General features: G+C 71.6%; 49 protein-coding genes and 2 pseudogenes. 23 read left to right on the forward strand and 28 right to left on the reverse strand.

From position 1 onward, the window contains the following. Positions 1–125 precede the first annotated feature (125 nt). From ACZ5WC_RS31390 to ACZ5WC_RS31400, 3 genes are all read left to right on the forward strand, one after another. The gene (locus ACZ5WC_RS31390) at positions 126–410 is read left to right on the forward strand and encodes a hypothetical protein (protein ID WP_468543999.1); all 285 of its coding nucleotides are present in this window, start codon (positions 126–128) and stop codon (positions 408–410) included. A 353-nt stretch (positions 411–763) separates the two neighbouring features. Beyond that, a complete protein-coding gene (locus tag ACZ5WC_RS31395; protein WP_468544000.1) occupies positions 764–1,027 on the forward strand; it encodes a hypothetical protein in 264 nt (87 codons plus the stop codon). Continuing rightward, positions 1,024–1,389, forward strand: coding sequence for a hypothetical protein (locus ACZ5WC_RS31400; protein ID WP_468544001.1), 366 nt, complete (start codon positions 1,024–1,026; stop codon positions 1,387–1,389). The genes ACZ5WC_RS31395 and ACZ5WC_RS31400 overlap by 4 nt, the downstream gene beginning before the upstream one ends. 329 nt (positions 1,390–1,718) lie before the next feature. Here the strand turns inward: ACZ5WC_RS31400 and ACZ5WC_RS31405 are convergent, their stop codons facing one another. From ACZ5WC_RS31405 to ACZ5WC_RS31430, 6 genes are all read right to left on the reverse strand, one after another. Next, on the reverse strand, positions 1,719–2,564 hold the full coding sequence (locus tag ACZ5WC_RS31405) for a hypothetical protein (RefSeq protein WP_468544002.1): 846 nt from the start codon (positions 2,562–2,564) through the stop codon (positions 1,719–1,721). Between the two features lie 452 nt (positions 2,565–3,016). Beyond that, the gene (locus tag ACZ5WC_RS31410; RefSeq protein ID WP_468544003.1) at positions 3,017–4,444 is read right to left on the reverse strand and encodes a DUF6177 family protein; all 1,428 of its coding nucleotides are present in this window, start codon (positions 4,442–4,444) and stop codon (positions 3,017–3,019) included. 105 nt (positions 4,445–4,549) lie between these two features. Further along, positions 4,550–4,996 carry a hypothetical protein gene (locus ACZ5WC_RS31415; protein ID WP_468544004.1) on the reverse strand — a complete coding sequence of 149 codons (447 nt, stop codon included), beginning with the start codon at positions 4,994–4,996 and terminating at the stop codon, positions 4,550–4,552. Positions 4,997–5,073: 77 nt separating this feature from the next. Then, a complete protein-coding gene (locus ACZ5WC_RS31420) occupies positions 5,074–5,850 on the reverse strand; it encodes a hypothetical protein (protein WP_468544005.1) in 777 nt (258 codons plus the stop codon). A 32-nt stretch (positions 5,851–5,882) separates the two neighbouring features. Further along, on the reverse strand, positions 5,883–8,150 hold the full coding sequence (locus ACZ5WC_RS31425; RefSeq protein WP_468544006.1) for a hypothetical protein: 2,268 nt from the start codon (positions 8,148–8,150) through the stop codon (positions 5,883–5,885). After that, positions 8,147–8,530: a DUF6507 family protein gene (locus tag ACZ5WC_RS31430; RefSeq protein WP_468544007.1), complete on the reverse strand. Its 384-nt coding sequence runs from the start codon at positions 8,528–8,530 to the stop codon at positions 8,147–8,149. The genes ACZ5WC_RS31425 and ACZ5WC_RS31430 overlap by 4 nt, the downstream gene beginning before the upstream one ends. Before the next feature lie 188 nt (positions 8,531–8,718). On the opposite strand from ACZ5WC_RS31430, the gene ACZ5WC_RS31435 reads away from it, so the two are divergent. Next, a complete protein-coding gene (locus ACZ5WC_RS31435) occupies positions 8,719–9,183 on the forward strand; it encodes a hypothetical protein (protein WP_468544008.1) in 465 nt (154 codons plus the stop codon). A 145-nt stretch (positions 9,184–9,328) separates the two neighbouring features. Here the strand turns inward: ACZ5WC_RS31435 and ACZ5WC_RS31440 are convergent, their stop codons facing one another. The 4 genes from ACZ5WC_RS31440 to ACZ5WC_RS31455 form a co-directional block, all read right to left on the reverse strand. After that, positions 9,329–10,579 carry an acyltransferase domain-containing protein gene (locus tag ACZ5WC_RS31440; protein ID WP_468544009.1) on the reverse strand — a complete coding sequence of 417 codons (1,251 nt, stop codon included), beginning with the start codon at positions 10,577–10,579 and terminating at the stop codon, positions 9,329–9,331. 72 nt (positions 10,580–10,651) lie between these two features. Beyond that, positions 10,652–11,422 carry a 3-oxoacyl-ACP reductase family protein gene (locus ACZ5WC_RS31445; RefSeq protein WP_468544010.1) on the reverse strand — a complete coding sequence of 257 codons (771 nt, stop codon included), beginning with the start codon at positions 11,420–11,422 and terminating at the stop codon, positions 10,652–10,654. After that, on the reverse strand, positions 11,419–12,420 hold the full coding sequence (locus ACZ5WC_RS31450; protein WP_096632013.1) for a 3-oxoacyl-ACP synthase III family protein: 1,002 nt from the start codon (positions 12,418–12,420) through the stop codon (positions 11,419–11,421). Before ACZ5WC_RS31450 ends, ACZ5WC_RS31445 begins: the two co-directional genes overlap by 4 nt. A 14-nt stretch (positions 12,421–12,434) precedes the next feature. After that, positions 12,435–12,710 carry a phosphopantetheine-binding protein gene (locus tag ACZ5WC_RS31455; RefSeq protein ID WP_096632014.1) on the reverse strand — a complete coding sequence of 92 codons (276 nt, stop codon included), beginning with the start codon at positions 12,708–12,710 and terminating at the stop codon, positions 12,435–12,437. 280 nt (positions 12,711–12,990) lie between these two features. On the opposite strand from ACZ5WC_RS31455, the gene ACZ5WC_RS31460 reads away from it, so the two are divergent. Further along, a complete protein-coding gene (locus ACZ5WC_RS31460; protein WP_468544011.1) occupies positions 12,991–14,946 on the forward strand; it encodes an AAA family ATPase in 1,956 nt (651 codons plus the stop codon). Positions 14,947–15,318: 372 nt separating this feature from the next. Beyond that, positions 15,319–18,291, forward strand: a complete 2,973-nt coding sequence (locus ACZ5WC_RS31465; protein ID WP_468544012.1) for a BTAD domain-containing putative transcriptional regulator — start codon at positions 15,319–15,321, stop codon at positions 18,289–18,291. Here ACZ5WC_RS31465 and ACZ5WC_RS31470 read toward each other — a convergent pair. The 9 genes from ACZ5WC_RS31470 to ACZ5WC_RS31510 form a co-directional block, all read right to left on the reverse strand. Next, positions 18,219–18,965, reverse strand: coding sequence for a beta/alpha barrel domain-containing protein (locus ACZ5WC_RS31470; protein ID WP_468544013.1), 747 nt, complete (start codon positions 18,963–18,965; stop codon positions 18,219–18,221). The two genes, ACZ5WC_RS31465 and ACZ5WC_RS31470, sit on opposite strands and share 73 nt — an antisense overlap. Next, positions 18,965–19,675 (reverse strand): phosphoribosylanthranilate isomerase, encoded by a 711-nt coding sequence (locus tag ACZ5WC_RS31475; protein ID WP_468544014.1) that lies wholly within the window; start codon positions 19,673–19,675, stop codon positions 18,965–18,967. The genes ACZ5WC_RS31470 and ACZ5WC_RS31475 overlap by 1 nt, the downstream gene beginning before the upstream one ends. Beyond that, positions 19,672–20,808 (reverse strand): acyl-CoA dehydrogenase family protein, encoded by a 1,137-nt coding sequence (locus ACZ5WC_RS31480; protein WP_468544015.1) that lies wholly within the window; start codon positions 20,806–20,808, stop codon positions 19,672–19,674. Before ACZ5WC_RS31480 ends, ACZ5WC_RS31475 begins: the two co-directional genes overlap by 4 nt. An 11-nt stretch (positions 20,809–20,819) precedes the next feature. Beyond that, the gene (locus ACZ5WC_RS31485) at positions 20,820–21,194 is read right to left on the reverse strand and encodes an ectoine synthase (RefSeq protein WP_468544016.1); all 375 of its coding nucleotides are present in this window, start codon (positions 21,192–21,194) and stop codon (positions 20,820–20,822) included. 34 nt (positions 21,195–21,228) lie between these two features. Next, positions 21,229–22,026 carry a tryptophan synthase subunit alpha gene (trpA, locus tag ACZ5WC_RS31490; RefSeq protein ID WP_468544017.1) on the reverse strand — a complete coding sequence of 266 codons (798 nt, stop codon included), beginning with the start codon at positions 22,024–22,026 and terminating at the stop codon, positions 21,229–21,231. Then, on the reverse strand, positions 22,019–23,068 hold the full coding sequence (locus ACZ5WC_RS31495; protein WP_468544018.1) for a hypothetical protein: 1,050 nt from the start codon (positions 23,066–23,068) through the stop codon (positions 22,019–22,021). The genes trpA and ACZ5WC_RS31495 overlap by 8 nt, the downstream gene beginning before the upstream one ends. A gap of 3 nt (positions 23,069–23,071) precedes the next feature. Next, positions 23,072–23,332, reverse strand: a complete 261-nt coding sequence (locus ACZ5WC_RS31500; protein WP_311120587.1) for an acyl carrier protein — start codon at positions 23,330–23,332, stop codon at positions 23,072–23,074. Then, entirely contained in the window at positions 23,329–24,849 is a 1,521-nt protein-coding gene (locus ACZ5WC_RS31505) for an AMP-binding protein (RefSeq protein ID WP_468544019.1), read from the reverse strand. Before ACZ5WC_RS31505 ends, ACZ5WC_RS31500 begins: the two co-directional genes overlap by 4 nt. Before the next feature lie 87 nt (positions 24,850–24,936). Then, positions 24,937–25,770, reverse strand: a complete 834-nt coding sequence (locus ACZ5WC_RS31510) for a Rossmann-fold NAD(P)-binding domain-containing protein (RefSeq protein ID WP_096632030.1) — start codon at positions 25,768–25,770, stop codon at positions 24,937–24,939. An 82-nt stretch (positions 25,771–25,852) separates the two neighbouring features. Here ACZ5WC_RS31510 and ACZ5WC_RS31515 point away from each other — a divergent pair, with 82 nt between their 5' ends. The 6 genes from ACZ5WC_RS31515 (at position 25,853) to ACZ5WC_RS31540 (ending at position 30,713) form a co-directional block, all read left to right on the forward strand. After that, positions 25,853–26,794, forward strand: a complete 942-nt coding sequence (locus ACZ5WC_RS31515) for an AraC family transcriptional regulator (protein WP_468544020.1) — start codon at positions 25,853–25,855, stop codon at positions 26,792–26,794. A 60-nt stretch (positions 26,795–26,854) separates the two neighbouring features. After that, complete coding sequence (locus ACZ5WC_RS31520) at positions 26,855–28,348, forward strand: FAD-binding protein (protein WP_468544021.1); 1,494 nt, start codon at positions 26,855–26,857, stop codon at positions 28,346–28,348. 43 nt (positions 28,349–28,391) lie between these two features. Beyond that, positions 28,392–28,766, forward strand: coding sequence for a YybH family protein (locus tag ACZ5WC_RS31525; RefSeq protein ID WP_096632036.1), 375 nt, complete (start codon positions 28,392–28,394; stop codon positions 28,764–28,766). Between the two features lie 12 nt (positions 28,767–28,778). Then, complete coding sequence (locus ACZ5WC_RS31530; protein ID WP_096632037.1) at positions 28,779–29,207, forward strand: acyl-CoA thioesterase; 429 nt, start codon at positions 28,779–28,781, stop codon at positions 29,205–29,207. A gap of 175 nt (positions 29,208–29,382) precedes the next feature. Next, entirely contained in the window at positions 29,383–29,955 is a 573-nt protein-coding gene (locus ACZ5WC_RS31535; RefSeq protein WP_468544022.1) for an anthrone oxygenase family protein, read from the forward strand. Then, positions 29,952–30,713: a 4'-phosphopantetheinyl transferase family protein gene (locus ACZ5WC_RS31540; RefSeq protein WP_468544023.1), complete on the forward strand. Its 762-nt coding sequence runs from the start codon at positions 29,952–29,954 to the stop codon at positions 30,711–30,713. Before ACZ5WC_RS31535 ends, ACZ5WC_RS31540 begins: the two co-directional genes overlap by 4 nt. 12 nt (positions 30,714–30,725) lie before the next feature. Here the strand turns inward: ACZ5WC_RS31540 and ACZ5WC_RS31545 are convergent, their stop codons facing one another. Then, a complete protein-coding gene (locus ACZ5WC_RS31545; protein WP_468544038.1) occupies positions 30,726–30,881 on the reverse strand; it encodes a hypothetical protein in 156 nt (51 codons plus the stop codon). A gap of 38 nt (positions 30,882–30,919) precedes the next feature. Further along, positions 30,920–31,564 carry a dihydrofolate reductase family protein gene (locus ACZ5WC_RS31550; RefSeq protein WP_468544024.1) on the reverse strand — a complete coding sequence of 215 codons (645 nt, stop codon included), beginning with the start codon at positions 31,562–31,564 and terminating at the stop codon, positions 30,920–30,922. Between the two features lie 170 nt (positions 31,565–31,734). On the opposite strand from ACZ5WC_RS31550, the gene ACZ5WC_RS31555 reads away from it, so the two are divergent. The 3 genes from ACZ5WC_RS31555 to ACZ5WC_RS31565 all read left to right on the forward strand — a co-directional run bounded on the left by ACZ5WC_RS31555 (position 31,735) and on the right by ACZ5WC_RS31565 (position 34,143). Then, positions 31,735–32,205 carry a cation:proton antiporter regulatory subunit gene (locus ACZ5WC_RS31555; RefSeq protein WP_468544025.1) on the forward strand — a complete coding sequence of 157 codons (471 nt, stop codon included), beginning with the start codon at positions 31,735–31,737 and terminating at the stop codon, positions 32,203–32,205. A gap of 2 nt (positions 32,206–32,207) precedes the next feature. Beyond that, on the forward strand, positions 32,208–33,479 hold the full coding sequence (locus ACZ5WC_RS31560; protein WP_468544026.1) for a cation:proton antiporter: 1,272 nt from the start codon (positions 32,208–32,210) through the stop codon (positions 33,477–33,479). A gap of 208 nt (positions 33,480–33,687) precedes the next feature. Next, the gene (locus tag ACZ5WC_RS31565; RefSeq protein WP_096632048.1) at positions 33,688–34,143 is read left to right on the forward strand and encodes a tellurite resistance TerB family protein; all 456 of its coding nucleotides are present in this window, start codon (positions 33,688–33,690) and stop codon (positions 34,141–34,143) included. A 118-nt stretch (positions 34,144–34,261) separates the two neighbouring features. Here the strand turns inward: ACZ5WC_RS31565 and ACZ5WC_RS31570 are convergent, their stop codons facing one another. Beyond that, a complete protein-coding gene (locus ACZ5WC_RS31570; protein WP_468544027.1) occupies positions 34,262–35,335 on the reverse strand; it encodes a PucR family transcriptional regulator in 1,074 nt (357 codons plus the stop codon). Between the two features lie 414 nt (positions 35,336–35,749). Here ACZ5WC_RS31570 and ACZ5WC_RS31575 point away from each other — a divergent pair, with 414 nt between their 5' ends. The 4 genes from ACZ5WC_RS31575 (at position 35,750) to ACZ5WC_RS31590 (ending at position 45,988) form a co-directional block, all read left to right on the forward strand. Further along, positions 35,750–36,427: a hypothetical protein gene (locus tag ACZ5WC_RS31575; protein WP_468544028.1), complete on the forward strand. Its 678-nt coding sequence runs from the start codon at positions 35,750–35,752 to the stop codon at positions 36,425–36,427. Between the two features lie 196 nt (positions 36,428–36,623). Then, positions 36,624–38,753 (forward strand): flotillin family protein, encoded by a 2,130-nt coding sequence (locus ACZ5WC_RS31580; protein ID WP_468544029.1) that lies wholly within the window; start codon positions 36,624–36,626, stop codon positions 38,751–38,753. A gap of 109 nt (positions 38,754–38,862) precedes the next feature. Next, a complete protein-coding gene (locus ACZ5WC_RS31585; protein ID WP_468544030.1) occupies positions 38,863–43,887 on the forward strand; it encodes a DNA repair ATPase in 5,025 nt (1,674 codons plus the stop codon). 100 nt (positions 43,888–43,987) lie between these two features. Continuing rightward, positions 43,988–45,988 carry an NAD-binding protein gene (locus ACZ5WC_RS31590; protein WP_468544031.1) on the forward strand — a complete coding sequence of 667 codons (2,001 nt, stop codon included), beginning with the start codon at positions 43,988–43,990 and terminating at the stop codon, positions 45,986–45,988. A gap of 68 nt (positions 45,989–46,056) precedes the next feature. On the opposite strand, the gene trpS is transcribed toward ACZ5WC_RS31590, so the two are convergent. Then, a complete protein-coding gene (gene trpS / locus ACZ5WC_RS31595; RefSeq protein ID WP_468544032.1) occupies positions 46,057–47,133 on the reverse strand; it encodes a tryptophan--tRNA ligase in 1,077 nt (358 codons plus the stop codon). Between the two features lie 242 nt (positions 47,134–47,375). Continuing rightward, positions 47,376–47,534: a DUF6126 family protein gene (locus ACZ5WC_RS31600; RefSeq protein WP_468544033.1), complete on the reverse strand. Its 159-nt coding sequence runs from the start codon at positions 47,532–47,534 to the stop codon at positions 47,376–47,378. A 144-nt stretch (positions 47,535–47,678) separates the two neighbouring features. On the opposite strand from ACZ5WC_RS31600, the pseudogene ACZ5WC_RS31605 reads away from it, so the two are divergent. From ACZ5WC_RS31605 to ACZ5WC_RS31620, 4 genes and pseudogenes are all read left to right on the forward strand, one after another. After that, positions 47,679–48,472 (forward strand): annotated as a pseudogene (locus ACZ5WC_RS31605) (LLM class flavin-dependent oxidoreductase). A gap of 5 nt (positions 48,473–48,477) precedes the next feature. Then, positions 48,478–49,154: pseudogene (locus ACZ5WC_RS31610) on the forward strand (FMN reductase); the annotation flags it as partial. Positions 49,155–49,259: 105 nt separating this feature from the next. Then, complete coding sequence (locus tag ACZ5WC_RS31615) at positions 49,260–49,682, forward strand: universal stress protein (RefSeq protein ID WP_468544037.1); 423 nt, start codon at positions 49,260–49,262, stop codon at positions 49,680–49,682. Positions 49,683–49,824: 142 nt separating this feature from the next. Beyond that, positions 49,825–53,733 carry an ATP-binding protein gene (locus tag ACZ5WC_RS31620; protein WP_468544034.1) on the forward strand — a complete coding sequence of 1,303 codons (3,909 nt, stop codon included), beginning with the start codon at positions 49,825–49,827 and terminating at the stop codon, positions 53,731–53,733. Positions 53,734–53,828: 95 nt separating this feature from the next. Here ACZ5WC_RS31620 and ACZ5WC_RS31625 read toward each other — a convergent pair whose 3' ends face one another. From ACZ5WC_RS31625 to ACZ5WC_RS31640, 4 genes are all read right to left on the reverse strand, one after another. Further along, positions 53,829–54,035, reverse strand: coding sequence for a hypothetical protein (locus tag ACZ5WC_RS31625; protein WP_468544039.1), 207 nt, complete (start codon positions 54,033–54,035; stop codon positions 53,829–53,831). Positions 54,036–54,066: 31 nt separating this feature from the next. Then, a complete protein-coding gene (locus ACZ5WC_RS31630) occupies positions 54,067–54,924 on the reverse strand; it encodes an ABC transporter permease (protein WP_096632865.1) in 858 nt (285 codons plus the stop codon). Beyond that, on the reverse strand, positions 54,921–55,892 hold the full coding sequence (locus ACZ5WC_RS31635) for an ATP-binding cassette domain-containing protein (RefSeq protein WP_468544035.1): 972 nt from the start codon (positions 55,890–55,892) through the stop codon (positions 54,921–54,923). Before ACZ5WC_RS31635 ends, ACZ5WC_RS31630 begins: the two co-directional genes overlap by 4 nt. A gap of 76 nt (positions 55,893–55,968) precedes the next feature. Next, positions 55,969–56,568, reverse strand: a complete 600-nt coding sequence (locus ACZ5WC_RS31640; protein ID WP_468544036.1) for an NADPH-dependent FMN reductase — start codon at positions 56,566–56,568, stop codon at positions 55,969–55,971. Positions 56,569–56,794: the final 226 nt, after the last annotated feature.

A 56,794-nucleotide genomic window follows, 5' to 3' on the forward strand; every position in this document is an offset into this window, starting at 1 on the left:
CCCCCCCCCCCCCCCCCCCCCCCCCCCCCCCCCCCCCCCCCCCCCCCCCCCCCCCCCCCCCCCCCCCCCCCCCCCCCCCCCCCCCCCCCCCCGCGGCGGCACGGGCGTTCACCCCTCCCCTGCGAGTGCTCTCCGCGCGACCGCACACCACAACGGCCCAGAACCCGACCCTCGCACACCTCGCCCTCACCGGACTGGCCATCGCCCTCACCGGACTGGCCATCGCCCTCACCGGACTGGCCATCGCCCTCTGCGCCATGCTCACCCTCGCCGGCGAGCAGCTCCAGCACCTCGGCGGCGCTGGCTTTGTTCACGAGTTCCGGTTCTGGCTCAACTTCTGTGATGTGAACGGTCCTGGACGGTGCGGTGTCCGGCGTCTCGCAGGTCAGGCCGGTGGAGCATGCTCTTGAAGGAGGCACTCGCTCTCCGAACCACAAAAGTTGAGCCAGAGCCCGTTCTCGTGACCATCCCGCGTGCCAGATGCCTCCCGAACTGCTGTCGAAACGCTGCTCTTCGACGTGAACAGGGCCAGTGCCGAGCGCCGACTCCACCGCGTTCTCCCACACTGGGGCCACCGCTTGGTCCGGATGCACCCGCGGAGCACCGTGCTGCCACCGGACGTCGACGACGGAGCCCAGTTACCCGTCCCCGGGCGGTTGCAGGTGACGGTGGTCTGCTCTCGACCAGGTCTCGCGCGTGGCGGTGGGGAACTGTGGAGCCGACCGCTAGCCGGTGGTATCAGGGACTAGCTATGGTAGTGGGTATGGCAAAGCAGACGAATATCCGATTGGATGACGCGGTCAAGGCGGCAGCCGAGGACCGGGCCAAGCGCCGCGGTCTGACCTTGCAGGGGTACGTGGCTGACTTGATCGAGGCCGATGTGAATCAGGCACGTGCCGCTTTCATGGCTGGCGCTGCGGCGTTCCTGGCCCAGTACTCGGACGAGTTCGAGGCGGAAGTCGGTGAAGACCGGTACCCCGGCCTTCCGGCAGGGCTGGCCGAGAGCGCGCCGCGGGACGCCGCGTGAATCTTCGCATCGATCTCGCCTGGATCTTGGCGGTGGCGCAGCAGATCCCGGGGGATCCCCAGGTCGTCGACTACGGGGTGCCGATAGCAGCCGAAGCACGTCATCGGGCGGAAGTCCTGGACCACGAGGTATATCCCGAACCCCATCACAAGGCTGCAGCTCTGTTGTGCGAGCTGGCGCGAAACCCGAGCCTGGAGAAGCGGAATCTGCTGTTCGCGGCCACAGTGACTGCGGCCTACCTGTCAGCGTGCGGGATGCCGGTGAGCCCTGGCCTGGACACCGTCCTCCCGCTGGCCCGCGCAGCCAGGGACGGTCTCCCGGTGCGGGAGGTCGCTGCTCAGATCAAGACCTGGACGAGCTGACCTTCTCGTCGGGTGGGCATCTCTCCCGACGTATAGGACGGCCCGGAGTCCGTCGCGACCCTGCCGGCCGACGGCTTCGGGGCATCGGGTGCCGTGGCTTCCCTGGTGTCGGCATCGGTCCGGTCCGCTGGATAGGGCAGGTGCTCTACCAGGGCGCCGCGCGAGCGGAGGTAACCGTCCCCTGGGGTGCGAGTCAGGGCGCCCGGCGGGTTGTCGGCTGCGTCGCGGCATCCGGCTTCGCGAGCGTGGTGATGCGGACGAGGTCGGCGCCGGACAGCTCCGGGGCGTGTCTGGCTCGCGGGGGTGTTTTTCGCGGTCATGTCGGCCTCCTACCTGCTTCCATAGGTCATCAGCGAGCTGCGGGCCCCGCAGACAAGCTGGAGGCCGCGGCGGACAAGGGCCCCGCCGTAGAGCTGCTCGGCGTTCTCGCGGCCCAGGGTGTCGACAGCGACGGTGATCGGCGAGGTGTCGCCCATCATCAGCCGCTGGCGGGCGTCGCTGCGGGTCTCGGCGATCTCCTCATCGATCAGGCCCTCCACGCCCGACGTGGCGGGTGTGGTCCCCGAGAAGATGACGATGCCCTCGTCGTCAGCGGTAAGGGCAGCGCGGCCGCTGATCGGCATCTCCCTGACCCTCGCGAACGCTGCTGCGACCTCCTGCTGGACGCGATGGCTGGACGGCCCGGTCCAGTCGCCGTCGTACCGCTCGGTGCGGGCGCGGACCTGCTCGATGCGGTGACGGCGGGCGGCTTCCTGGGCCCCGCGCCACTGATCGACGGCTTCGGCGCGCTTGGCCGGGGTATCGAGGACGTTCTCGGCATTGGTCAGCAGCACGGACAGCAGGCCCGAGCCCCGGCGCACCCTGGACACTTCGCCGCGCAGAAGCAGCCAGCCGCGGACATCGGTCACGGTCCATCCGGCATCGGCCACGCCGCGGGCCACCCAGGCGATACGGGGCACCGAGCAGCCACGGAGCCAGTCCAGCTCCTGGACGAGCTCCTTCGCCAGCTGGAAGCGCCGCCCGACCTTGTTCAGCCGGCGACGGCCGCCGGCCTGCTTCGTGGACTTCTTCGGGGTGGGGGACTTCGCTTCTCCGCTGGTGAGCTTGTCTTCAGGGGGGAGTAAGTACCACCCGCAGAAATGCCAGTTGAGGTACCGACCTGCATTGGGGTGCAACGGGCCTCACCGGAAACAGCCGTAACGACCTCCTTCTCGGCACCCTTCGCCGAGGTCCTGGAGGATGCCTTCGAGCGCGGCTTGCGTACCTTTCGGGCCGCCTTCCTCGCCAGCTCCCCCATCCGCTCCCGGCCGGTCTCCGCGATCCCGCACGCCGCCCGCGTGTACGCCGGAGCGGTGTCGTCCCGCAGCACGGTGCGGATCCCCAGAGCGGTGTCGTACTCCACCGGGATCATCCGCGCGAACTCCGAGGCCTGCGCCCCCTCGCCGCGTACCCGGGTGCCCTTGACGATGTACGCGAGCAGCCCGGCCTCCCGCAGCATCCCCAGGTGGTACTCCACCGACCGCTCCGACAACCCTGTGCGCCGCACCAGGTGCCCGATCCCCGGAAGGCAGGGAGAGAGCCGCGCGAGCTCCTGGGCGACCCGCACAGTCGTCCGCCGGGACAGCCCTTAGGCGGGTGATGCCCCGCGCAGATGCCGCATGAGCTGTTCGAGGGCGGTCCAGCTTTCGGTGCTCTCGCCGTCGCCGAGCGGGTAGTAGAAGCCCGGCCGGGTGTTCGGGCCCAGCTGTACCGGGCGTTCCTTCAGCGGGGTGCTGCTCGCGGCGTCGCGGCCTGCCTCCCGTACCTCCGCGGGGCCCAGCACGAAGGCGTAGGGCAGTGGCGGAATCTCGAAACGGGGCGGGGCGCTCAGGTCCCGGCGGGCCTCGCGCAGTTGGCACATCATGGTCATCAGCCCGTGCCGGGCCACCAGTTCGTCGGCCAGTGCGGGCAGGGGCTCCAGGGCGGGCTTCTCGTCGGGGCCGTAGCCCACGGTGAGGGTGACGTCCTCTTCCACGCCTTCCGGCGTACGGATCACGCGCAGGGTGGCGATGGCGGGGCGTTCCGGGGTGCCGACGGCCACGGTCCAGGTGGGGCGTGGGGCGCGCTCGTACGCCAGCTCGGTCAGCTGCCGCCGCGACCAGGTCAGACCGGCCGGTTCCGAGGTCCCCCAGCTGACCGGGGGGCCTCCGGTCAGCATCTGCCAGGCGGCTTCCAGCGCGCCGCCGAGTACAAGGTCTGCCCGGGGGGTGTGCCGGGTGCGGAAGGAGACGATGAGCTGGCGCTCGCCGGTGGGCCGTACGTCGGTGAAGGCATCCGCCACCGGGGTCTGACCGCTATCTTCCTGGGCCGGGGAGAAGGAGTCGTTCTGCCAGTGCAGTACCGCGCCGGTCAGGCCGTCGTAGTAGCCGCATCGCTCGTCCTGTACCACCCAGCGTGAGGATGTGGTCTGGAGCAGCAGCCGAGTGGGGAGGGAGAGGCGGCAGTGCGGCGGGGTGACGATCTGTAGGGCCCGGTCGCTTTCCACGGTGGCTCGCAGCGCTTCGGAGAGCCAGCTGGTCATGGGGACGACCGGCCGGTCCTGGAGGACGACGGCGGCCTCGTCGGTGAGCATGTCGACGGCGGGCTGGGCTGCGGCGGGGGCCGGTACGGCAGTGATGCCCGAGACATCGATCGGGCGGGCCGCGCCGATCGTGCCGGGGGCGTCCGGTGGCCAGACCCGGCCGCCCAGAAGCATGGTCAGACGGGCCGCGAAGGCGCCCGCCAGCTGCTCGGCCTGGGGAACACCCGCGGCGGCGCGGGCCTCGGTCCACCACACCGGTCCGTCACCGGACAGCTCGGCGCCAGGTCCGAGCAGCCGGGCCGCCTCTCCCGGCACCTGGAGGAGCAGCGGCACCTCGATCGAGACGAGCGGGCGGCCTTCGGCGTCACACAACTGGACCACGGCCCCCTCGCCGGCGGTCTCGACCCGAAGGTCCGGGCCACCCGCGAGCAGGCCCGCCAGAACGCTCAGCGCGTCCGGCATGCGCTCGGTGAGCGCGATCACGTCCTTGGTCATACGGTGCTCCCCCAGAGCGATGCGGACCGGATCGAGTGCCTGGCCGAACACCGCATCGATGAGGTCCGGTCCACGCCCGTCGATGATGTCGGGCGCCTTGAGCCCCTACCCCTCCGCCCGACCGTAGTACGTCGGTTCGCCGGCCTCCGCCTCGGCTCCGAGCACCTGAACGAGCTCCCGCAGGGCCGAGGCGAGGCGCGGCGAGTTGTTGGCGTGGATGGTCGGCTGCGGCTCGCCCCGGAAATCACACTGACCCCAGACATCGTGATGGACGGACAGTTCGCCCCAGAGGTCCGTCGCGTCCGGTGCCACCATGAGTTCCACCAGCCGGTGTTCCCTGTGCCGTCTTCCATCAGCGTCGAACCAGGTGCCCGGGACCAGCACGAGGATTCCGCCGATCTCCGCCTCCGGATGACCGGCAGGCCGACAGGCCCGGAGCGCATCGGGCAGCGTCGGATCGTCGAGCGAACATGTGACGAGATTCAGGCGGCTGTGGACACCGAGGCCACCCCTGCCGGTCTGGGACCAGGCCCACCCAAGTGAGGACGACACCAGCGGATCGTGAAAGACCAGAATTCAACGGAGGGCCCAGATCCCTCACGCAAGCCGTTCTGACGCGGAATGTCGCCCTACTCGGCGCGACCCAACGCCTCGCGGACTTCCGCACGCACTCTGTCGTTGCCGATCGTCAGCAGGTACTCGCCGAACTGCCGGACCTCCGGGCCCACGGCGCGGTAGACAACAGTGACGGCGTGGTCCACCGTGCGAGGAGAGGCGCTGACGCCCAGCACGCTCATGGCCAGCTTCACTGAACGAGCCCCGTCGACAGGCGCCACTGCACACGCCAAGTCCACCAACTGCGTGGCCAGATCGAACCGGCACTTCTCCCCCATAGCCAGAGAACGCACCCCACGGCCCACGGCATCCTCGATATCGTCCAACACAGCCCTGACGGTTGCACTGTCGATCAGTTCACCGAGCCGGTCCTCGAAGTACTGACTGTCGGTGATCCGCACGAGAGCGCGAAAGGCCTGCTCACGCAGCGCCGACGTCCCCTTCTCCTCAACCAGGTAGCGGCTGCCGTCCACGGCTACCGCCAGCTGCGAGAAAGTACTATCCACCGAGAACTTCCGGTCGATCGAGAAGTCGTACCAAGGGGTGTTCTCAGGGTCCGCAGCAGCACGAACAACAGCTTCATAGCCAGCTGGCTCGGCCCATGTCGTCAGCGCCAGACAGGCCAGGAAGCGCTCCTTCGCGGGTTCACCCGGACTATTCATCAGCTCAATAAGACCGGGGACACGTTCCCGGTGCCGAGGATCTTCGACAGCACTGTCGATCACATCGTCGATGTCCGTCGTCGGATTTCCATCGAAATCCGTTCCGAGCAATTCACTGAACCGTGGCACGGATACTCTTCCCTCATGTGTAGATTCAGGCACTAGAACGGCCCAGCAATGTAGTCCTTCGGCACAATTCCTTTTACCAGCCACTCGGAGTCGCGGCGTGTGTGCATCAGATCCTTCATCCGTTGCTCAAGGCTGGCCGTCTTCTTCTTGCTGAATCCGAACCCCTCCGCCATCTCACGGATCTTCTCATAGCTCGTACGTGGCGGGACCGAGATGTCGATCGGACGCCCGGCAGTCTTGTCAGCAGCCGCCTGGATAGCCGCCTCGACTTCCTTGGGCGAATACACCTCCACGCCCTTGACCTTGCCACTGGCGATGTCCTTCATCAGCCGGGGCAGATCCACGCGGATCGTCTTGCCACCGTAGTCCTTGGCATCAGCACCGTCCTTGCTGGTCGAGGTGAAAGGACTGTCCGACTTCCGGGGCTCGCGTCCCACGACATGGTCGACAATCGTCGCTTTGCCATCGGGGTTGGCGGGCACGAGGTCACCTTCGTCGTTGATGTAACTCTTACGTTGGCCCTTGTCGTTGTGCTGGTCCGAAAAGTTGTTGTCCTGACGCCGGAGATCCGGAACATCGTCACCGGGGCGGGGACTGTACGGTCCCCCACTCGGCAGCGGACCGTCTGCGTCCGGGGAGCCCGAGGTGCCCTTGTCTGGGTAGCCGGGGTCCGCGGGGCCGTTGCCGCCCGAACCGCCACTCCCGCCGGACGGCGTGTGCGGGCCGGATCCACTGCCGGTCGAAGGGCCTGTCGCGTCACCGGCTGCGGGCCGCGTGTGACGAGTACCGCCGTCGCCCCCTTCGCCGACCGGCTGAGAAGTGTCGTCCAGGTTCTTCGCGGGCGGGTGGGGTTCGCCGCCTGGATGCGCTGTAGCAGGCTGCTGGCCCGACGCGTTCTCCACTCTGCTCGGTCCACCCGCCCCCTCAAGCACCCTCTCCTTGGCCGGAGCGGTCTCGTGCTCCTTGGGGTCGGGCAGGTCGTTCTTGTGCGGCTCAACGACGGGGTCGGTGTCGGGAACGGCGTTCCCGTGCTCGTCCCTGATGTACCCGTCCGCGCCGACGACACGCTTGTTGCCCGCGTTGTCGACGTACTCCAGGCCCGGGGTCGCTGGAACCTCACCCGCGTGCGGTGACGACGTGGTGGGGGCAGTGCGGGCCATGTCGTCGACGCCGGCCTGGCTGGCCTTCAGGCCCTCCATGAAGTCGCCGACCTTCAGTTTGGTGACGCTCGCCGCCTTGCCCAGGTAGCTCATCGGGTCGACGAGCGCACCCGCCTTGCCCACCGCAGTCGCGGCCTCCGCGCCCACACCCACCTTTCCGGCCTTGCCGAGCTTGAGCAACGTGCCCGAGCCAAGGGTCACTGCGTTGAACAGCACCGCGCCGAACGCCCGCGAGGGATCCTTGCCCCACTCGTCCCACGCGACCAGCGACTTGCCGAAGTTGCGCAGGGCCGCCTTCTGCTTTTCGCGGTCACTGTGGTCGACCGGGCCGAACATCTTGTCCATCGCCCAGTCGTACGGAGTCCTGATGTAGGCGCTGATGCCGCCGAAGACATCACCGATACCCGACCAGGTCTCCTTGAACTCGTCCCACTTGAACACGTTCACCATGCTGCCCAGGCCCTTGAGCGTGCCCCAGACCCCGTCGACGAAGAACCCCTTCAGCCCGCCGCCGACGCTGTCCTTCGTCCACTCCCACGCGGCCCGAAGGCCTGTGTACTCACGCTCGTCGACCGTCCCCCAAGGCGTTTCCTTGGCATCCTTGACGTCGCTTTCCTTGAAGCCGTACATACCGGCCTTGTGCGAACCGTCATCGACGACGAACCGCGTACCGCCCACCAGCGAAGTGATCTTGTTGGCGGCCTCACGTTCGACGCCCTGGAAGGCCACCCATGTCGTACCGACCTCACGGACCAGACGCGCGTTCTCGTCGATCCTGCCCTGGTCCTCCTGCCAGTCGTCATCGTCCTTGTTGTCCGCGACGAACCTCTCCGCGTCCTCGCGGAGCTGCTTCATCTTGTTCACCAGCGGGCGGGCAGCCGTCGCGAACCCGGCCAGGGCGCCGCTGGCCGACTCCAGCTTCTTCGCGAACTCATCGGCCTTGTCCCGCACCGGAATCGTCGAATCGAGCAACTCCTCCTGCTCGGGAGCGTCGTAGACCGGATCCAACGCCTGAAAGGCGGTGTGAACATCCCTGCCCGTACCGCGGATACTCGAAGCAGTCGTCTTCAGCGAAGCCGCATGCGTCTCCAGAGTCTCCAGGTTCCCGGTGAAGGTCGGTATCTTCTCCGGGTCGATCACTTCTTGGGACCCTTCAGCTCTTCCGGAGTCGGGGCCTTGGAGTACTGCTCCTGCTTATTCTTCGCCATCTCCAGATCACCCTTGAGGTACTCCTCAGTGGCCAGGCGCGCCCCGGTGACGGACTTCCCCGTCCGGACGGGAAGGAACCTCAAGTCGTTCTTCGTCCGATCCTGGAACTCCTTCAACGCCTGGGCCACCGGCCCCGACGCACCCCCCTTGGGAACCTCGGTCCCGCCCAGAACCATCGTGCCCGCCCACCTCGCGGCACCTGCCAAGCCCTCGGCGTACGAGGTGAACTCTTCCTCGAACTTTCCGCCCGCCTCGACCGTCCTGCTCAGGACTCCACGAACGCCATCCGGCTTGATATCCCACTTCGACACAACGCCCCCGTCCCCGTAATACGCCTATGTCCCAGTGCCCCGGCGTCAGCCGGAGGTCTCGACGACAGCAGCTTCGGGCCCTGGCCGGCGCGTGGGCTGCTGTCGCCCTTCCCCATCATCGAGCGCAGCGGCGTGGTGATCAAACCGGCCCCGGCCACCATCCAGTCCGGGCCGGCGGATGCGTCAACATGCGTCAACACAACGTGGCCAAAACAACTTTCAGCAGCCATCGCCGCCCGTTCTCGCAGGCCGCTCCGGTCATCTGCAACCTGTACTGGCGTGACATCTCTATCAAGGCAGACTTGTTGCTTGCAAAAAGAAAACGGGAGGCGCGCCCGGATATCCGCTGTCTGCGTCCCGGAATCGGCCGCCGCTGCCACTCGACCATGGCGAAGTGTGACCTACTCGTTCGTGGCTTCTCTGTTGCAGGGCGCATCTGCCGCGCGCCAGGGGAGGGGATCTCGGAGAACGTGCGTCGGGGTGAGCTGGCTGCCGCCAGCCTCTCCCTGCGGGCCGTTGGCGGCACGCTCGGGCGTCGTCAGGCCGCAGCCACGGTTTCACGGCCCCTGCGCGTGCGGCGGTGGAAGATCTCGTCGAAGGTGGCGCGGGCGCCGGTGGGGTCGATGCAGTGCATGGCCAGGAGGCGGCGATGACGGCGCCGGCGAGGTCGTTCTGGACCTCGGGCCAGTCGTGGTCGTCTTCGCAGGTGGTCAGGCCCGTCAGGCCGTGGAGTGCGTGCATGGCCTCGCCGGCTTCCGCGGCGGCCTTGCCGGACCTGGAGGCTCTTCGGCAGTACGCTCATGCCCCCGTCAACGGTGCTGCCGACGTAACCAGTCTGTCCCCGAGGGCCAGTTCGTGGCCCTCGCACCACAGGGCGGCGGCTGCCTGGAGGATCTCCGAGCGGTCCGAGCTGCCCGGCCCGTCCCCCGGCAGCATGGGCACCACCGCCGTTCCCCCCGTGTACACCGGGGACTGCCGGAAGGCGAGGGAGGTCAGGGTGCGGCCCGGTCCGCACTCCACCAGCAGCCGGTGCCCGCCGGCGAGCAGCGCGGTCAGCGCGGGTCCGAAGTGGACGGGGTCGGCTATCTGGCGGGCCCAGAACCGCGCGGAGCCCGTTTCCTCCGCCGTGAGCAACCGGCCTGTGTAGCCGGACCGGACGGGGAAGCGGACCGGGCGGGGCCGGGCGTCGAACGCCCGCTCGGCCGCCGCCACGGCCGGATCCATCGCCGGGCTGTGGAAGGGGGTGGTGGCGGGAACCGGCCGCAGAGTCCAGCGGTCGAGAGTGAGACGCTCCGCCACCGCGGCAAGCTCGGCGCTCGGCCCGGCCAGCATCGTCCGGCGCGGGGCGTTCACAGCGGCCACCGCGACCTGCCCGGAAAGGTACGGGACCAGCTCGTCCACCGAGGCCGCCACGGCGATCATCCCGCCGGGCGGGACCGACGCGGCGGCCCGCACCCGGCCCCGTACCAGTGCGACGGCTTCCCCGAGGGTGAACGCCCCCGCGAGGGTCGCCGCCACGACCTCGCCCGCGCTGTGCCCCAGCGCCTCGGCCGGAGTGACGCCCCAGCTCATGAGCAGTCGGCCCAACCCGTAGTCGACGGCGAACAGCAGGGGCTGAGCCCGGCGTCCGTCGTCGATCGGGATGCCCGGACCGGAGCCGGTCCCGAGCCAGTCGGCGCGGATCTTCTCCCCCTCGGCCCCCCACGCCTCCAGCACGTCATCGACGGCCGCCCGGAACACGGGGTCGTCGCGGTACAGCCCGGTGGCCATCCCCTCGCGCTGGGAGCCCTGGCCGGGCAGCAGCAGGACGACCGGGCGGGGCCCTTCGGCCGGGACCCGCCGCACCGGGGCGGCCGAGAGGTCGTCGAGGGCGCGGGGCCCCGTCGTGACGACCGCCCCGCGCAGCGGCCCCGGGACCGGGCGGGGTGCCGGGGCCCCGGTGCGCAGCGCTTCGGCGACCTCGGCCCGGGCCGCGCGTTCGCCTGCCGCGTCCGCGCCCGCCCAGCACAGCAGCCGCGCCCCGTCGTGCGGGGTACCGGTGACTGCCATGTCGCTGACCTCCTGCCGCTGTTCTTCCACCGCCGTCGTCCCGGTGCTGTCCTCCCGTGCGGACCGCGCGCCTCAGATGAGGGAGATCCCGCCGTCCACGCTGAGCACCTGGCCGGTGACGTAGTCGTTGTCCAGGAACACACCGATGCTGGGTGCGACCTCCTCGGGCGTGGTCAGCCGGGGCACCGGCAGATTGGCGGCGAGGTTCTGACGGAACTTCTCGGTGGCGCCCGCCGTCATCCGCGTCTCCATGAATCCGGGCGAGACAGCGTTCACCGTCACTCCGCGCCGCCCGCACTCGGTGGCCAGGGTGCGCGTGAGGCCGATCACGCCCGCCTTGGAGGCGGCGTAGGCCGTCTGACCGGACGTGGCGACCAGGGCCGACGGCGACACCACGTTGATGATCCGCCCCCAGCGCCGCCTGACCATGGACGGCAGCACGGCACGGCACACATGGAAGGTGCCCATCAGGTTGGTCTGGACGACCTGGGACCACACCTCGGGCGACTGGCTCATCAACAGCGCGTCCTTGCGGACCGCCGCATTGCTGACGAGGATGTCGACCTCGCCCAGCTCCTCGACGACCCGGCGGTGCAGGGCGGTGACCGAGTCCCAGTCGCCGACGTCGGCCTGGACGACGATCGAGTCGTTCGCGAGGCTCTCGCTGACCTCGCGGGCCCCGTCCTCGGCGGTGTTGTAGTGGAGGGCGACGCGGCACCCCAGCCGGTCGAGCTCGACCGCCACGGCGGCGCCGAACCCTCCGGACGCGCCGGTCACCAGGGCGACCGGCTTCTCGGGGCGCTGCGCCGCGAAGGGGCGGGCGCTTGCGGTGTTCTCCGTCATGAGGCCCACTCCATCGGTTCGCCCGCTCCCCACTCGATCAGCGCGGTCAGCCACACCATGCCGGCGCCGAACGCCGCGAACATCACCCGATCGCCCTTCTGGATTCGCCCGGCGTCGAGCGCCTCGGCGAGAGCGATCGGCATCGACCCCGCTCCCGTGTTGCCGTAGTACTCGATGTTGGTGATCAGGCGCTCCCGGGGTACGCCGCTGCGCTCCAGGATCGAGTCGATGATGCGCAGGTTCGCCTGATGGGGCAGCAGGTGGTCGATGTCGTCGGGCTTGAGGTCCGCCGCCTCCAGCGTCCGCTTCAACGAACCCACGGTGAAACGGACGGCGTTCAGGTAGATCTCGTTGCCCTTGATCTGCGCGTAGTGCTGCTTCTCGCGGAGCGTCGTGTCGCTCGTCGGCAGGCGGCTGCCACCGGCCGGGATCTTGAGGCTGTCGACCTTGCTCCCGTCACAGCCCATGTCCCACCCGCGCAGCCAGCTGCGGTCGTGAGGTGCCAGGACGACCGCCCCGGCCCCGTCGCCGATCAGCACTCCCAGGTCCCGGTCCTCGGGGTTGACGACGAGCGAATGCGTGTCGGTCCCGATCAGGAGGATCGGGCGGGGGTCGATCGCCATGAGCCCCGCCGCGACCACGAAGCCGTAGGCGAAGCTCGCGCATTCGGCGTTCACGTCGTGTGCGCCGCCGGCCGTGCCCAGTTCGCGCTGTACGAACGCGGAGGTGGCCGGCGAGAGCTGCTCGGGCGTACCCGAGGCGAGGATGAGGTGGGAGATCTGGTCGGGCCGCAGCCCGGCGTGTTCGAGCGCCCGCCGGCCGGCCTCGACGGCCAGCGACGCGGTGGTCTCGCCGGGCCCCACGACCCGCCGCTCGCGGATGCCGGTGCGCTGCACGATCCAGTCGTCGTCCAGGCCGAACCGCGCGGCGAGCGTGGCGTTGGTGAGTCGTCCCTCGGGCAGGTACTTGCCCCAGCCGATGATGCCGATGCCCGACATCCGTGGCTCCGGGGTCACTCGTCGCCGGCCGCGGAGGCGACCGGGACGCTGTCGTGGGCCGCCACCAACTGCTGGTGGATGGCGCGGAAGGTGACGGTGTCGTCGATGCTCTCGACGATCGTCTCGTCCACCCCCAGGTCCGGGTACCGCTCCTGCATGTCGTAGACCCACTCCATGAGGTCCAAGGAATCGACCCCCGAAGTGGTCAGCGGTGTGTCAGGGTCGAAGGCGTTGATCCGGCTCACGACCTTCAGCCGGTCGACGGACACCTCAAGCGTGGGAAGGTGCATGGCGCACTCCTGGTCATTGTGATCGGGCAGCGGGTCGCACAGTACGAAGGCCGGCGCAAAGGCTTCGCAAGTCCGCGAGCCCCGTCCGGCACGTCCGGCACGTCCGGCACGTCCGGCCGTCCCCGGCGCTGCTGTGGCCGGGCATCGCTCCCGTAGGCGTGCAATACGGCCTGGAAGTACCACCTCGGTCCCACTTGCCGGGGATCGCCCCCCGGCACCCCGCTGGTACCGCCCCGCCGGAGGCTGGCACCACACAGGCACTCCAGGGGGATGGGGTTTCATGGACACCGAGATCAAGATTCTGGGGCCGATGGCCGTAAGACGCGCCGGCGCCGACTACCACCTTCAGAGCGCACAGGCCCGGGTGGCGCTGGCACGCCTCGTCCTCGCCGGGCCGGAGGGGGTGACGCGGGAGGAACTGGCCGACGTCATATGGCCGGGGGATCTCCCGCCCACCTGGGCGTCGGCCCTGCGGACACTGGTGAGTCGGCTGCGGGCGTTCATCGGGCCGTTGCAGGACGAGTCGAGCAATCCGCTGGTCAGGAGGAGCGGGCGCTACGTACTCACCCTGGACGAAGGGGTGCTGGTCGATGTGGAGGAAGCGACCCGGTCGGTGGCCGAGGCCCGCGAAGCGCTCGGCTCCGGTGACGTGACCACCGCCGCCCGGCTGGCCACGCAGGCGGCGGACCGGCTGCGTTCCCCGTTCCTGTCCGAGCACGAGGGCGACTGGGTCGCCGGGTGGCGCGAGCGGCTGACCGAGCACCTGGTCACGGCCCTGGAGATCGCCGGGCGGGCGGCGATGGAGGCGGGGGACCACGGCCGGGCCGCGCTTCTCGCCGAGGAGGCGACGGACCGGGCCCCCGACCGCGAGAGCGCCTACCGCTGCCTGATGGCGGTGCGCGCGGCGATGGGGAACCGGGGTGAGGCCCTGCGGGCGTACCAGCGGCTGCGCTGGTACCTCGCCGAGGAGCTGGGCGCCGACCCGTCGCCCGAGACGGAGGCCGCCTATCTGGCGCTGCTCGGCCCGTCGTCGTCGCCGTCGGCCGCCCGCAGCGACGGTGGCGCCCCCGGGCACCCGCCGGTTCCGTTCGTGGGGCGCGGGCGCGAGGTGGCGACCCTGACGGAGGCCTGGCACCGGGCCGTACGCGGACGGCGCCAGTTCGTCCTGGTCACGGGCGAGTCAGGGATCGGCAAGACGCGTCTGCTGCGCGAGGCGGGGGCGTCCATGGCCGCCGGGGGCGGGCTGCTGCTGGTCGGCCGGTGCGATGTGGACGCGACCGTCCCGTACCAGCCCCTCGTGGAAGCCCTGGACAGTTACGTCGCCGCCTCGCCCGACCGTCCGCTCGACGCCGTCCCCGCCTCCGCCCGGGGGCCGCTGCGGCTGCTGCTTCCCTCGCTCGGGGGGCCGTGCCCGCCCGGTGAACTGCCCGAGCAGCCGGTCCTGTTCGCGGCGCTGATGCAGCTGTTGCTGGTGGCGGCGAGCGAGCGGCCCTGCGCCATCCTGATCGACGATGCCCACTGGGCCACCCCGCAGACGGTGTCGCTGCTCCGGCACCTGCTGCGTACGACGGCCGACGCCCGGCTGTGCGTCGTCGCCGCCGCCCGGAACGACCTGCCGGAACCGGTCCAGCGACGGCGGTGTTCCGGCCTGGACGAGGCGATGCTCCCGTTCGAGCACGTCGGCGACGCGACCGAAGTGGCCCTCGGCGGGCTCGATCTGGCCTCCACCCGGGCGCTCGTGCACGAGCTGTGGACCGGCGGGGGCGCCGACGCCACGGGCAGCGACCCGGTCCGCCGGGCGTACTCCCGCAGCGGCGGGAACCCGTTCCTGCTCCTGGAGATGCTGCGGCACCGGACAGGTCTGAGCGTGGTCCCCCCGGCGGTCGCCCGGCTGGTGGCCGCCAAGCAGGCCGCCATCGGCGAGGACGCCGTCCGGCTGCTCCGGGTCGCGGCCGTCACCGGCCCGTCCGTCGCCTTCGACGTGGTGGCGGGCGCCGCCGGACTGGATGTGCTCGCGGCCCTGGACGCCCTTGAGTCGCTGCTGAGGATCGGGATTCTCGCCGAGGTGACCGCCGCGGGTTCCCGGGACCCCGACCGGTCGGCGGTCTACAGGTTCCGCCACGACGTCGTACGCCAGGCGGTCGAGGAGCAGGTGAGCCAGGCCCGGCGCCGCCATGTCGACTCCCGGCAGCGGGCGTTGGCCGGCCACCGTCAGGGCACCGGCCACCGGCTCTGACGCGCCGGGGCCGAACACCCGTAACCGGTGGGGCGACCGCCCGGAACAGCACGGGGTGCGCAGGCGTCACAGCGCCGGGGTCGAACGCCCTTAACAGCAGAGGCGAATGGCCGTAACACCACGGGATGCGCAGGCGTCACAGCACCGGGCGAACGGCCGTGACAACACGGGGCCGAGCGCCCGAACCGCACAAAGTCCGCGGCTGTGACAGCAGTCGTGGCCAACCCGTACAAAATCTCGGGCAGTTCCTTGGATCACGACTTTGGCTTGATCACGGTTAGTTCGTGTTAGCTTACAATCCGATCACCCGGGCGTGATGGTGGGGGGCCCGTGGTCGCCGGTTCAGCTGGCATAAAAAGGGGACAGCCTCGTATGGCGCGCGTGCCTTTCGTCTCACGTCAGCGGCTGGTGGATGAGATTCTCAACGCGAGGAGCTCGGTCCTCATCGAGGCGGGCGGCGGGTTCGGCAAGAGCGTCCTGGTCAAACAGGTCCGCAGCCGTGCCGGCGGCGGCCTGGAGGTACGGCTGCCGCGCGACCGGCCGGTCACCGTCGACGAGCTCTCCACCACCGTCCTCGAAGCGGCCGGCCGGCCGACCGGCCGGCCGCGCACCCCGGCCATCGACCTCACCGGACGCATCGGCGAGCTGCTGGCCACACCGACCGGACCGGGCCTCCTGATCGTCGACAACGCCGAAGCGCTCACCGACGACGCCGCGGCCTGGCTGGCCGACCTCGCCCAGGACAGCAGGCCGTCGCTGCGCATCCTGGTCAGCAGCCGCCTGCTGCCCACGCCGCTCGCGGCCATGGAGTTCCGGGGCACCGCCGAGCGCTTCAACACCCAGGACCTGCGCCTCGCACCGGAGGAGGCCGGAGCCCTCGCCCGTATGGAGCTCGGCGACGAGGACGGCGAACGGCTCGCCACCACCCTCTACGACCTGTCGGGCGGCTGGGTGGCCCTGCTGGTCGTGATGCTGCGCCGGCTCGCCCGGGCTGCCGACCGGATGGCGGCCGCCGCCGTACTGCTCCGGCACCCCGGCCTGATCCGCCAGTTGATGGACCACTACGCCGCCGACCTGGACCCGGCCGACCGTCACATGCTGGTCCAACTGGCCGCGTTCCCCCTGGTCAACGACATCCTCGTCGAAGGCCTCGGCCATCCGGGGCTGCTGCGGCGCCTCATCCAGGCAGGCATTCCGTTCGCCGTCGGCGCCGACGGCTGGTCGCGGCTGTGCGACGAGTCGAGGGAGACGCTGGCCGCGCTCGCACCCCTCGAACCGGCCGTCGCCCGGAAGGCCGCCCCTCTGCTGATGTCCCAGGGCGCCGAACTGGCCGCGGCCAGTGTCCTGGTCGGCAGCGGCGACCCCGAGCAGGCGGCCACGCTCATCGCCAAGCTGCCCACCTCACGCATCAACCAGCTCGACCCGTTCGAGTTCATCCATCTGATGGCCCGCCTCGGGCCCGCGGCCGATGCCGCACCCCAGGTGCTGCTGCACCTGGCCCGCACCCACCGCAACCTCGGCCAGCTCGCCGAGGAGCGCGAGGTCATCGGCCGGGCCCTGCGCGTCGTACGCGAGCGGAGCGCCGACGAGGATCTCGCCGTCGAGGTCGAGAGCGACTGGCTGATCCAGCGGGCGCTGCTGCGCGACGCCGACGCGCTCACCCAGGTCGAGCGGCTCCTCGAAGGGACCGCCGAGGGCACCCGGGCCCAGGCCAGCCTGCTCGAAGCCCTGGGCGTGGCCCTGTCCGACCGCCCCGACGGTCCGAGCCTGCACCGGGCCGAGAATGCCATGCGCCAGGCGGCCATCACCTGGGGCGAGCTCGGCGAGCCCGCCCGGGTGGCGGCGGTCCAGCGGGGACTCGCCACCCAGGTCCTGTCCGCCATGGGCAAGACCGGCGAGGGCGCCATGCTGCTGCGCAGGCTCGGCAGCAGCAGCGAGACGCAGTTCGACCGCATGCTGTGCCTGATCATGGAGGCCAGGCTGCTGGCGCTCGGCGGCGAGGCCGGCCGGTCACTCGCCCTTCTCGACGACGCCATCCGGCTCGCCGAGCTGCTGCGCATCGACTGGGTGGCGGGACACGCGGCCTGGACCCGTCTGATCGTGGCGGCCAACGACCACGACATGTCCGGGGTGCTGAAGCACCTGGCCCAGGCCGAGGCCCACCTGGGCCAGATGATGATCCACCACAGCGACGGTCTGCTGTTCCTCTGCGAGGCCGCCGACGCCTGCGCCCTGGTGGGGGCCGAGGCGGCTTCGGCCCGGCTGCTCACCGCCGCCCGCGAGCACCGCGTCGAGGACCCGGTGGCCCTGGCGCTGACCGAGGCGTTCATCGGCGCCCGCCGGGGCGAGCCGGAGGCCGCCGACACCCTGCAACAGATGCTGGAGGACGGCGAGATCGCCCCCTGCCTGCGCTGGAAGGCCGAACTGCTCACGGGTTACGCCCGCCACGCCGTCGGCCGCGTCGAGGACGCCGACCAGTGCCTTCAGATCGCCCTCGACCGGGCGGCCAGCCTCGGCCACCCCGACCTGCTCGACCGCCGTGAGCACTGCGTGGTCGACGTCCTGCGGTCGGCCATCCGGCTGCCCCCGGCCGCCCGGAGCGGCGCCCCGGCCAACGGCGGCCGCTACGAGGTGCGTGTCCTCGGCGGGTTCGAGGTCCGCCAGGGCCACACGGTGCTCCACGGGTCCGGCCGGGCCAGCGAACTGGTGAAGTACCTCGTGCTGGCCGGCGGTTCCGTACGGGTCGAGAGCATGGTCGAGATGCTCTGGCCCAACGAGATGCCAGGAGTCGGTCAGCGGCGTCTCAAGAACGTCCTGACCCGGGCCCGCGCCACTTACGGCCCGCTCGTCAACCGCCGCGGGCAACTGCTGTGCCTGCCCTCGTGCAAGGTCGACCTGCACGCGTTCGAGGACCTGGCACGGGCCGTCGCCGCCGCGCAGGACGACGAGCGCGTCTCGCGGGCGCGCGTCGCCGTGGCCGCCTTCACCGGGCCGCTGCTCCCCGACGACCTCTACGACAACCGCATCGCCCAGCGCCGCGAGGTCGTCCGCCAGCGGGTGCTGGGACTGATCGACGTCGTCCTGACGGCTGCCCTGGAGGAGGACGACATGGAGGAGGCCATGGACCGGCTTGAGTCGGCCATGGAGCTGGACCCCTATGACCAGGAGCGGCCCCTGCGGGTCGCCCGTGCCCTGATCGCGAGTCAGCGGTGCCTCGCCGCCAGTGACCTCGCCGCCCGGGTGATCGCCGCGGCCAACGAGCTGGGGGTCCCCTATGCCGTCGAGTGGGACGAGCTGTCGCTCACCCCCCCTCGACGCGGCGCGGGCGTCGTGCGACGCAGGTGATCGAGCTCCTCGCACCACGACTCCAGGTGGCCTGCCCGCAGCAGGTGGGTTCCGACCAGCAGCCCTGCGTAGCCGGCACTGAGCAGTCCGGCCGCCGCCCGTGCGTCGTCGATGCCGCTGGCGCTGACGGGACACGGCGTCCCCGTCAGCCGCACGGCCGGCAGCAGCCGATGGCTGCGGTCCAGGTCGGCGTCCCCGCGCTCGCGGTTGCGGATGTCCCTGTTGTTGACGGCCACCACGCAGCCCTCGCCCGAGGGGAGGGCCTCGACCTCGGCGGGAGAGGCCACCTCGATGAACGGGGTGAGGCCGAGTGCGAGGGCTCGTTCGGCCAGCCGCGCCAGCGCCGCCCTCGGCAGCAGCGCCGCGGTGAGGAGCACCGCGGACGCGCCCAGGTCGCGGGCCGCCCGCAGCTGGCCCTCCTTGGTGATGAAGTCCTTCTGCAGAACGGGCAGTCCGGTGCGCGTGACCACCTCGGCCAGAAGGCCGGCGTCGCCCCCGAACCAGCGGCCGGTGACGACCGAGAGGCAGGGGGCGCCGACGGCCTCGTAACGGGCCACGATCTCGGCCGGCGAACGGCCGCGGAACAGGTCCTCGCCGTTGGCCGAGCGGGGCTTGAGCTCCATGATCACGGGCCGGTCGGCGCCCATCAGGGCGTCCGGGAACGCTGACGCCATCAGAGGGCCTCCTCGACTTCGGGGACGGCACGCCACGCGTGCCGGATGCCGCCGATGCTCTCGGCGCAGAACGCTCCCGTCCCGTTCCGTGCCGCCGTATCGACGTCGATGCCGGCGAAGCGGGGGTGGGAGGCGGCCTTCTCGTAGCGCGGGCGGTTGGCGGCCGAGATGCCCCCGGCGAGCAGGAACGGCCGCGTCACCGCCTCGGCCAGGTCGATCACCACGTCGGGGTCGAGCGACAGGCCGGTGCTCCCGACCCGCCCCTGCGCGCTCGTGGCGTCGAACAGGAACAGGTCGGTCCCGGCCCGTTCGTACGAGGCCAGCAGCGGGCGCTCGGCGCAGACGTCGCCGTTGACGTGGAGGACCTTGACCACAGTGGCCTCGGGACGCCCCCGTTTGATGGCGGCCACCACGGCCGGGGGCTGGTAGCCGTGCAGCTGGAGCCACCGCACGCCCGCGGCGCGGGCCGCGTCCACGATGGCGGCCGGGTCACGCAGGAAGGTGACCAGCATCGGTTCCGGTGCGGGCCGCGCCGCGGGCACCGCCACGGTGCGGCACGCCTCCGCCAGGTCTGCGAAGCGGCCGAGGGGCAGGTCGGCGGGGCCTCCGGGGACCCCGTGCCACAGGCCGATGAGGTCGGCGCCCGCGGCCCCGACCAGGGCGATCTCCTCGCGGCTGGTGGCGCCGCACACCTTGAGCAGCACGGTCACATCCCCAGCAGCGAGGAGATCCGGTTGTACTGGATCTCCGTCGTACCCGAATAGAGGGTGCTGCCCACGGCGTTGGCAAGCTCCCGGTCGAGGCCGTACTCCGACATGTAGCCGTTGCCGCCGAAGACCTGGATGGCCGCCAGCCCCGAGGCCACGTTGGCCTCGCTGGTCAGCAGCTTGCTGATCGCCACGTCCATCGTGACGTCCTCTCCGGCGACGAGCCGCTCGGCGGTGTCGTAGAGCCACCGGCGCGCCGTCTCCAGCCGGATGCGCATGTCGACCAGCTTGTGGGAGATCGCCTGGTACGAGCCGATCGGCTTGCCGAACTGCGTCCGCGTACGGGCGTATTCGAGGCAGCGGTCGAACCGGTGCTGCATCTCGCCGACGTTGATGATGAAGGAGCAGAGGATCTCCCACTTCATGACGTGTTCGAGCAGCAGATAGCCCCGCCCGATCCCGCCGATGGCCCGGTCCGCGGGCACCCGGCAGTCGTCGAAGTACAGCTCGCTCATCGGGGAGGACGTCAGGCCCATCTTCTTGAGCGGTCGGCCGGCCGAGAAGCCGGGGGTGTCCGTGTCGACCAGGAAGGCGGTGATGCCGAGGGGGCCGCCGCCGGGCCGGGTGCAGGCGTAGACGACGACCACGTCGGCTATGGGCCCGTTGGTCACGAAGCTCTTCGTACCGTTGAGCACGAAGTGGTCGCCGTCGCGGACGGCGTTCGTCCGCATGCTCAGGGCGTCCGACCCGGTGTCGGGCTCGCTGATGGCGTGGGCGCCGATCAGGTCGCCCGAACACAGCCGGGTCAGATACCGGTCCTTCTGCTCATCGGTCCCGAAGTGCTGGAGCGGGACCCCGGTGCTGCACAGGGTGGTGGCGACGGAGAAGCTGAGTCCTCCGTCGCGGCACCCCTTGCCCAGGGCCTCCAGCACGAACATGGTGGTGAGCAGGTCGACTCCGGCCCCGCCCCGGGCGGGATCGAAGGGCAGGCCGAGCACGCCCGAGGAGCGGACCAGCTTCCACGCCTCCGGTGGCAGCCCGGTCTCGGCGGTGCCGGGTTCGACGTCGGCGAGGTCACGGCACCACAACTCCATGCCCTCGCGCAGCGCGAGCTGTTCTTCGTCCCAGGTACGCATGGCCTTGTCCCTCAGTAGGCGGAGGCGGAAGAGGCGTCGAGGCTGTGCTGCTCGTCGCCCCGGAGGGCGGGAGAGAACACGCACACGAGGCGCAGGTCGGTGTCGGGGTCGGCGATGAGGTAGTGGGCGTCGTGCTGGTCGAGCGAGTAGAGCGTGCCCGGGGTGATGCGGTACGACGTGCCGTCGAGGGCGACGACCTCGCCGGAGCCCTCGATGCAGTAGCAGGTCTCCAGGTGACGGCGGTACTCCAGCAGCGACTTCGTACCGGCGCGCACGATGGTGTCGGTGACGGAGTAGCCGACACCGTCGGCCTCCAGCAGGAAGCGACGGCTGAGGCCGTTGCCCCAGTCCACGGTGATGACGTTCTCCAGGTCTCGCACGATCATTGGATCGCTCCTCTCACAGGGGTGGGGAAATCGGTCACAGGGACGAACGGGAGTGGTGGGGACGGAGGCTGGTGACCAGGGCGCCGAGATCGGCGGCGACATCGCGGCCCGCGACGAGCGCTGCCTCGGCACAGGCGACGACGGGGCTGCCGACCACGGCGGCGTCCGCACCCGCCGCGTGCACCCGCTCGACGTCGGCCGCCGTGCGCACCCCGAACCCGGCGGCGACGGGCACGTCCGTCAGGGTCCGCAGGGTGTCGATGGGGGCGCGGAGCGCTCCTTGGTCGGGTGCCGGGCCGGAGCCGCTGGTGCCGTAGTGCGTCACCAGGTACACGTAGGCCGAGGCGTGGGCCGCCGCCTCCGCCACGATGCCGGGGGCCGAGGTCGCGTAGCACGTGGTGACGACGGGCAGCCCGGCCGCACCGGCCCGGTCGTAGAAGTCCGGGCGGACCCGGGGCGGTGCTCCGTGGAGGAGCACTCCGGCCGCCCCGGATGCGGCGACGGCCGTGATGACCTGGGCCATCGAGCGGGGGCGGACGGTGTGCGCCCAGTCGGCGAGGACGACCACCCGCAGGTGGCGGTGGCGGCTGCGGGAGCGCTCCACGAAGGCGAGTGCCTCCTTGAGGCCGGTCCCGGCGGCGAGAGCCCGGTCGGCGGACCGGCGGATCACCGGCCCGTCACTGATCGAGTCGGGGAACGGCACCCCCAGCTCCAGGACGTCGACCTCGTGCTCGTCCAGCATGTCGGCGACATCGTCGAGCACGTCGAACGGAGGGTCACCGGCATTGAGGAACACGGCCAGGCCCGGCGGGCGGGGGAACAGGTCAGGCATGGGATGTCCCCTTGCTCGTCAGGGATGACGGTGCCGGTGGAGCGGCCCGTACGGCGTCGACCAGGTCGCGCACCGCGCCGTCCCGCATCGCCGCCGTCGCCCGGGCCAGAGCGGGGCGCCACTCGGTCTCCCGCTCGGCCGCGATCACCAGGGCCGCGGCGTTGAGGGCGACCGTCTGGGTGGCCACCTCGCCCGCCCGCCCGGACACGACGTCCAGGAAGTGGTCGACGACCCGCGCGGGGTCGGCCACCGGCGCCAGGTCCCGCAGACTCCCGTCGGCGGTGCCCAGGTTGCCGGGGTTCAGCTGGACGTCGGGGGCCCCGGCACCGGGGTGGAGGACGTTGCCGGCGAAGCCGATCAGTTCGTCGGCACCGATGTCGTTGGTGCACAGCCAGACGTCACGGTCCTCGACCGCCTCGGCCAGGGAGCGGGCCAGCGGCAGAAGCGCGGGGCTCGACAGGCCCGTGAGCTGGCGCGTTCCCGGCAGGGCCGGAAGGAAGGGGCCCAGCACGTTGAGCATCCGGCCGTAGGACCGCATGGGCAGCGGCATGATGCGCCGGGCGAGCACGGTCAGCTCGACCGGGTAGACGAAGTACCCGGCGAAGGCGATGCCGTGGAGGTCCAGGGACGCCGCCGTCTCACCGTACGACTTCGTGAGCGGCACACCGAGCCGGTCGAGCAGGTCGATGGAGCCGTACGCGCTGGCGTGGGCCCGCGACCCGGTCTTCACGATACGGGCCCCGAGCGCGGCGGCGACGAAGGCGGCGGCGGTCGAGACGTTGAACGTCGATACACCGCCGCCCGTGCCGACCACGTTGACCGCCCCGGGGAAGGGGGTCACCGGCCCGGTGCGGCGCGCGCGCAGCGACCGCACCAGGTCCGTGAACGTCCGGGGGTCGACCTTGTCGAGGTCGAGTGCCCCCAGGAGCGCCGCGGGTTCGCCGGAGTCCAGCGTGTCGGCGCTCAGCTCGTCCCAGAACGACGACCACGTCGCGGTGTCGACCGGGCGGCCGGCCAGCAGGGCGGCGAATGCGTCGTGCACGGGTCAGCTCGCCTCGGCCGGCACCGACGCCCGCGCCAGGAAGGCGCCGATGGCGTCGATGGTGCGGAAGTTGTCCGGGTCGAGGGCCGCGTCGTCGACGGTGACGCCGAACTCGGTCTCGATCCAGGCGATGAGCTTGAGCAGCCCGAGGCTGTCGACGACGCCGTTGGTGAGCAGGTCGTAGTCGGTGGCGAGCTCCGATGCCTGGACATCGGGCAGGAACTCTTCGATCAGGAACGTCTTGACCTGGTTCTCGTGGTTCATCGTATGGATTCCTTTCGGGTGGCGGCCGCCCCGGAGTGGGGCGGGCGCTGGATGGGGCCGAGGGACTGGCGGTCGACCTTGCCGGTGGAGGTGCGGGGCAAGGGGGCCTCGGACAGACGGAGGGTCGACGGGATGGCCGCCGTGGGCAGGTGCTGGGCGCAGTGCTGGCGCAGGCCGAGCGCCCCCACCGCCGCGCCGGGCACCCGGCGCAGGACGGCGTGCAGCACGTGGCCCGCGACCGGGTCCGGGACGGCGAGGACCACGGCCTCGGCGACCTCGTCGTGATCGAGCAGCACCTGCTCGACCGCCGAGGTGTTCACCCGCGTACCGCGTACCTTGACCTGGTGGTCGTTGCGTCCCTCCAGGCGCAGGATGCCGTCGCCGTCACGGCGCACGATGTCGCCGGTCCGGTAGAAGCGGGCCGCTGAGCCCGGAGGGCGGCCGACCGGGGCGTCCACGAAGGGGTTGGGCGCCTGCGGGTCGGCACCGAGGTAGCGGGCGGCCTGGAACGGCGTGGCGACGATCAGTTCTCCCCGGCCCGGCCCGGTGACCACGGCACCGGCATCGTCGAGGACGACCGCCTCGACGCCGGGCAGCGGTGTGCCGAGCGGAACACCGTCGGCCGGAACCGCGTTCCGGTCCACCTCGTACAGGAAGCTGTCGTTCGTCTCGGTGCAGCCGTAGATGTTGTAGAAGCGGCTGTCGGGGAACACCTCGGGCAGCCGGGCCAGATACCGGGTGGGCATGTGGTCGCCGGTGAACATGGCGTGCCGGACCGACGGGAGCCTCCGGCCGGGGTCACCCGCGGCATCGACCAGCAGCTGGTACGTCATCGGCACGGTCTGGACGACCGTGACGGCGTTGTCGTCGATGGCGTCGAGCAGGTGGCGCCCGTTGGTGGCGGCGGCCGGGTCGACCAGGACGACCGTGCCGCCGTGGTGGAGCGTGGCCCACACGTCGAGGAAGCAGAGGTCGAAGTTGAGCGGGGCGTAGTTGAGAGTGGCGGCGCCCGGGCCCAGGTCGAACTGCACGGCGGCCCAGTCGGCGAAGCGCTCGACGGCGCCCGCGCTGAGCGGCACCAGTTTGGGCAGGCCCGTCGATCCCGACGTCGTGAGGACGAAGGCGATGTCGTCGGGGCCGTGGGGAGCGGCCGGGGCCGGGGCGGCGCCGACGGGGGCGGAGCCGCCGTCATCGGCGTGGATGACGTGTCGGCATCCCGCCCGGTCCAACAGCTGTTGCAGGGAGGCGGCGGGCAGGGTCGGTGAGGGCAGCACCACCGGAACACCCCGCCGCAGGCAGGCCAGCACCAGGGCGATGGTCCGGGGTGTCTTCGTGGCGGGCACGCCGACCGGCTCGCCGCCGGTCGTACCGAGCCGGTCGAGTCGGTGCGAGGCGTCGGCCACGAGGTCGGCGAGCTCACCGTAGGAGACGTGCCCGCCCTTCGCCACGAGGGCCGTGGCATCGGGGCGGGCATCGACCTGTTGGGCGAACGAGGTCCAGAGCCGGGTAAGTTTCATCTCCGGCATCGTGCGGGCGGCCCCGCAACATCAGCGCAAGGCCCGCCCCCGCCACCCGTGTTCGCCCGGCGGCATCACCGGTTCACGTCAGGCGGCGTCCCACACGCCGGTGGGCGCGACCTCGGCCACCCAGTCCGCGAAGTCGCGGGGCTTGCGCCCCAGGGCGCGCTCGACGCCGTCGGCCAGGGAGCTGTTGCGGCCGTCGAAGAACTCGGAGATGAGCGTGGCCAGCGGCTCGGCGAAATCACGCGGGGCGCCGTCGGCGACGATGGCGTCGGCGAACTGCTCCCGGGTGATCGGCTGGTAGCGCAGGGAGCGACCGGTGGCGCGGGCGATCTCCTCGACACCTTCGGCGAAGGTCCACAGCCGGGGACCCGTCAGCTCGTAGCGCTCGCCGACGTGGCCGTCCTCGGTGAGGGCCGCCACCGCGACATCGGCGATGTCGTTGGCGTCGACGTACGGGTCGGAGTTGTCACCGGCGGGCAGGGCCAGCACGCCCTGGCGCAGGGGCTCCAGGAAGACGCCCTCGTCGAAGTTCTGGTTGAACGAGGCCGGGGCGACGATCGTCCACTCGACCGGGAGGCTCGTCACGGCGTCCTCGCACCGGACGGCTTCCTCCTGGTTGCGGGCGGACAGCAGGACCAGGCGCCGGACACCGGCGTCGACGGCCAGCTTGGCCACGGCGCCGATGGCGTCGCCCGCGCCGGGCCACTCGACCTCGGGGTAGTACATCAGGTAGGCGGACTGGACGCCGGTGACGGCGTCGGCCCAGGTCGAGGGGTCCTCCCAGTCGAACGGGGGCTTCCCGGCGCGGGAGCCGACCCGCACGTTCACACCGCGGTCGATCAGCTTCTTCGTGACTCGGCGGCCGACCCGGCCGGTACCGCCGAGAACCAACGTCGTGTGCTCGTTTGTCGTCATGCAAGCAGTCTGAACGGCAGCAATCTGGACGGTCCATGGTTGAGATGCCTAGATCCATGTCCAGTCGTCTAATGTTGGGCGGGTGGACGCACTCGCAGGATTACTCGAAGGGCCGCGGGCCAGCGGCGCATTCCTCCTCCGCATCGTGCTGGACCCCCCCTGGTCGATCCGGGTCCAGGACAAGTCACCGCTCTGCCTCGCCGTCATGCTCAGCGGCGAGGCGCACGTCGAGCCCGACCACGGCGAGCCGGTGCGGCTGCGCCCGGGTGACGTCGCCATCGTCCGCGGGCCGGACCCCTACGTGATGAGCGACGAGCCGGCGACCCCGCCGCAGGTCATCGTCCATCCCGGCCAGCAGTGCGTCACGCCCGAGGGCGTCGAGCTGCGCGAGCGGATGTCGCTGGGCGTACGCACCTGGGGCAGCAACCCCGACGGGCCGGTGCAGATGCTGCTCGGCGTGTACGAGGAGGTCGGCGCCGTCGGGCAGCGCCTCCTCGACGTACTGCCGCCGCTGCTGGTCGTCTCCGCCGACACCTGGGACTCGCCTCTCATCCCCGTACTGGCGGGCGAGGTCACCAAACAGGGGCCCGCCCAGGGCGTCGTCCTCGACCGTCTTCTGGACACCCTGCTCATCTCCGTACTGCGGGCGTGGTTCGACCGGCCCGAGACCGAGGCCCCGGCCTGGTACCGGGCCCACGCCCACCCGGTGGCCGGCGAGGCACTGCGCCTGTTCCACCAGGACCCGGCGAACGACTGGTCGCTCGAACGGCTCGCCGCCGAGGTCGGCGTGTCCCGGGCCAAGCTGGCCCAGTGCTTCCGCAGCACCGTCGGCACACCCCCGATGACCTACCTGACCGAATGGCGTCTGGCCCTGGCCGCGGACCTGCTGCGCCAGTCCGACGCCACCCTGAACACCGTGGCCCGGCAGGTCGGTTACGGCACCGGATTCGCCCTGAGCTCGGCGTTCAAGCGGGTGTACGGCATCAGCCCGCAGGAGCACCGCAGCGCCGCACCCGCGCACTGAGCGTGCGGGGCGGGCGGCCGCCTTGCGTTCTCCTTGCACCCACGGGCGTACCAACAAGGCATGCATACCGAGCTCTCACGCCGGAAGATCCTGTCCGGCCTGGTCGTCGGAGCGGGCGCCGCGGTCCTGGGGTGGGACCCCCAGGCCCGCGCGTGGGCCACCGCCCCCGGTTCGACGTCAGGCATCAGCCAGGTACCCGCCCTCGACGGCACGCTCGTCCTCCCCGCCGATCCGTCGGCGTTCACCGAGGACTTCGGCCACATGTTCACCCGCCGCCCCCGAGCAGTCCTGACCCCGGGCTCGGTGAACGACATCCGCAAGATCGTCCGCTACGCCCACGACCACCGGATACCCGTGGCCGTCAACGGCCAGAGCGGGACCGGCGCCGACGACCGCGAGTCGCACTCGCACTACGGCCAGGCCCTGGTCGAGGGCGGCATCGCCATCGACCCCAAGCCGCTCGGCGAGGTGCACAGCATCTCGCGGGGCATCGCCGACGTCGACGCGGGTGTCACCTGGTCGACGCTGGCGCTGAAAGCGCTCGACTCCGGCCAGACGCTGCCCGTCTACAACGACTTCGCCCACCTGTCGATCGGCGGAACGCTGAGCGTCGGCGGCCTCGGCGGCACCAGCCAGCGCTACGGCTCGCAGGCCGACACCGTGGAGTGGCTCCAGGTCGTCACGGGCACCGGCCATCTGGTCACCTGCTCCCGCACGTACCGCCGTGCACTGTTCGAGGCCGTCCTCGTGGGCGGCGGCCAGTACGGCATCATCGTGCGGGCCGGTGTCAGGCTGGTCCCGGCGGAGACACACGTCCGCTCGCTGGAGTTCACCTACACCGACCGGGCGGCCTTCCTGCGGGACTCGCTGACCGTCATGCGGACGGGCGTGGTCAGCGACCAGAACGGCTACGCCGATCCCAAGCCCGGCGGCGGCTGGACCTACCGGCTCGCGCTCGGCATCTTCTACTCGGCGCCCGATCAGCCGGACGTCGCCGGACTGCAGTCCGTGCTCTCGCCCCAGGCGACCGCGGGCCCGACGGCCGACCTGTCGTTCCGCGACTGGCTGCTGCGCTTCGACCCGAACTGGGCGGCCCTCAAGGAGGCCGGGTTCTGGGGCAGCAAGAAGCCGTGGCTCATGATGTTCGTCGGTACCGACAAGACCCCCGCCTACCTCGACACCGTCCTCGGCGAACTGACGGCGACCCAGATGGGCCCCGGCCCCGTCCGCATCTCGCCGATGAGCCCCCGGCCGCTCACCCGGCCCAACTTCGTCCTGCCCAGGTGCACGACGAACGCCTTCTTCGAGGTCAGTCTCATCCGGATACCGGCCCCGAACCACCCGGACGTCCCCGGCCTGCTGTCGCAGAACCGCCGCTTCTACGACCGCGCCGTCGAGCTCGGGGCCAAGCGCTATCTCGTCGGCGCGGTGCCCTCGATGACCCGTGCCGACTGGCAGGCCCACTACGGGAAGCGCTGGTACGAGCTCACCTACCTGAAGCGCCTGTACGACCCCGCCGCGATCCTCACGCCGGGCCAGGGCATCTTCGGCTGACCGCTCCCGAGCCCGCCCTGTACCTCCAGTAAGGAGACCTCGCATGCCGGCACAGCGCCCGGAAGACATACCCGGCCTCATCGCCGCGGCCTTCAACGCCAACGACGCACAGGCCATGCTCGACCTGTTCGAGCCGGACGGCATTCTCGTCACCCCGCCGGACGGCACCCATGAGGTGGGGCTCGAAGCCGTCGCCGCCTCCCTCAAGAAGATGTTCGGCGTCATCACGGGAGCCGACATCACCGTGACCAGCGTGCTGCGATCCGGCGGCATCGCGATGACGCACGCCGACTGGCACCTCGTGGGGACGGACGAGACCGGCACGCCGGTCGACCTCCGGGGAAAGGGCACCGTGGTCTCCCGCGAGCAGCCCGACGGCACCTGGCGGATCCTCTTCGACGATCCGGTCGGGGCCTGAGAGGGAGTGGGCATGGAGAATCCGTTCAGCGTCCGTATCCAGGCACGGGCCTACGAGCTCGACCGGCAGGGCCACCTCAACCAGGCCGTGTACATGCAGTACGCGGAGCACGCCCGCTGGCAGTTCCTGCAAGCCGCCGGCCTCACCCCGGACGTCCTGGGTGAGGCCGGCATCGGCCCCGTACTCCTGAAGGCCACCATCCGGTTCCAGCGCGAGCTGCGGGCGGGGGACGAGGTCGACGTGGGCTGCGCCATCACCGGTGGGCAGGGCAAGCTCCTCGAACTCACGCAGCGCTTCCACACCCCCGACGGAATCTCCGTCGCCCGGGTCGAGGGAGTGATCGGCCTGCTCGACCTGGAAACGCGCCGCCTGCTTCCCGACCCGGGCAGCAAGCTGCGCGAACTGGCCAAGCAGCCCGACCTGCTCGGGCCGGCCACCTGAGCGACCACGGGTGAGCCTCGGCGACTGCGCCAGGCGACGGCAGACGTGGGGCACGGCTCCCGGAGAACGCCCGCGACGGGCCGACCGGAGGCCGTGCCCCACAGACCGTCGGGGCCCCCACAGACCGTCGAGCACGCCGCCGAGCACGCCTTCGAGCACATAAAGGAGACGCAGCATGAGAAGCCTCCAGACCGGCGCTCTGCTCGCCGCCACTCTCTCCACCGGACTGATGGCCGGACTGTTCGCGGCCTTCGCCTACGGGGTCATGCCCGGCCTGGCCCGGTCGGCCGACCGCACGCTCATCGAGACGATGCAGACCATCAACATGGCCATCCTCAACCCGGTCTTCATCCTCCCCTTCCTCGGATCGATCCCCCTCCTCGGCCTCTCCGTGTATCTGGCCCGCCAGGGCCACGGCCGGCTCGCGCTGCCCTGGCTGGTCGCCGCACTGGTCCTGTACGTGGTGGCGTTCCTGGTCACCCTCGGCGCCAGCGCCCCCCTGAACCTCCAGCTCGCGAACGCGGGCGCCCCCGACGACATCAAGGACCTGGCCGCCGTCCGCGCGGACTTCGAGACCAAGTGGGTGGTCTGGAACATCGTCCGCGCCCTCCTCCACACCGCGGCCTTCGTCTGCCTGCTCTGGGCGCTCGTCGTGTACGGAGGCCAGCGGTCGCAGGAGACCGGCGGCCTCGACGCACCCGACCGCCCGACCGGCGTCCACCCGAGCGCGGAGGGAACACGGACGTGATCCCGCTCGCCTCCCCGCCGTACGACGGACACCGGCTCGCTGCCCCCCGCCTCCCGGGAGTGATGACCGTGATGGGCCGGGCCCACCCTCCGGACGGTGCGGAGGCTCCCGCCGAGGACACCTGGCGGGCCGTGCTGTCGCACGACGAACTGCGCCGGGCCGACGCCTTCGCTCTCGACACGGACCGCCGGGCGTTCCAGTACACCCGGTGGCTGCTGCGTACCGAGCTTTCCCGGCGAGCCCCCGTCGCGCCGGAAGAGTGGGAGTTCGTCTTCTCACCGATCGGCAAACCCGCGATCCATCCCCGGTTCGCGTCGGACATCGAGTTCAGCCTGTCGCACTCGGGCGGCGTGTGCCTGATCGGGCTCACCCGCGGTCGGACGGTCGGCGTCGACGTCCAGATCTGCGACGCCCTGGACGACCCGGAGAGTGTCCGGCGCCTCGTCACGAAATGCCTCTCACCTGAGGAACGCGCCGACGTGGAACCGCTGGCCGGCCGCAGGCGGCGCGACGCCGTCGTACAGCTGTGGGCGGTGAAGGAGGCGTACGCCAAGGCAGTGGGCCTCGGCGTACGCCTGCCGTTCCGGCAGATCGCCCTGGGCCCGGACGGCCGCGGCGGACTCGCGCTGCGCCCGACCCCGCACGTCCCCGACCCCGCCCGCTGGACCTGCCACGCACCGCAGGCGCCTTCGGGCTTCCGCATCGGGGTCTGCGTGGCCGCCTCCGCGGCACCCACGGAGACGGCCCGGAACGAGTGAGGCCCCGGCCTCTCAGCCCGCCTCCGCCTTGGCCAGCGCGCCGGTGATCACGCGGGTGGAGAAGTCCCCGTGCTGCTTGCGCCGCAGGGCGGGGCTCAGCCCCGTGCCCGCGGCGATGACCAGGCCCGCCATCGTGGGGATGGCCTCGGGTCGAATGCTCCTGGGCATCTGCCGCATCGTGGCCACGAGTGCGGTGCTCGGCGGCCTCACCTTCGCCAGAACAGGTGGTGCGTCACCCCGCTCGCGCTCGGTACGGCCTCCAGGTGGTATCGGTCCAGCAGTTCCTCGGGCGAGTCCCAGAGGCGGAGCCCGGTACCCAGCTTCACCGGGGAGACCGCCACGTGCAGGGTGTCCACCAGACCGGCGTCGAGGAACTCGCGGATCGTGGTGACGCCCCCGCCGAGCCGGACGTCCTTGTCACCCGCCGCTTCGCGCGCCCGGTCCAGGACCGCGGCCGGGTCGCCGCCCACGAAGTGGAACACCGTGTCGGACAGCGTGATCGACGGACGCTCGTGGTGGGTCATGACGAACACCGGGGTGTGGAAGGGGGGTTCCTCGCCCCACCAGCCGCGCCACTCGTGGTTCTCCCAAGGGCCGCGCTGCGGGCCGAACTTGTTGCGGCCCATGATCTCCGCCCCGATGTTGCGGGCGAAGTCGCGCGTGAAGTAGTCGTCCAGGCCGCGGCTGCCACCGGAATCCGACCGCATCGGCCAGCTCGCCGTGGCGCCCGCCCAGGAGAAGAGCCGCCCGGGGTCGACGTGGCCGAACGGCCGCTCCAGCGTCTGGTCCTCACCGGCGGCGATCCCATCGCTCGAAACCGTGAAGTTCTGGACTCTCAGCAGCTGGGCCATGTGTTCCTCCTGCTTCTGTGCGGTCGACGACAACGCCACGACGTGCCGGGGGCGGAGAACTCATCGGTCGAACAGGACCGGCCGACAGCTTTCGGCCGCCCGATAAAGTCATGGCCGGACAAGGAGAACACCAGGTGCGCGCACACCGCCGCACGTCTCGGGAGGAAGCCATGGGAACCCGCCGCACGTCCCTGCCCGGAGTGGGTGCTCAGTACGACTTCACGACCGAGACGGGCCAGCACATCTCGGTCGTCGTGCACCACGACGGACGCCGGTTCATCGGTTTCTACGAGCAGGACGACCCCGATGCGTGCCGGCTCTCGGTCCCCCTGACGACGGACGAGGCCACCGCGCTCGCGCACCTCATCGACCCGGCGCCCATCGACGCCGTACGGACCAAGGGCATCGACCTCGTCACCGAGCACATCCCGCTCGGGTCCCGTTCGCCGTACGGCGGACGGCTGCTCGGGGAGACCAGGGCGCGGACGCGGACCGGGGCGTCCATCGTGGCGGTGCTGCGCACGCACAGCGCGCACCCGTCGCCGGAACCGGATTTTCGACTGGCCATCGGGGACACACTCGTCGCCGTCGGAACGCGTGAGGGCGTCGACGCGCTCTCCGAGATCATTGCGGAGGGCTGACCGTGCATGACACGACTGCGTTGCTGGTGGAGCTGGGAGCCGTCATCCTCGGGCTGGGGCTCCTCGGGCGGATCGCCGGGCGGATCGGGCTCTCCCCCATTCCCCTCTACCTCCTCGCCGGGCTGGCGTTCGGGCACGGCGGACTGATCCCGCTCAAGGCCAGCGAGGAATTCACCATGGTCGGCGCCGAGATCGGCGTCATCCTGCTGCTTCTGCTGCTGGGGCTGGAGTACAGCGCGTCCGAGCTGGTCACCAGCCTGAAGACGCAGTACCCCTCGGGGGCCGTGGACTTCGCCCTCAACGCGACACCCGGCGCCATCGCCGCACTCATGCTCGGCTGGGGTCCCGTCGGGGCCGTCGCACTCGCCGGGGTCACCTGGATCTCGTCGTCCGGCGTGATCGCCAAGGTGATGACCGACCTCGGCCGGCTCGGCAACCGCGAAACCCCGGTCATCCTCGGCGTCCTCGTCATGGAGGACCTGGCGATGGCGGTCTACCTGCCGCTGCTGACCGCCATGCTCGCCGGGGTCAGCCTGGCCGGCGGCAGCCTCGCCCTGGTCATCGCGCTCGGGGCCGTCGGCCTCGTCCTCTACCTGGCGCTGCGCCACGGCCGCCTCATCAGCCGCGCGGTCTCCTCCGACAACCCGGAGATGCTGCTCCTGGTCGTCCTCGGCCTGACCGTCCTGGTCGCCGGGATCGCCCAGCAGCTCCAGGTCTCCGCCGCCGTCGGCGCGTTCCTCGTCGGCATCGCGCTCTCCGGTGAGGTCGCCGAGGGCGCCCGCAAGCTGCTCACCCCGCTCCGCGACCTGTTCGCCGCGGTGTTCTTCGTCTTCTTCGGCCTCTCGACCAACCCGGCCGACATCCCGCCGGTGCTGCTGCCCGCCGCCCTGCTGGCGATCATCACCACGCTCACCAAGATCGCCACCGGCTACTACGCGGCCCGGCGCGCCGGGGTCGGCCCGCGCGGCCGCTGGCGGGCGGGCGGCACCCTCGTGGCGCGCGGTGAGTTCTCCATCGTCATCGCCGGGCTCGCCGTGGCCACCGAGCCGCGCATCGGGCCCATCGCCACCGCGTACGTCCTGATCCTCGTCATCGTCGGCCCGCTCACCGCCCGGTGGACGCAGCCCATCGCGGCGAGGATCGAGGCCCGGCGAGGCGGCGGCAAGGACTCGGGCGGCGCGGGGAAGGAGCCCGCCTCGCAGCCCGCCCCCGAGCCCCTGATGCCGACGCACGACGACCTCACGCCGGAACCGGCGGGCGAGACGCGCGAGTAACCCCTCTCCTCCGCGACCCCGCGCCTCACCACGGCCGGTCGGATGCCCATCAGGGCTTTTCCGACCGGCTGTTGCCGTGTCCGAAACCTTTCGCTCGGTGGGGGAGAGCCACCGGTTCACCGGCCGTCGGACCGTCCCGACTGCTAACTTCTACACGTCTGTAGAGTTGCCTTTATTCCGAAGTTGCACCAGAACGTAGGGAGATGTCATGGCTCTGTGGGATCGCATCAAGGAATCCGCTTCATCGATGCAGACGCAGCTGGAGGCGAAGAAGAACGAGCTGAAGTCGGGGTCGTTCCGGGACGCGAGCATGGCCATGTGCGCCTTGGTCGCCGCCGCCGACGGCTCCATCGACCCGGCCGAGCGCCAGCGCGTCGCGGGGCTCATCGCGAGCAATGACGTCCTCCAGAACTTCCCCGCCGACGACCTCCAGCGGCGGTTCAACGACTACGTCGACAAGCTCACCGCCGACTTCGACTTCGGCAAGGTCAGCGTCCTCCAGGAGGTCGCCAAGGCGAAGAAGAAGCCCGCCGAGGCGCGTGCCGTCGTACAGATCGGCATCGTCATCGGCGGCGCCGACGGTGACTTCGACGCGACCGAGCGGGCCGTCGTACGGGAGGCCTGCTTCGCGCTCGACCTGCCGCCGCACGAGTTCGACCTCTGAGAGCTCCCAGAGCTCCCAGAGGCCCCAGAGGCCCCAGAGGCCCCAGAGCCCCCGGGGGCCTGGGAACTTCCGCGGCCAGGTCCGGCGGCCCCTGTCCCCGCGGGGTCGCCGGAGCCCCTCACAGCTCCTTCGCCGGCCAGTCCAGCAGGCGCGCGCCGATCACCGCCGTCTGCAAGCTGTAGCGGTGCACCGGGTCCGCGGGGTCGGAACCGGTCAGCTGGTGGATGCGCTCCAGGCGGTACGTCAGCGCCCGGACGCTCAGCGCCAGTCGGCGGGCCGTCTCGGCGGCCACACAGCCCGCGTCGAAGTACACCGCCAACGTGTTCAGCAACGGCTCCGCGCCGCCCCGCGCGTTCTCCAGCGGGCCCAGCTCACTGCGCACCAGATCCGCCATCGCCTGCCGGTCCCGGGTCAGCACCGGGTAGACCAGGAGGTCCGAGGTGTACAGCACGGGGTCCGTCATGCCCATCCGGTCCGCCAGGTCCAGCGCTTCGAGCGCTTCGTCGTACGAGTGGACCACCCCACCGGGACCCTTGTGCGGGCGGCCGATCGCGACCCGGCCGCCGTCCGTCGCCGCATGCGACTGCTTGGCGAAGTAGCGCAGGACGTCGGGCTGGCTGCCCGGGGCGATACAGACGATCCGGCCGTCCTTCGTCGTCAGCAGGATCTTGCGCCCGCTGAACCGCGCGAGGAGCGCCGCCTCCACCCTGCGCGGCACCACGTCCGTCTCCGTGTACGCCTCCGGGCCCGTGGCCACCGCGACCGCGTGCGCCCGGGAAAGCCGCAGGCCGAAGCGGGTGGCCCGCTCGGCGAGTCGGGCCAAGTCGCTGCGCCCGTACAGCAGGTCGTCGATGAACTCGCGGCGCGCCGCCTCCTCCCGGCGCACCGTCAGCCGCTGCGCCCGCTCGAAGCCCTCGGCGAACGCATCGACCGCTTGTTCCACCGCGGCCAGCACGGCGTCCGTCACGGCAGGGGAGTTTCCGGCAGCGGCGCTCGGCCAGGCAACGCGCGTATGCGCCAGATGCATCGCCACCAACGCCCTCAGCTGATGCCCCGCATCCGCCGCTTCCCGGCCCAGCGCCCGGCGCGTTTCCAGCTCTTCGCGCGTCAGTCGACGGCCGGTGGTGGCCACTTCGCCCAGAATGTGGGCATAGTTGCCCAGCATTTCCTCGGGAATCCTCGGCTCGGCCACGCACACTCCTTCAGCCTTGCAACAGTCCTGTCGTTTCCCCAACGCACAGGGGGCGATGCCGGTGCCCGGCATCAGGGAAGCATAAAGATTGCCGGAACCCGGCAATGCGTTGGGCGGCCCGAGGATGACAGGATCAGGTCAGCAACACCACGGGGGAAACACACGGGGGAGCACGGGGGAAACGGGGAACGGGGGAAGCCAGGAGCCCCCCTCGGACAGTCCAACGGGGGATTCGACGGGGGAACCTGAGGGGAACGACCCGGTCGCTGCGGCATGTTTCAGGCAGCGCCGCAGCGTCCGGGCCCCACCCCCTCCCACCGACTGCCGGCCGCTCGCCGCACACCGCCCCCGTGCCGAATCACGGACGCGCAGCGCCTCAAGGCCCGCGCGCAGAACCGCTAGGGGGCGGGACCGATGGACGAGTTCCTGAGCGCGGCACTCGGATTCCCCGCCGTCATCTTCGGTGCCGCTCTGATCGTCGTCATCTTCTTCTGGCTGCTGGTGCTGGCCGGGGCCGCGGGCCACGACTCCTTCGACGCGGACCTCGACACCGGTCCGGTCGGCTTGGGCGGGGTCCCGGTCTCCGTCTCGGTCTCCCTGCTCGTCCTCTTCTCCTGGTTCGGCAGCCTCACCGGTACGGTCCTGCTGCACCACAGCGGGACCGGCGGCGCAGCCCGGGCCGTGCTCGCCGTCGCCGTACTCGCCGGGTCGCTGATCGTCTCCTGGGCGGCCGTCCGCCTCCTCGTACACCGCTTCCGCCGGTTCTTCCCGGCGGAACCTCCGCCATCGCGGCTCGACTTCGTCGGGAGCGTCTGCACGATCCGTACCGGTTCCGTCACCGCGGACTTCGGCCAGGCCGAGGTCACGTCGAGGGACGGATCGACGGCCGTCGTACAGGTCCGCCTGGCCGGCCCGCCGCGTCGGCTTCCCGGTCCGAGCGCCGAGGACGCGCTGCTCGTCAAGGGCGGCACCGGGCTCCTCTACGCGTACGACGAGGAGGGCGAGTTCTTCTGGGTCTCGCCCTACGACGCGGCGCTCGACCCGGGTCCGAACGCGAGACCGCACGGGTCACCGGACAGGGCGAACGGCTGACCCCGGCCGGGGCGTCCCCGGCCCCGACCACATCGCCGTACCGCTCCGCCGCACGGCGTCCTTCGCCCTGTCCGGTGACCGGCCGCAGGTGCTCCGTCGCAGGTGGACGGTCACACCTGACCGCTCGCAGGTGACCCGTCGCCGGCAGGCCCCTCCTCAAGCCACTTCCGTACCAACCAGCCGCCAAGGACTCTCTATGGATGCCATCTCTCTGGGCATCGGCGTGATGATCGCCGTTGTCCTGCTCATCGTCATCGCCATCGCCTTCGTCGTCACCCGGCTGTTCCGGAAGGTCGAGCAGGGCAAGGCGCTGATCATCTCCAAGACCAAGAAGGTCGACGTCACCTTCACCGGTGCCGTCGTCCTTCCGGTGCTGCACAAGGCCGAGACGATGGACATCTCGGTGAAGACGATCGAGATCCGCCGCGCCGGCCGCGAGGGCCTGATCTGCCAGGACAACATCCGCGCCGACATCCAGATCACCTTCTTCGTCCGGGTCAACAAGACCGTCGAGGACGTCATCAAGGTCGCGCAGGCCATCGGTACGGAACGGGCCAGCGACAAGGACGCCATCCAGCAGTTCTTCTCCGCGAAGTTCTCCGAGGCCCTCAAGACCGTCGGCAAGCAGCTCGACTTCGTCGACCTGTACACCAAGCGCGAGGAGTTCCGGGACCGGATCATCCGGGTCATCGGGACCGACCTGAACGGCTACCACCTCGATGACGCCGCCATCGACTTCCTGGAGCAGACCCCGATGGCGCAGCTCGACGGCGCCAACATCCTCGACGCCCAGGGCATCCGGAAGATCACCGAGCTGACGGCGATCGAGCACGTGCGCACCAACGAGTTCCAGCGCACCGAGCAGAAGGAGATCACCCGGCAGGACGTCGACGCCCGGGAGACCATCCTGGAGCTGGAGCGCCGGCAGGCCGAGGCGGAGATCAAGCAGCGTCGCGAGGTCGAGAGCCTGCGGGCCCGCGAGGAGTCGGCCACCGCGCGGGTGCAGGAGGAGGAGCGGCTCGGCGCGCAGACCGCGTTCATCAGGACAGAGGAGCAGCTCGGCATCCAGCGCGAGAACCAGGCGCGTGAGATCGCCGTGGCGCAGAAGAACCGCGAGCGGGTCATCGCCGTCGAGAGCGAGCGCATCGAGAAGGACCGGATGCTGGAGGTCATCGGGCGCGAGCGCGAGACCGAGCTGAACCGGATCGCCGCCACGAAGGAGGTCGAGGCCGAGCGCCGCGAGGTCGCCGACGTCATCCGGGAGCGGATCGCGGTGGACCGTACGGTCGCCGAGCAGGAGGAGTCGATCCTCACCCTGCGCGCCGTCGAGGACGCCGAGCGCGCCCGCAAGTCGGTCATCATCGCCGCCGAGGCGGAGGCCCAGGAGAAGCTGGTCAAGGACATCAAGGCGGCCGAGGCGGCGGAAGCGGCCTCCACCCACCTGGCGGCCGAGCAGCTCACGCTCGCCGAGGCCCGGCTCAAGACCGCCGACCTCGACGCCCAGGCCAAGCTGCGGCTCGCGGAAGGTGTGCAGGCCGAGTCGGCCGCGCCCGGACTGGCCGCCGTCCAGGTCCGCGACGCGGAGGCGGAGGTCATCGAGAAGGCCGGTCTGGCGGAGGCCGAGGCCACGGCGGCCCGGCTCAAGGCCGAGGCGGAGGGCGCCCGGCTCAAGGCGCTCGCCAACGCCGAGGGCACCCAGGCCCAGGCGACCGCGGACGCGGCGGTCATCGGCGAGAAGCTGAAGGCGGAGGCCGCGGGGCTCACGGAGAAGGCGGCCGCGATGGCGGCGCTGGACGAGGCGTCCCGTACGCACGAGGAGTACCGTCTCCGGCTGGACGCGGAGAAGGAGATCCGGCTGGCCGGGCTGGACGTCCAGCGGCAGGTCGCCGAGGCGCAGGCGACGGTCCTCGCGACCGGGCTGGAGAACGCCGACATCGACATCGTCGGCGGCGACTCGGTCTTCTTCGACCGGCTGGTCTCCTCGGTCTCGCTCGGCAAGGGCGTGGACGGGTTCATGCAGAACTCGCAGACCGCGCAGGCACTGGCCGGCCCGTGGCTGGACGGGTCGTCCTCCTTCACGGACGACCTGACCCGGGTGCTGGGTTCGTTCTCCACGGGCGATGTGCAGAATCTGACGGTGTCGGCGCTGCTGATGCGGCTGATGGGGTCGTCGTCGGGGGCGGCGTCGGGGCAGGTGCAGCAGCTGCTGGCGGCGGCGAAGGACCTGGGTCTCGCCGATCTGCCGGTGTCGTCGCTGGCGAACGGTACGCCGGTGGCTCCGGCCGCCGATGCCGCCTCCCGCAACGGGGCCGGGGCGCTCGGGTAGCCGATCTCACCCTCGTCCGCGGTGGGCAGCCCCGCCGTGGGCGAGGGTTCCGTCCTCAGACGCCGGGCGGGCTGGATTCGCAGGAAGAAACACGTAGGGAGCCGTACGCATGGACAGCGACATCACCGCCACCGCCACCGCGCCCCAGGGCGGGGAGGGCGATGTGGATGCCGGTGCCTACGAGGTGCTGCGGCGAAGGCTCGGCGCGCAGGCCGCCGAGCTGGTCCGGCGGGCCGAGGCGCTGAACGTACGGCGGACCGAGGAGTTCGGTTCGACGGAGCTGCGGCTCCTGTCCACCGAGCGGGTACGCACCGGGCACCCCTCCGTCCCGCGTGACCTCATCGCCGTCGGCGGGCAGCTGCTCTTCGGGTTCGAGCGGGGGCCGGGGGCGCGCGGCGAGGCCGGGGTCGAGGACGTCCTCCTCGTACGGGACGCGAGGCCGGAAGAGCCGCAGGGGCCGGACGGGTCGCAGGGGCCGCAGGACGACGACGCGAGCGAGCCGCGCACCACGCTCCTCGACGACGACGGCTTCCGCCGCGAGTTCTCCTCGCTCCACCGCTACTTCCGTGACGCCCGCCTCCTGCGCCTGCGCCGCGTGGGCGGCAGGCTCCTCGCCGTGTTCCGTACGGGCGAGAACGCCGAGGACATCCGGGTCCTGCGGTGGGCCCTGGGGGCGGACGGGTCGCCCGGGGCCTTCCTCGACGCGCAGGGCGAGCGGGACCATGTCTTCCCTCCCTCGCACGACTTCGAGTGGACCGCGGCCGGGCGGGAGGCCCACGTACCCGGGCGCCACCCGCACATCGCCATCGGCAAGGGCGGCGGGCTCTACGTCGACACGCTCGGCGGGACGCTGACCGTCAAGGTCACCGACGACACCGAGTCGCCGGACGGGATCTACGAGGAGCCAGTCGACGAGCCCCTCCAGTCGCTGGCCGACGCGGACGTGGAGTACGCCGAGGTCGGGCCGCTGGTCCTGCTGCGGGTGCGCCCGTACAAGGAGACCGTCTGGCGCCACCTGGTCTTCAACTCGCTGCTCGGCACCGTCCAGCGGCTCGACGGCATAGGCCCCTCCTGCCACCGGCTCCCCGAGGACCAGGGGCTCATCTTCCCCGGCGGCTACTACCTCACCACCGGCACCGCGAAGACCTTCGACACCGCCGAGGAGCTGACCGATCCGGTCTTCGAGGGCGCGGTCCGCTCGCCCAACGGCGAGGACGTGCTGTACGCCTTCCGTTCCCGCGACGGCCTCCGCAGCCTCCTCCTCCCCTACAACCTGATCCGCCAGGAGGTCGCCACCCCGCTCACCGGGCGCGGGCACGCGCTCCTCGACGACGGCACGCTGATCCTGCTCCGGGACAACCCGGACGGTCCGGCGCGAGTGCACCCCTTGCAGCGCTGGCAGACCCCGTACGTCTCCGACACCTACGCCGCGTCCCGGCCCGCCGGGACCGGTCCGCTCGCCCGGACCGGCAACGCCGACCTGGTGCGCGGCATCTCCGACTGTCTCGCGCTGGCCCACGGCGTACGGGACATGGCGCCGACGACCGCCGTGTACGGGCAGCTCGCCGCCGACTGCGCCCGGGCCCAGGACCGCTACCACTGGCTCTCCGACCCCGAACTGGGCGCGCTCGGAGCTCCGTTGGCGGAGCTGCGGACCACGGCCCAGCAGGTGCTCTCCGAGTTCACCGCCGTACAGGAGCTGACCGGGCGGGCGGCCGACGCGCTGGAGGAGACCGCCGCACACATCACCGCACTGGTGCGCCGGGTGCGCGGCGAGGCGCCGGGGTCGGCGGCCGCGTGGGTGGAGCGGCTGACCGAGCTCCGGCAGGCACACGGGCATCTGTCGACGATCGGCGAGATGCGGTACGCCGATGCCGAACGGATCGCGGAGCTCTCGGCCCGGACCGAGGACGACATCGCGTCGGCCGCCCAGCGGGCCGTGTCCTTCCTGGCCCGCGAGGACGCGTTCGACGGGTACCACGAGGACATCGCGGGGCTCGTCGAGGACGCGGGTGCGCTGGAGACCGTCCGGGACGCCTCGGCGGTGACGGACCGGCTGTCCGCGATGACGGAGGGGCTGGCCACCGTCACGGACGTGGTGGCCGGGCTGGAGATCGGCGACGCCACCGTGCGCACGTCGATCCTGGAGCGGATCGCGGAGGTGCTGGGCGGGGCCAACCGGGCCCGTGCCACGCTGGACGCGCGCCGCCGGGAGCTGCTGTCGAAGGAGGGGCGGGCCGAGTTCGCCGCCGAGTTCGCGCTGCTCGGGCAGGCGGTGACGGGGGCGCTGGCCGCCGCCGACACCCCAGAGACATGCGATGACCAACTGGCACGCCTGCTGCTCCAGTTGGAGAACCTGGAGTCGCGGTTCGCGGAGTTCGACGACTTCCTCGCCGAGCTGGCCGAGCGCCGCACCGAGGTGTACGAGGCGTTCTCGGCGCGCAAGCAGACCCTCCAGGACGAGCGGGCGCGGCGTGCCGAGCGGCTGGCCGGGTCGGCGGAACGCGTGCTGGACACCATCGCCCGGCGGGTGGCCGCGCTGGCGGACCTCGACGCCGTCCACACCTACTTCGCCTCCGACCCGATGGTCGCCAAGGTCCGCCGGACCGCCGGAGAACTGCGTGAACTGGGCGACCCCGTAAGGGCGGAGGAGCTGGACGGGCGGCTGAAGGCGGCCCGCCAGGAGGCGGGCCGCGCCCTGCGCGACCGCACCGAGCTGTACGCGGACGGCGGTTCCGTGATCAAGCTGGGCCGCCACCGGTTCGCGGTGAACACCCAGCCGTTCGACCTGACGCTGGTGCCTGCCGGCGAGAGCCTCGCCTTCGCGCTGACCGGGACGGACTACCGGGCCCCGGTCACCGACCCGGCGTTCGCCGCGACCCGCCCGCACTGGGAGCAGCTGCTCCCCTCGGAGAACGCCTCCGTCTACCGCGCCGAACACCTGGCCGCCCGGCTGCTCGACGAGCACGGGGCCGGGCACCTCGCATCGCTCGACGGCACCGAACTGTCCCGCCTGGTGCGGGAGTCGGCCGCCGAGGCGTATGACGAGGGGTACACGCGCGGTGTCCACGACGAGGACGCCACCGCGGTCCTGGGCGCGCTGCTGCGCCTGCACGGGGGCGCGGGGCTGCTGCGCCACCGGCCTGCCGTGCGCGCGACCGCCCAGCTGTTCTGGGCGTACGGCGTGGAAGCGGAGCAGCGCACGGCCTGGACGCGGCGGGCGGTCTCGCTGGCCCGCGCCCGCGACACCTTCGGCCTGGCCCCGGCCATCGGCGCGCTCCAGGAGGAGTGGGCGGCGGCGATCTCGGGCTCCCCCGCCGCGTCCGGCGCGGCACGGCCCGGGGCGGTCGCCGCGTACCTCTTCGAGGAGCTGACGAGCGGGCCTGCCGGGTTCGTGCGGTCCGCCGCGAGCCGGGCGTTCCTCGACGGGTTCCACCGGGCGGCCGGCCCCGACGTGTACGCGGAGGACCTGGCGGCCCTGGGCGACGACCTGGCCGCCCGCCGCCAGCTCGTGGAGGGCTGGCTCGCCCCGTACGCGGAGGCCACCGACGCCGGGCTCGGGGACGGCGACCTGGCGGAGGCCGTGGCGGTGGAGCTCTGTCCGGAGCTGGAGCGGTACGCGTGCGACGCGCCGCTCACGGAGCGGGTGGAGGGCCTCCTGGGCGACCACCCGCGCATCGCGGGCGGCACCCTCACCGTACGGATCGACGAACTCCTTGCCCGTACCGCCGAGTTCCGCACCGACACCGTGCCCGGCTACCGCACGTACCAGCGGCTGCGCACCTCTCTGGTGACCGCCGAGCGCGGGCGACTGCGGCTGGACGACCACCGGCCGCGTGTGATGTCGGCGTTCGTCCGCAACCGGCTGCTCGACGAGGTCTACCTGCCGCTGATCGGCGACAGCCTGGCCAAGCAGCTCGGCACCGCCGACGCCGACCGGCGCACGGACTCGCAGGGCCTGCTGCTGCTCGTCTCGCCGCCGGGCTACGGCAAGACGACGCTGATGGAGTACGTCGCGGACCGGCTCGGGATGGTCCTCGTCAAGATCAGCGGCCCGAACCTGGGCCACGGCGTCACCTCCCTCGACCCCGCCCAGGCTCCGAGCGCCACCGCCCGTCAGGAGATCGAGAAGATCAACTTTGCGCTTGAGGCGGGCAACAACACACTCCTCTACCTCGACGACATCCAGCACACCTCTCCCGAACTGCTCCAGAAGTTCATCCCGCTGTGCGACGCCACCCGCCGCATCGAGGGCGTACGGGACGGCGAGCCGCGCAGCTACGACCTGCGGGGCAAGCGGTTCGCGGTGTGCATGGCGGGCAACCCGTACACGGAGTCCGGCGAGCAGTTCCGCATCCCCGACATGCTGGCCAACCGGGCCGACGTGTGGAACCTCGGCGAGGTGCTCAGCGGCCGCGAGGACGTCTTCGCGCTGAGCTTCGTGGAGAACGCGCTGACCGCCAACCCCGTCCTCGCCCCGCTGGCCGCCCGCTCCCGGGACGACCTGGCGCTGCTGGTGCGGCTGGCGGGCGGCAGCGACCCGACGGCCCGTGCGGAGCACCTGGAACACCCTTACAGCGCTGCCGAGCTGGACGGCATCCTGGCCGTGCTGCGCCATCTGCTCACCGCCCGGGACACCGTCCTCGCGGTGAACGCGGCGTACATCGCCTCGGCCGCGCAGACGGACGCCACGCGCACCGAGCCGCCGTTCCGGCTCCAGGGCTCGTACCGCAACATGAACAAGATCGCGGAGCGGATCGTCCCCGTCATGAACGACGCCGAGCTGTCCGCCGTCATCGACGACCACTACGCGGGCGAGGCCCAGACGCTCACCACCGGGGCCGAGGCGAACCTCCTCAAGCTGGCCGCCCTGCGCGGAACGCTCACCGCCGAACAGGCCGAGCGGTGGGCCGCGATCACCGCGTCCTACGTCCGTACGCAGGCGCTCGGCGGCCCCGACGGCGACCCGATGACCCGGGCCGTGGCGGCACTCGGACTGCTCGCGGACCGGATCGCGGCGGTGGAGACCGCGATCCAGCGGGCGGCGGACCCCCGGCATCTGCCGGCGGGCCCGGTGAACGACCAGCCCGTCTCCCCGAATCACCGTGCGAAGATCACCAGGAGTCCGCGCTGATCAGGAAGACTGAGCAGCAGGCCTGAGCAGGCGGAGTCGGCGGAACGGCGCAGAGAGCTACCGGGACGACCGAGGACGACCGAGTCGAAAGGACCACGGCATGCTGGGTTTCGTGCCCCCACCTCCTCAGCCGCCGACCACTCCGCCGTCCTCCGGCCACATGATCGTCTGCGGGGACGACGCCCTGGCCCGGCGGCTCGCGGTGGAGCTGCGTTACGTCTACGGGGAGCGGGTCACCCTGCTCCTTCCCCCGGGCCGTGACGCGAACAGCCCCGCGACCCCGTTGACCCAACGGGGGCGCGCGGCCGCCCTGTTCGGCCGGATGTCGGCGGCGATGAACCGCACGGGCAACGGCAACGGCTCAGGCGGCAGCGGTGACACGAACGCCGGGGTCGAGGCCGTCCGCATCATGGAGGCGCCCGAAGCCTCCGACGACGTCCTGGAGGAGGCGGGCGTCGACCGGGCGGCCGCCCTCGCGCTCGTCTACGACGACGACGAGCGCAACATCCGGGCCGCCCTGACCGCCCGCCGGCTCAACCCCCGTCTGCGGCTGGTGATCCGGCTCTACAACCGCAAGCTCGGGCTCCACCTGGAAGAGCTGCTCGACCAGGCGGCGGCCGTCGCCATGCCGGGCATCGACCCGGCGTTACTGGACGCCTCCACCACCGTCCTCTCCGACGCCGACACCGCGGCCCCCGCGCTCGCCGCCACCGCCCTCACCGGCAGCAGCAAGGTCATCCAGGCCGAGGGCCTGCTCCTGCGCGCCGCCGAACGCACCCCGCCCCGCCCCGGCGAGACGGCCGACCCGGGCCTGTGCACCCTCGCCCTGCTCTCCTCCACCACCAACGACCCGGCAGGCTCGGAAGGTTCCGACAGCAGCGGGGACGAAGGTCCGCGACTGCTTCCCGACGAAGCTGCCGTGGCCGCCGCGACCGGCCGGGGCACGATCGTCCTCGAAGCGATCAGCCGGGCCGACCCGGACCGCCCCGCGACCCGGATGGGCGGCCGGGGCGCCCCGCTCTCCCAGGTCTTCTCGCGCAGGCTGCGCTGGTCGGCCCTCGGCGTCGCGGCCGCCGCGCTCGCCCTGGTGATCGCCTCGCTCCTGACCACCGAGGACTCCGCGATCCACTCCACCTACCTGACCCTGCTCGACCTGCTGGGCATGAACGACCCGGCGGAGGACGCACCGGCGGCCCGGCAGATCATCCAGCTCCTGTCCGGCGTCGCCGGGCTCCTCCTGCTCCCGCTGCTGATCGCCGCCGTCCTGGAGGCCTTCGGCACCCTGCGCACCGCCTCCTCGCTGCGCCGCCCACCGCGCGGACTGTCGGGTCACGTGGTGCTGCTGGGGCTCGGGAAGATCGGTACGCGCGTTCTCGTACGCCTCCGTGAGCTGGACATTCCGGTGGTCGTCGTCGAGGAGGACCCGGCGGCCCGCGGCATCCCCCTGGCCCGTTCCATGCACGTACCGACCGTCATCGGAGACGTCACCCAGGAAGGCGTCCTCGAAGCGGCCAAGATCCGCCGCGCCCGCGCCCTCCTCGCCCTCACCAGTATCGACACCACGAACCTGGAAGCGACCCTGTACGCGCGATCGGTGAAGCCGGACCTGAGGGTGGCACTGCGGCTGTACGACGACGAGTTCGCCACCGCCGTCTACCGCACCCTGCGCACCGCGCACCCCCAGGCCCTCACCCGCTCGCGCTCGGTGTCCCACCTCGCCGCCCCGTCGTTCGCGGGCGCCATGATGGGCCGCCAGATCCTGGGCGCAATCCCGGTCGAGCGCAAGGTGATGCTCTTCGCCGCCCTGGAGGTCGCGGGGCACCCGCAGTTGGAGGGCCGCACGGTCGAGGAGGCGTTCCGGCCGGGCGCCTGGCGGGTCCTGGCCATCGACGCGACCCCGCCCGCCGACCGCGCCCCCGACCTGGCCGCCCTCCCCCTGTACACGCCGGAGGGCGAAGCGGTGCAGCCCTCCTCCGGGCTGGTGTGGGACATGCACCCCGGGTACGTGCTGCGCGCCCAGGACCGGGTCGTGATCGCGGCGACCCGCCGGGGGCTGGCGGAACTCCTGCGCCGACAGCGGTCGATACAGCCGAGGCAGTAGGCCGTCGGCCCCTGCGCAGTCGCCGCGCAGGGGCCGTACGCGTGGTCCCTGTGCGGGCCGCTACCGGATCACCGGAACGTTCCCATGGCCTCGCGCACCTCCTCCAGGGTGGCTTCCGCGAGCGCGTCGGCCCGCTCGTTGCCGGCGCGCAGCACGGACCGTACGTACGCCGGATCGGCCGCGTACTCCGCCCGCCGGGCCCGGAAGGGGGCCAGGCGGCTGTTGACGGCGTCGGTCACCGTCCGCTTGAGAGCAGCCGCTCCGCCGTCGCCGATCTCCGCCGCGAGCTCGTGCGGGTCCCGCTCCAGGCAGAGGGCGGCCAGCAGGACGAGGGAGGAGACACCGGGGCGGCTGTCGGGGTCGTAGGTGATGCGCCGGTCGGCGTCCGTGGTCGCGCCCCTGATCAGGCGGGCCGTCTCGTCGGCGGTGGCTCCGAGGGGGATGGAGTTGGCCCGGCTCTTGCTCATCTTGGTGCCGTCGGTGCCCAGGAGGAGGGGCGCGGCGGACAGCAGGGCGTCCGGTTCCGGGAAGAGGTTCCCGTACCGCTCGTTGAAGCGGCGGGCGATCGTCCGGGTGAGTTCGAGGTGGGGCAGCTGGTCCTGGCCGACCGGGACCACGTTGCCCTTGCAGAAGAGGATGTCGGCGGCCTGGTGGGCCGGGTAGGTGTACATCAGCCCGCTGACCGCCGACTGCCGTGAGTGCGCGATCTCGTCCTTGACCGTGGGATTGCGGCCGAGCTCCGCGACGGAGACGAGGCTGAGGAAGGGCAGCAGGAGCTGGTTGAGCGCGGGGACGGCGCTGTGGTTGAAGACGGTGGACCGGGCGGGGTCGATGCCGAGGGCCAGGTAGTCCAGGAGCAGCCCGTCCGTGTACTCCCCCAGCCGCTCGGCGGTGTCCCGGTCGGTGAACACCTGGTAGTCGGCGATCAGAACGAACACGTCCACGCCGAGGTCCTGGAGGCGAACCCTGTTGCGCAGGGTGCCGAAGTAGTGGCCGAGGTGGAGGGGGCCGGTGGGTCGGTCGCCGGTGAGGACCCGGAAGCGGGCGGGGTCCTGGGCCAGCTGCTGTTCCAGCTCGGCGCTGCGGCGCTCGGCGGGGGCGGGGGCTGTGGCGGGTGCGGTGGCCGTGGTGGTGGTCGTCGTCATGGTGGGTGCCTCTCCTCGCGTGGGTGGATGCGTGGAGGACGGCCCCGCCGGTGCGCTTGGTGTCCGTGTCCGCGCCGTACGAAGGCGGAGAGCCGTACGAGGGCAGCGAAAAGGGCCGTCCTTGTCGAACGGCCCTGGTTCCGTGCAGATGCTGTGGCCGCTCCTAGGAGGAGCGCCACCAGTTTCGGCACAGGACGGAGGTCATGGCCCCCAGTGTACGGGGCGGGCTTCCGCGTACGCCTCTACTTCTGCGCGTGCTCGCCCACGGAGAAGAGGAGCCAGATGAAACCGGCGAACAGGTGCGTCGCGAAGACGTAGACGAAGACGCGCAGGAACACTCCGCGCGCCTTCCATTCCTCGTTGTCGTCGCTGTCCCTGCTGTCCTTCTCCCGCTCGTTCACCGTTCCAGGGTACGCGCGGGCCCGGAGGGGCCCCTGTCGCGCGGAATAGGACGGAAGGGGGCCCCGCCACAGGTTGCAGTTCAATGTTCAACCAAATCGGCCGGGGTCCCCGATCCACGACCGGGACTCAGGAAGGCGGACACCATGCAGTTCGGGATCTTCACCGTCGGGGACGTCACGACCGACGCGACCACCGGCCGGACTCCCACCGAGAACGAGCGGATCAAGGCCACCCTCGCCATCGCGCAGAAGGCCGAAGAAGTCGGCATGGACGTCTTCGCGACCGGCGAGCACCACAACCCGCCGTTCGTCCCGTCCTCCCCGACCACGACCCTCGGCCACATCGCCGCCCGCACCGAGAACCTGATCCTGTCCACCTCCACCACACTGATCACCACCAACGACCCTGTGAAGATCGCCGAGGACCACGCCACCCTCCAGCACCTCGCGGACGGCCGCGTCGACCTCATGACAGGAAAACGGTGTCCCTCTACAGGCGCCGGTACGCCCACTACGGCCATAGAACCGCCGAACAGGCCATCGTCGGACTCGGCGGCCAGGTGTTCATGCGCAAGAACTCGCAGGACGCGGTACGGGAGTTCCGCCCCTACTTCGACAACGCCCCTGTCTACGGCCACGGCCCGTCCCTGGAGGACTTCACCCGCGAGACCCCGCTGACCGTGGGCTCCCCGCAGGAGGTCATCGAGCGGACGCTGACGTTCCGGGACGCGGTGGGCGACTACCAGCGGCAGCTGTTCCTGATGGACCACGCGGGGCTGCCGCTGAAGACGGTCCTGGAGCAGCTCGACATCCTCGGCGAGGAGGTCGTACCCGTGCTGCGCAAGGAGTTCGCCAACCTGCGACCGGCCGGGGTACCGGAGACCGCACCCGTCCACCCGGCGGCAGCCGCCGCCCGATCCTTGGGAAAGGGGGCTTGACCTCCATGTTCGCCACCACACCCCTGCGCGTCGTCGCCGTCTCGGCCGGGCTGGGCCAGCCGTCCTCGACCCGGCTGCCGGCCGACCGGCTGGACGCCGCCACCCGCGAACAGCTCACGGCGGACCGGAACCGGGAGGACCGGGACGTCGAGGTCCGTGTCATCGAGCTGCGCGACCTCGCCGTGGACATCGCGAACCATATGGTCAGCGGGTTTCCGTCGGCCGGGCTGCGGGAGGCGATCGAGGCCGTGACGGAGGCCGACGGGCCGATCGCCGTCACGCCGGTGTTCACCGCCTCGTCCAGCGGTCTGTTCAAGTCCTTCTTCGACCTGATCGACAACACCTCGCTGACCGGCAAGCCCGTCGTGATCGCCGCAACGGGCGGTACGGCCCGGCACTCGCTGGTTCTGGAGCACGCACTGCGCCCCCTCTTCGCCTACCTGCGGGCCGTCACCGTACCGACGTCTACGCGGCCTCCGAGCACTGGGGCTCCTCCGGTGACGAGTACACCGAGGGCCTGCCGTCCCGGATCCGGCGCGCGGGCCGCGAGCTGGCCTCGGCGGTCCTGGGCCGTACGGTCTCCGGAGCCTCACGCGGACCGCGCCCGGACGCCGGGGAGGGGTACGACGGGGAGGACGCGGTCGTCCCCTTCGAGCGGCAGCTCGCGGACCTGCGACTGGGCGGACCTGCGACTGGGCTGAGGCAGCCCTTCGGAATTGTCCGTCTGACTACAGTGAAGGCAGACGCTGTACCGAGCCGGGACGACCGGAGTGAGCTGGAGGCAGGCATGGGCAGGATCGTCGTGGGCGTGGACGGCTCCGAGGAGTCGGTCAAGGCAGTGCACTGGGCCGTACGCCAGGCCGAGCTGACCGGTGACACCGTGGAGGCGGTGAACGCCTGGGAGTACCCCGCGACCAGCTGGGCCTCGATGATGCCGGGCATGCCGGAGGACTTCGATCCGCAGGCGGTGGCCAGCGTCTCGCTGACCGAGGCGCTGGAAGAGGCCCTCGGCGCGGAGGGAGCGGCCGCGGTCAGCAAGATCGTGGTCATCGGCAACCCGGCGCAGGTGCTGCTGGAGCGCGCGAAGGGCGCCCGTCTGCTCGTGGTGGGGGCCCGCGGCTACAGCGGCTTCAAGGCCGCCCTGCTCGGCTCGGTAAGCCTCACCGTCGCCCAGCACGCTCCATGCCCGGTGACGGTGGTACGCGACTGACCGCCGGACACCGCCAGGCTGTCGGCAGCCGCGCGGGTGCCGGGCGCCTTCCGGGTGCCGGGCGCCGTCCAAGTGCCGGGCGCCGTCCGGGTGCCGGGCAAAACGGGGAGCCGTTGTCAGTGGGTGCTCCTATCGTGTGGGCATGACCCCTGCTCTGTTCGGGCGCGACCACCCCGCAGGCATCCTTCGCTCGGAGATCGCCCGGGCGACGGACAGCCACGGCGGTCTCGTGCTGGTCACGGGCGAGGCCGGGATCGGCAAGACCACCCTCGTCACCGACGCCGCGCACGAGGCGCGGCGGCGCGGTGCGCTGGTGGTCGGCGGTTCGTGCTGGGACTCCGACAGCACCCCCGGCTACTGGCCCTGGGTGCAGGTGCTGCGCGCCCTGCGCCGGTCGGCAACAGCGACGGAGTGGTCAGCGGCCCAGGAGGCCTCGGACGGCCGGCTCGGTGTGCTGCTCGGCGACCCGGGGGCGGGGGCCCATGTCGGACACGGCCCGCACAGCGCCCACGGGGGCGCGGAGACCCGCGGTGAACACGGTGCACGCGGGGGCGCGGAAAGCCAGGGCTCCGGCTCCGCGGGTGGGCAGGAGAGTCCGACACACGGTTCCGCGGGCCCGCCCGAGAGTCCGACGCACGGTTCCGCCGCCGTGCACGGCCCGGAACCCGGTGCGGGCGCGGGAACCAGCCAGATCGCGGGGCTCGGTACGGGAGCGGGGCCCGGGCCAGGCACGGCCCTCGGACCCGGGACGGGCATCGGGCCCGGGACGGCCGTCGGCGCGGGTGCTGCGGAGGGCGTCGAGGCGTTCGGGCTGTTCGACGCGGTGACCACCGCCCTCGTCACGGTCTCCCAGAGCCGGCCGCTGGTGGTCGTCCTCGACGATCTGCACAGCGCCGACCCCGCCTCGCTACGGCTGCTCGAATTCGCCGCCCAGCACGCCTGGTTCGAGCGGCTGCTGCTGGTCGGCACCTACCGGGACGTCGAGGTGGACGCCCCCGGACACCCCCTCCAGCCACTCATCCTGCCGCTGGTCTCCCGCGCCTCGGCGACGCTCACCCTGACCGGCCTCGGCCGCGAGGAGGTGGGGGCGCTGATGACCGTGACGACGGGCCGCGAACCCACGCCCGAACTGGTCGACGAGGTCCACCGCCGGACCGGCGGCAACCCCTTCTTCGTCGAGCAGACCGCCCGGCTCTGGCACAGCGGAAGCCCCGTCTCCACCATCCCGCCCGGCGTGCGGGAGGCGGTCCGGCAGCGGCTCGCCCTCCTGCCGGAGCCGGTCGTCTCCCTGCTGACCACCGCCGCCGTGCTCGGCCGGGAGTTCCGCCGCCAGGTGCTGGCCGTGGTGCACGGGTCTCCGGCCCCCCACGTGGACCGGCTGCTGGAGTCGGCGGTCGTCGCCCGGGTCGTCGCCCCACGCCCGTCCGGGCAGTACGCCTTCGCCCACGACCTGCTGCGCGAGACGCTGTACGCCTCCCTGGGCGAGGCGGAGGCCCGCCGCCGTCACGCGAACGCCGTACGGGCCCTGGACGCCCACGGCGGCCTCGACGAGGCGGTACGGCCCGGCGACCTCGCCCGCCACGCCCACCTGGCGGGCGGTGAGCTGGACCGCGACCGCCGGATCGACCTGCTCCTGGCCGCCGCCCGGGACGCCTCTGGGCGGCTCGCCGACGAGGAGGCGCTCACCCACTACCGCCGCGCCCTCACGGTGGCGGACACGGCGGACGGTTCACTGGGCGGCTCGGCGGGCTCGGAGGCCGACGCGGCGGACACGGGCCCCGACCACCGGCGTACCGCGCTGATCTCCCTCGACCTCGCCGGGCAGCTCCGGCACGCCGGGGAGGAGGCCGAAGCGCAACGCCACCTGGACCGCGCGGTCGCCCTGGCCCGGCAGCTGGACGAACCGGAGCTGCTGGCCCGGGTGGCGATCACCCTCTACCGCGAAGGGGCCCTGGGCGGCCGCGAGGCCTCCACGAGGAGCCTCCTCGCCGAAGCGCACCACAGGATCACCGGCAAGGAGGGCCAGGAGGGCCTCTCCGACGACCGGCTCGCCCAGGAGCTGGCCATCCACATCATGGCGCTGGCCCGGAGCGGCTCGGACGACGAAGCGCTCGCCTTCTCCCTCTGGGCGCGCCACGACTCCGTCTGGGGCCTCGGCTCCGCGGTCGAGCGGCTCGGGCTGACCGACGAGATGACCGTCGTCGGCCGACGCACCCACCACCAGGACATGGAGCTCCACGCGACCTCCATGCGGTGGGTGGCCCTGCTGGAGCTGGGCGACCCAGCCTTCCTCGACCAGTTCCGCGCGTTCGTCCGGCTCGCCGAGCGGACCCAGCTGCCCCGGTTCGCCCTGGGCATCGCCGTGGACAGCAGTCTGATCGCCTCTCTGCAAGGCCGGTTCGCCGAGGCATCCACCGCCCTCGACGACGACGCGCTCGACCCCGAGAGCAACGACCATGTGGCCTTCGGCTTCATGGGGCATCACCTGCACTGGGCGCTGCACCTGCTCCAGGGGCACTTCGCCGAGGCCGAGGAGGTCCTCACCGAGCTTCCGGGCAGCGGGTATCCCTATCCCAGGCTGCTGGAGGCCGTCACCGCGGTGGAGCAGGGCGACGCGACGCCCGGCCTGCGCCTCGTCGCCGAGCACGAGGAACGCGCCGCTCCCTACCCGCGGGCGTTCATGCCGCTGTGGCTCAGGCTCCTCGCCCAGACGGCCGCGGCCACCGGCGACCCCCGCCTCATCGCCCGCGCGGAGGACGAGCTCACCCCCTACACGGGCCAGTGGGTCGTCTCGCTGTACGGCTGCGACATCGGCGGCCCCGTCGACCTCTGGCTCGGGGTGCTCGCCGCCGCCCGCGACGACCGGGACGCGGCAGTGGCGGCGCTCACCGAGGCCGCCGCCTCCTCGGACCGTCTCGGCGCCCGCCCCTGGGCCGTACGCGCCCGACTGCACCTGGCCCGCTCCCTGCTCGCCCGCGCGGACACGGCCGGTGCCCGTACGGGCAGCCCTGGCACGGAAAGCACGGGAGCGGGCGTCACCGGCACGGGCGACGCCAGGCAGTCACGGCGGCTGCTCACCGAAGTGGCGCGGGAAGCAACAGAGTTGGGCCTCGACCACCTGGCCTCCGAGGCCGCCGCCCTCCTCACACCCCCCACCGCCAACGTCCCCACCGCGCCCACAGCATCCATGGCCCTCGAACCCACCACCGCGCGAGCCCTGTTCAGCGGCCGGCTCCCGGCCGAGCCCCGCCCCCCGGAACTGGAGCCAGATTCAGAGGCAGGGGCAGGCGCAGGCGCGCAGGCGAAGGCCGGGACAGGACACGGAAACGAAGCGGGCCCCGGAGCCGACCCCGCAGCCAGAACCGGAGCGCGAGCGGGAGCAGGAGCGGGAACCGGAGCCAGTACCCGAGCCGGAGCGGGAGTCGGAGCCGAAACCGGAGCAACGCCCACCCCCGCCCCCGCTCCTCCCCAGTCCCAGTCCCACTCCCCCTCCCCGTCCCCGCCCGCTGCCGAGTTCCGGCGGAACGGGCCGGTGTGGCAGCTGCGTTGGGACGGGGTCACCGTGCATGTACCGGACGCCAAGGGCCTGCGCGACCTGCACAGCCTGCTGGGACAGCCCGGCGCCGACATCCCGGCCGTCCACCTGCTCGCGCCCGAGGGCGGGAGCCTCGTCGTCGCCGCCGGGCAGCTCGGCGGCGACCCGGTGCTCGACGAGGAAGCCAAGCGCCGGTACAAGGAACACCTGGCCCGGCTGGACGCCGAGATAGACCGAGCCGCGGCCCGGGACGACGCCCGGCTCGTCGAGAAGTACGACCGGGAACGTCAGGCCCTCCTCGACGAACTCCGCACCGCCGCCGGGCTCGGTGGCCGTGCCCGCCGCCTGGGTGACCAGACCGAGCGGGCCCGCAAGACGGTCACCGCCCGTATCCGCGACACCCTGCGCAAGCTGGACACCCTGCACCCCTCCCTGGCAGCCCACCTGAAGGCGTCCGTGACGACAGGAACCACCTGCGCCTACCGTCCCGACCAGGCCCCCCACTGGCAGTTGTAACCCCAGCCCACAACAGTCAGCCCCAGGCTGCCGGCTCCGGCCCCCGCTCTCCCCGCCCCGGGGCCCGTCGGTCGTCCCGTCCCGGCCCGCCCCCGCTACCGCACGACCACGTCGGCGACGACACACGCCACGTTGTCGGGCCCGCCCGCCGCGCGGGCCAGGGCGACCAGTCTGCGTACGGCCTCCTCCGGGTCGTCCGCCGCGATGACCGCCGCCCGCAGGTCTACCTCGTACCTCCTCGTACCGGGCGCCTTCCGCCCGGCCCCCACCGATGCTGGGGCTTCCCCCGTCGGGAAGGTCAAGGATGCACGGCGCCGGCCCGGCGACCACCGGTCACTTGCGGTTGTAGAGCCGCATCGTCACCGCGCCGAAGACCATCAGGAACACGGCGGACCAGCCCAGCGTCCAGGCGGCGTCCGCAGCGGGCCAGTTGCCCGCCATCAACTCACGCACCGCCGTGGCGAGGTGGGTGACCGGGCTGTTGTTCACGAAGGCCTGGAGCCAGCCCGGCATCGTCCTCGGATCGACGAAGACGTTGCTGAGGAACGTCAGCGGGAAGATCACCATCATGCTGACGCCCATGACCGACTTCTCGGTCCGCAGCAGCAGACCGAACATCGTCCAGATCCAGGAGAACGCGAACGAGAACACCACCAGCAGGCCGATCCCGGCGAGCACACCGAGTGCACCGCCCGCCGGACGGAAACCGATGATCATGCCGACGGTGAGCATCACCGCCGATGCCAGCAGATAGCGCAGGACGTCACCGAGCAGATAGCCGACCATCGGTGCGGGCCGCCAGATCGGCAGAGTGCGGAACCGGTCGAAGACGCCCTTGGCGATATCGGTGTTGACCGCGATGCCCGTGTACATCGTGATCATCACGACGCTCATCACCATGATGCCGGGCAGCAGGAACTGGATGTACTCCTCCGTGGAGCCGGCCAGGGCCCCTCCGAAGAGATACGTGTACATCAGGACCAGCATGATCGGGAAGGCCGTGACATCGAAGAGCTGTTCCGGCACATGCTTGATCTTCAGCACGGCACGCCAGCCGAAGGTCACCGATGCCGACAGTGCGCTGGGCCTCGGCGGGCGGTCGTGGCCCACCAGCAGCGCCGACAGGCGCTCCTGGTCCGGCTCGGCGAGGGGGATGTCTTCCAGCTCCGTCTTGGCGGTCGTGGTGCTCATGCCGCCGCTCCCTTCTTGTCCGTGAGTGCGAGGAAGACCTCGTCGAGGCTGGGCTGTCCCAGCGAGAAGTTGTCGACCGTGATGCCACAGCGGGCCAGCTCGGCGAGAGCCCGTCCGGCGTGCTCCGCCGCGCCCTGCTCGGTGCTGTGCCCATCGACCCGGGCGGTCAGTGCCACGGGGTCGGCGTCCAGCTGGACCACCGCGTTCAGCACGACAGCCAGGACCTGCTGGGCCTCGGCCCGCTGGGCGGCGTCACGCAGCCGCAGATGGACGGTGCCGGAGCCGACGGAGGCCTTGAGCTCGCCCTTGGTGCCCTCGGCGATGACCTTGCCGTGGTCGATCACCGCGATACGGGAGGCCAGTTGGTCGGCCTCGTCCAGATACTGGGTGGTCAGCAGAACCGTGGTGCCGTGGGCGACGACCGCCCGCACGATGTCCCAGACCTGGTTGCGGCTGCGGGGGTCGAGTCCGGTGGTCGGTTCGTCCAGGAACAGCACATCGGGGGTGTTCAGGATGGACGCGGCGATGTCGATGCGTCGCCGCATGCCTCCGGAGTAGTTCTTCACCTGCTTGCCCGCCGCCCCGCTCAGCCCGAACCCTTCGAGCAGCTGGGCCGCCCGGTCCCGGGCCGCGGGCTTCGAGTGCCCGAGGAGCCGGCCGAGCAGGATGAGGTTCTCCGCGCCGGTCAGATCCTCGTCCACCGAGGCGTACTGCCCGGTCAGACTGACCCGGCTGCGGACCGCGTCGGCGTCCTTCACCACGTCCTTGCCGAACACCCGGGCCGTTCCGCCGTCGGGGCGCAGCAAGGTCGCGAGCATACGGACGGTGGTGGTCTTCCCGGCGCCGTTGGGTCCGAGGACGCCGTAGACGGTGCCGGTCGGGACGGCGAGGTCGACGCCGTCCACAGCGCGGTTGTCGCCGAAGACCTTCACCAGCCCCGCCGTCTCGATGGCCAGTTCAGTGCTCATGATCCATTCCTTGTGGGTCGTCGGTGTGCGTCTGCGATGTGCGCCGGTCCGAGTGACTGCGGGGTGGTGGCCGTGGTCACGAGACGTAGGGGCGGGCGGCCCGTGCCTCGCGCAGCGCCCAGCCCCACCAGCCGAGCTGGTCGAGCATCAGTCCCACGGCCCGGTCCCGCCCGAAGTCCCCCGACCGCCCCTCCAGCGGCTGCTGGAGGAAGTCGAGCGCCACCCCGTTCCTCAGGGTCACCGTGTGCAGCTCCGTGAAAACCGAGCGCAGCTGCTCCACCGCATACAGCCCGGCGGAGCCGTGTCCATAGCTCACGAACGCGACCGGCTTGGTCTGCCACTCGTCGTAGGCGAAGTCGATGGCCTGCTTCAGGGAGGCGGGGAACGAGCGGTTGTACTCCGGGGTGATCACGACATAGGCCTCGGCCTCGGCGATCGCCTCGGTGAACTCCGTCATCTGGTCGGTGGCCCGCCCCGGGTAGTGCACGGGGAAGTCGAACTCGGCGAGATCCAGGACGGCGAGCTCCAGCTCCGTCCGGTCCCGGGCCCGCTCCATGAACCAACGACCGACCGCGTCGCCGATGCGCCCTTCGCGGGTGCTGCCGATGATCACCGCGACACGCAGCGGATCGCCGGTGCCCTCGATCCTGCCGTCACCGCTCCTGCTGTCCGTCATCACTCGCTCCTCCTCCTCCCGTTCCCCTCACCCTTTGGGCGCCAGACGGCGGGGGGGGGGGGGGGGGGGGGGGGGGGGGGGGGGGGGGGGGGGGGGGGGGGGGGGGGGGGGGGGGGGGGGGGGGGGGGGGAGGAGGGGGGGGGGGGGGGGGGGGGGGGGGGGGGGGGGGGGGGGGGGGGGGGGGGGGGGGGGGGGGGGGGGGGGGGGGGGGGGGGGGGGGGGGGGG

This window comes from Streptomyces sp. NPDC033165, assembly GCF_055577965.1.

Excerpts from the sequence above, each read along its gene's own strand:
- ACZ5WC_RS31395 (WP_468544000.1), top strand. The coding sequence starts at position 764 with ATGGCAAAGCAGACGAATATCCGATTGGATGACGCGGTCAAGGCGGCA.
- ACZ5WC_RS31410 (WP_468544003.1), bottom strand. The coding sequence starts at position 4,444 with ATGACCAAGGACGTGATCGCGCTCACCGAGCGCATGCCGGACGCGCTG.
- ACZ5WC_RS31435 (WP_468544008.1), top strand. The coding sequence starts at position 8,719 with ATGCGTCAACACAACGTGGCCAAAACAACTTTCAGCAGCCATCGCCGC.
- ACZ5WC_RS31440 (WP_468544009.1), bottom strand. The coding sequence starts at position 10,579 with ATGGCAGTCACCGGTACCCCGCACGACGGGGCGCGGCTGCTGTGCTGG.
- ACZ5WC_RS31445 (WP_468544010.1), bottom strand. The coding sequence starts at position 11,422 with ATGACGGAGAACACCGCAAGCGCCCGCCCCTTCGCGGCGCAGCGCCCC.
- ACZ5WC_RS31450 (WP_096632013.1), bottom strand. The coding sequence starts at position 12,420 with ATGTCGGGCATCGGCATCATCGGCTGGGGCAAGTACCTGCCCGAGGGA.
- ACZ5WC_RS31455 (WP_096632014.1), bottom strand. The coding sequence starts at position 12,710 with ATGCACCTTCCCACGCTTGAGGTGTCCGTCGACCGGCTGAAGGTCGTG.
- ACZ5WC_RS31460 (WP_468544011.1), top strand. The coding sequence starts at position 12,991 with ATGGACACCGAGATCAAGATTCTGGGGCCGATGGCCGTAAGACGCGCC.
- ACZ5WC_RS31465 (WP_468544012.1), top strand. The coding sequence starts at position 15,319 with ATGGCGCGCGTGCCTTTCGTCTCACGTCAGCGGCTGGTGGATGAGATT.
- ACZ5WC_RS31470 (WP_468544013.1), bottom strand. The coding sequence starts at position 18,965 with ATGGCGTCAGCGTTCCCGGACGCCCTGATGGGCGCCGACCGGCCCGTG.
- ACZ5WC_RS31480 (WP_468544015.1), bottom strand. The coding sequence starts at position 20,808 with ATGCGTACCTGGGACGAAGAACAGCTCGCGCTGCGCGAGGGCATGGAG.
- ACZ5WC_RS31485 (WP_468544016.1), bottom strand. The coding sequence starts at position 21,194 with ATGATCGTGCGAGACCTGGAGAACGTCATCACCGTGGACTGGGGCAAC.
- trpA (WP_468544017.1), bottom strand. The coding sequence starts at position 22,026 with ATGCCTGACCTGTTCCCCCGCCCGCCGGGCCTGGCCGTGTTCCTCAAT.
- ACZ5WC_RS31500 (WP_311120587.1), bottom strand. The coding sequence starts at position 23,332 with ATGAACCACGAGAACCAGGTCAAGACGTTCCTGATCGAAGAGTTCCTG.
- ACZ5WC_RS31505 (WP_468544019.1), bottom strand. The coding sequence starts at position 24,849 with ATGAAACTTACCCGGCTCTGGACCTCGTTCGCCCAACAGGTCGATGCC.
- ACZ5WC_RS31510 (WP_096632030.1), bottom strand. The coding sequence starts at position 25,770 with ATGACGACAAACGAGCACACGACGTTGGTTCTCGGCGGTACCGGCCGG.
- ACZ5WC_RS31520 (WP_468544021.1), top strand. The coding sequence starts at position 26,855 with ATGCATACCGAGCTCTCACGCCGGAAGATCCTGTCCGGCCTGGTCGTC.
- ACZ5WC_RS31525 (WP_096632036.1), top strand. The coding sequence starts at position 28,392 with ATGCCGGCACAGCGCCCGGAAGACATACCCGGCCTCATCGCCGCGGCC.
- ACZ5WC_RS31530 (WP_096632037.1), top strand. The coding sequence starts at position 28,779 with ATGGAGAATCCGTTCAGCGTCCGTATCCAGGCACGGGCCTACGAGCTC.
- ACZ5WC_RS31535 (WP_468544022.1), top strand. The coding sequence starts at position 29,383 with ATGAGAAGCCTCCAGACCGGCGCTCTGCTCGCCGCCACTCTCTCCACC.
- ACZ5WC_RS31545 (WP_468544038.1), bottom strand. The coding sequence starts at position 30,881 with ATGCCCAGGAGCATTCGACCCGAGGCCATCCCCACGATGGCGGGCCTG.
- ACZ5WC_RS31550 (WP_468544024.1), bottom strand. The coding sequence starts at position 31,564 with ATGGCCCAGCTGCTGAGAGTCCAGAACTTCACGGTTTCGAGCGATGGG.
- ACZ5WC_RS31555 (WP_468544025.1), top strand. The coding sequence starts at position 31,735 with ATGGGAACCCGCCGCACGTCCCTGCCCGGAGTGGGTGCTCAGTACGAC.
- ACZ5WC_RS31565 (WP_096632048.1), top strand. The coding sequence starts at position 33,688 with ATGGCTCTGTGGGATCGCATCAAGGAATCCGCTTCATCGATGCAGACG.
- ACZ5WC_RS31575 (WP_468544028.1), top strand. The coding sequence starts at position 35,750 with ATGGACGAGTTCCTGAGCGCGGCACTCGGATTCCCCGCCGTCATCTTC.
- ACZ5WC_RS31580 (WP_468544029.1), top strand. The coding sequence starts at position 36,624 with ATGGATGCCATCTCTCTGGGCATCGGCGTGATGATCGCCGTTGTCCTG.
- ACZ5WC_RS31585 (WP_468544030.1), top strand. The coding sequence starts at position 38,863 with ATGGACAGCGACATCACCGCCACCGCCACCGCGCCCCAGGGCGGGGAG.
- ACZ5WC_RS31590 (WP_468544031.1), top strand. The coding sequence starts at position 43,988 with ATGCTGGGTTTCGTGCCCCCACCTCCTCAGCCGCCGACCACTCCGCCG.
- trpS (WP_468544032.1), bottom strand. The coding sequence starts at position 47,133 with ATGACGACGACCACCACCACGGCCACCGCACCCGCCACAGCCCCCGCC.
- ACZ5WC_RS31615 (WP_468544037.1), top strand. The coding sequence starts at position 49,260 with ATGGGCAGGATCGTCGTGGGCGTGGACGGCTCCGAGGAGTCGGTCAAG.
- ACZ5WC_RS31620 (WP_468544034.1), top strand. The coding sequence starts at position 49,825 with ATGACCCCTGCTCTGTTCGGGCGCGACCACCCCGCAGGCATCCTTCGC.
- ACZ5WC_RS31630 (WP_096632865.1), bottom strand. The coding sequence starts at position 54,924 with ATGAGCACCACGACCGCCAAGACGGAGCTGGAAGACATCCCCCTCGCC.
- ACZ5WC_RS31635 (WP_468544035.1), bottom strand. The coding sequence starts at position 55,892 with ATGAGCACTGAACTGGCCATCGAGACGGCGGGGCTGGTGAAGGTCTTC.
- ACZ5WC_RS31640 (WP_468544036.1), bottom strand. The coding sequence starts at position 56,568 with ATGACGGACAGCAGGAGCGGTGACGGCAGGATCGAGGGCACCGGCGAT.